This window comes from Acinetobacter sp. A47, assembly GCF_000805455.1.
Lineage (GTDB): Bacteria > Pseudomonadota > Gammaproteobacteria > Pseudomonadales > Moraxellaceae > Acinetobacter.
In genome coordinates this window covers 57,672-115,342 of the sequence record NZ_JSUS01000039.1, presented here as the reverse complement: position 1 = coordinate 115,342, position 57,671 = coordinate 57,672, and the positions used below count along the sequence as shown (strand labels likewise).

At 46.5% G+C, this 57,671-nt stretch carries 38 protein-coding genes and 1 pseudogene (2 of these 39 cut by a window edge); 25 read left to right on the top strand and 14 right to left on the bottom strand.

The annotated features are described in order from the left end of the window. Positions 1–1,526 carry the 3' portion of a putative bifunctional diguanylate cyclase/phosphodiesterase gene (locus OC23_RS10130; protein WP_038344582.1) on the top strand. The gene continues 541 nt to the left of window position 1, outside the view, so only the last 1,526 of its 2,067 coding nucleotides appear in the window; its start codon lies off the left edge, out of view; its stop codon occupies positions 1,524–1,526. A gap of 40 nt (positions 1,527–1,566) precedes the next feature. On the opposite strand, the gene OC23_RS10125 is transcribed toward OC23_RS10130, so the two are convergent. Both OC23_RS10125 and OC23_RS10120 read right to left on the bottom strand, forming a co-directional pair. After that, complete coding sequence (locus OC23_RS10125) at positions 1,567–2,709, bottom strand: alpha/beta fold hydrolase (protein ID WP_038344580.1); 1,143 nt, start codon at positions 2,707–2,709, stop codon at positions 1,567–1,569. A 396-nt stretch (positions 2,710–3,105) separates the two neighbouring features. After that, positions 3,106–4,188 carry a helix-turn-helix domain-containing protein gene (locus tag OC23_RS10120; protein ID WP_038344578.1) on the bottom strand — a complete coding sequence of 361 codons (1,083 nt, stop codon included), beginning with the start codon at positions 4,186–4,188 and terminating at the stop codon, positions 3,106–3,108. Between the two features lie 252 nt (positions 4,189–4,440). On the opposite strand from OC23_RS10120, the gene OC23_RS10115 reads away from it, so the two are divergent. From OC23_RS10115 to OC23_RS10090, 6 genes are all read left to right on the top strand, one after another. Continuing rightward, positions 4,441–12,504, top strand: a complete 8,064-nt coding sequence (locus OC23_RS10115) for an ESPR-type extended signal peptide-containing protein (protein WP_038344576.1) — start codon at positions 4,441–4,443, stop codon at positions 12,502–12,504. Between the two features lie 61 nt (positions 12,505–12,565). Next, positions 12,566–13,390 carry a trimeric autotransporter adhesin/peptidogylcan-associated protein TpgA gene (gene tpgA, locus OC23_RS10110; protein ID WP_038344574.1) on the top strand — a complete coding sequence of 275 codons (825 nt, stop codon included), beginning with the start codon at positions 12,566–12,568 and terminating at the stop codon, positions 13,388–13,390. A 412-nt stretch (positions 13,391–13,802) separates the two neighbouring features. Further along, entirely contained in the window at positions 13,803–23,135 is a 9,333-nt protein-coding gene (locus tag OC23_RS18815) for an ESPR-type extended signal peptide-containing protein (protein WP_038344571.1), read from the top strand. 69 nt (positions 23,136–23,204) lie between these two features. After that, the gene (gene tpgA, locus OC23_RS10100) at positions 23,205–24,002 is read left to right on the top strand and encodes a trimeric autotransporter adhesin/peptidogylcan-associated protein TpgA (protein ID WP_038344569.1); all 798 of its coding nucleotides are present in this window, start codon (positions 23,205–23,207) and stop codon (positions 24,000–24,002) included. 296 nt (positions 24,003–24,298) lie between these two features. Beyond that, positions 24,299–25,024 carry a helix-turn-helix domain-containing protein gene (locus tag OC23_RS10095; RefSeq protein WP_038344650.1) on the top strand — a complete coding sequence of 242 codons (726 nt, stop codon included), beginning with the start codon at positions 24,299–24,301 and terminating at the stop codon, positions 25,022–25,024. A 20-nt stretch (positions 25,025–25,044) separates the two neighbouring features. Continuing rightward, positions 25,045–25,929, top strand: a complete 885-nt coding sequence (locus tag OC23_RS10090; protein ID WP_038344567.1) for a LysR family transcriptional regulator — start codon at positions 25,045–25,047, stop codon at positions 25,927–25,929. 61 nt (positions 25,930–25,990) lie between these two features. Here the strand turns inward: OC23_RS10090 and OC23_RS10085 are convergent, their stop codons facing one another. From OC23_RS10085 to OC23_RS10075, 3 genes are all read right to left on the bottom strand, one after another. Next, complete coding sequence (locus OC23_RS10085) at positions 25,991–26,383, bottom strand: carboxymuconolactone decarboxylase family protein (protein ID WP_038344565.1); 393 nt, start codon at positions 26,381–26,383, stop codon at positions 25,991–25,993. 300 nt (positions 26,384–26,683) lie between these two features. Next, positions 26,684–27,712, bottom strand: coding sequence for a methionine synthase (locus OC23_RS10080; RefSeq protein WP_038344563.1), 1,029 nt, complete (start codon positions 27,710–27,712; stop codon positions 26,684–26,686). 28 nt (positions 27,713–27,740) lie between these two features. After that, positions 27,741–28,718 (bottom strand): DUF1852 domain-containing protein, encoded by a 978-nt coding sequence (locus tag OC23_RS10075; RefSeq protein ID WP_038344562.1) that lies wholly within the window; start codon positions 28,716–28,718, stop codon positions 27,741–27,743. A 36-nt stretch (positions 28,719–28,754) separates the two neighbouring features. Here OC23_RS10075 and OC23_RS19575 point away from each other — a divergent pair, with 36 nt between their 5' ends. The 12 genes from OC23_RS19575 to OC23_RS10020 all read left to right on the top strand — a co-directional run bounded on the left by OC23_RS19575 (position 28,755) and on the right by OC23_RS10020 (position 43,644). Beyond that, positions 28,755–28,883, top strand: coding sequence for a hypothetical protein (locus OC23_RS19575; protein WP_264673652.1), 129 nt, complete (start codon positions 28,755–28,757; stop codon positions 28,881–28,883). A gap of 246 nt (positions 28,884–29,129) precedes the next feature. Next, positions 29,130–30,536, top strand: coding sequence for a methylenetetrahydrofolate reductase C-terminal domain-containing protein (locus OC23_RS10070; protein WP_038344560.1), 1,407 nt, complete (start codon positions 29,130–29,132; stop codon positions 30,534–30,536). Positions 30,537–30,684: 148 nt separating this feature from the next. Next, positions 30,685–31,233 carry a TetR/AcrR family transcriptional regulator gene (locus OC23_RS10065; RefSeq protein ID WP_038344559.1) on the top strand — a complete coding sequence of 183 codons (549 nt, stop codon included), beginning with the start codon at positions 30,685–30,687 and terminating at the stop codon, positions 31,231–31,233. Positions 31,234–31,248: 15 nt separating this feature from the next. Next, positions 31,249–32,910: an MFS transporter gene (locus OC23_RS10060; RefSeq protein WP_038344558.1), complete on the top strand. Its 1,662-nt coding sequence runs from the start codon at positions 31,249–31,251 to the stop codon at positions 32,908–32,910. A 21-nt stretch (positions 32,911–32,931) separates the two neighbouring features. Then, on the top strand, positions 32,932–34,047 hold the full coding sequence (locus tag OC23_RS10055) for an HlyD family secretion protein (protein WP_038344556.1): 1,116 nt from the start codon (positions 32,932–32,934) through the stop codon (positions 34,045–34,047). Positions 34,048–34,311: 264 nt separating this feature from the next. Further along, positions 34,312–35,901 (top strand): peptide chain release factor 3, encoded by a 1,590-nt coding sequence (locus tag OC23_RS10050; RefSeq protein ID WP_038344555.1) that lies wholly within the window; start codon positions 34,312–34,314, stop codon positions 35,899–35,901. A gap of 69 nt (positions 35,902–35,970) precedes the next feature. Then, positions 35,971–36,795, top strand: a complete 825-nt coding sequence (locus tag OC23_RS10045; RefSeq protein ID WP_227505549.1) for a hypothetical protein — start codon at positions 35,971–35,973, stop codon at positions 36,793–36,795. 119 nt (positions 36,796–36,914) lie between these two features. Beyond that, positions 36,915–37,823: an RsiV family protein gene (locus OC23_RS10040; RefSeq protein WP_038344552.1), complete on the top strand. Its 909-nt coding sequence runs from the start codon at positions 36,915–36,917 to the stop codon at positions 37,821–37,823. Positions 37,824–37,829: 6 nt separating this feature from the next. Beyond that, positions 37,830–38,639, top strand: a complete 810-nt coding sequence (locus tag OC23_RS10035; RefSeq protein ID WP_038344551.1) for a TatD family hydrolase — start codon at positions 37,830–37,832, stop codon at positions 38,637–38,639. A gap of 122 nt (positions 38,640–38,761) precedes the next feature. Further along, entirely contained in the window at positions 38,762–41,518 is a 2,757-nt protein-coding gene (acnA, locus tag OC23_RS10030; RefSeq protein WP_038344550.1) for an aconitate hydratase AcnA, read from the top strand. A gap of 106 nt (positions 41,519–41,624) precedes the next feature. After that, positions 41,625–42,833 (top strand): MFS transporter, encoded by a 1,209-nt coding sequence (locus OC23_RS10025; protein WP_038344549.1) that lies wholly within the window; start codon positions 41,625–41,627, stop codon positions 42,831–42,833. A 46-nt stretch (positions 42,834–42,879) separates the two neighbouring features. Further along, positions 42,880–43,644 carry a ThiF family adenylyltransferase gene (locus OC23_RS10020; protein ID WP_038344547.1) on the top strand — a complete coding sequence of 255 codons (765 nt, stop codon included), beginning with the start codon at positions 42,880–42,882 and terminating at the stop codon, positions 43,642–43,644. A gap of 16 nt (positions 43,645–43,660) precedes the next feature. Here the strand turns inward: OC23_RS10020 and OC23_RS10015 are convergent, their stop codons facing one another. Together OC23_RS10015 and dusA are read right to left on the bottom strand one after the other, a co-directional pair. Further along, a complete protein-coding gene (locus tag OC23_RS10015) occupies positions 43,661–44,140 on the bottom strand; it encodes a CHAP domain-containing protein (protein ID WP_038344546.1) in 480 nt (159 codons plus the stop codon). A gap of 261 nt (positions 44,141–44,401) precedes the next feature. Then, a complete protein-coding gene (dusA, locus tag OC23_RS10010; protein WP_038344545.1) occupies positions 44,402–45,418 on the bottom strand; it encodes a tRNA dihydrouridine(20/20a) synthase DusA in 1,017 nt (338 codons plus the stop codon). A 107-nt stretch (positions 45,419–45,525) separates the two neighbouring features. Between dusA and OC23_RS10005 the strand changes: the two are divergent. Both OC23_RS10005 and OC23_RS10000 read left to right on the top strand, forming a co-directional pair. Continuing rightward, positions 45,526–45,894: pseudogene (locus tag OC23_RS10005) on the top strand (integrase); the annotation flags it as partial. Between the two features lie 597 nt (positions 45,895–46,491). After that, the gene (locus OC23_RS10000) at positions 46,492–47,898 is read left to right on the top strand and encodes a molybdenum cofactor biosysnthesis protein MoeA (protein WP_038344544.1); all 1,407 of its coding nucleotides are present in this window, start codon (positions 46,492–46,494) and stop codon (positions 47,896–47,898) included. Positions 47,899–48,151: 253 nt separating this feature from the next. Here the strand turns inward: OC23_RS10000 and OC23_RS09995 are convergent, their stop codons facing one another. Continuing rightward, positions 48,152–49,348 carry an MFS transporter gene (locus OC23_RS09995; protein ID WP_038344543.1) on the bottom strand — a complete coding sequence of 399 codons (1,197 nt, stop codon included), beginning with the start codon at positions 49,346–49,348 and terminating at the stop codon, positions 48,152–48,154. Between the two features lie 18 nt (positions 49,349–49,366). Continuing rightward, positions 49,367–49,786, bottom strand: coding sequence for a RidA family protein (locus tag OC23_RS09990; RefSeq protein WP_038344542.1), 420 nt, complete (start codon positions 49,784–49,786; stop codon positions 49,367–49,369). A 68-nt stretch (positions 49,787–49,854) separates the two neighbouring features. On the opposite strand from OC23_RS09990, the gene soxR reads away from it, so the two are divergent. The 4 genes from soxR to OC23_RS09970 all read left to right on the top strand — a co-directional run bounded on the left by soxR (position 49,855) and on the right by OC23_RS09970 (position 53,958). After that, positions 49,855–50,340, top strand: a complete 486-nt coding sequence (gene soxR / locus OC23_RS09985; protein ID WP_152607821.1) for a redox-sensitive transcriptional activator SoxR — start codon at positions 49,855–49,857, stop codon at positions 50,338–50,340. A gap of 697 nt (positions 50,341–51,037) precedes the next feature. After that, on the top strand, positions 51,038–52,165 hold the full coding sequence (locus tag OC23_RS09980; protein ID WP_038344540.1) for a Re/Si-specific NAD(P)(+) transhydrogenase subunit alpha: 1,128 nt from the start codon (positions 51,038–51,040) through the stop codon (positions 52,163–52,165). A gap of 11 nt (positions 52,166–52,176) precedes the next feature. Next, entirely contained in the window at positions 52,177–52,500 is a 324-nt protein-coding gene (locus OC23_RS09975) for a proton-translocating transhydrogenase family protein (protein WP_038344538.1), read from the top strand. Positions 52,501–52,503: 3 nt separating this feature from the next. After that, on the top strand, positions 52,504–53,958 hold the full coding sequence (locus tag OC23_RS09970; RefSeq protein ID WP_038344536.1) for an NAD(P)(+) transhydrogenase (Re/Si-specific) subunit beta: 1,455 nt from the start codon (positions 52,504–52,506) through the stop codon (positions 53,956–53,958). Between the two features lie 73 nt (positions 53,959–54,031). Here OC23_RS09970 and OC23_RS09965 read toward each other — a convergent pair whose 3' ends face one another. The 5 genes from OC23_RS09965 to OC23_RS09945 all read right to left on the bottom strand — a co-directional run. Beyond that, positions 54,032–54,652, bottom strand: a complete 621-nt coding sequence (locus tag OC23_RS09965; protein WP_038344533.1) for an NUDIX hydrolase — start codon at positions 54,650–54,652, stop codon at positions 54,032–54,034. A 188-nt stretch (positions 54,653–54,840) separates the two neighbouring features. Then, positions 54,841–55,239 carry a ribosome silencing factor gene (rsfS, locus tag OC23_RS09960; protein WP_038344531.1) on the bottom strand — a complete coding sequence of 133 codons (399 nt, stop codon included), beginning with the start codon at positions 55,237–55,239 and terminating at the stop codon, positions 54,841–54,843. An 81-nt stretch (positions 55,240–55,320) separates the two neighbouring features. Beyond that, entirely contained in the window at positions 55,321–56,115 is a 795-nt protein-coding gene (locus tag OC23_RS09955) for a hydroxypyruvate isomerase family protein (RefSeq protein ID WP_038344530.1), read from the bottom strand. Positions 56,116–56,148: 33 nt separating this feature from the next. Beyond that, entirely contained in the window at positions 56,149–57,015 is an 867-nt protein-coding gene (locus tag OC23_RS09950) for an NAD(P)-dependent oxidoreductase (protein WP_038344528.1), read from the bottom strand. 21 nt (positions 57,016–57,036) lie between these two features. After that, positions 57,037–57,671, bottom strand: partial view of a crotonase/enoyl-CoA hydratase family protein gene (locus OC23_RS09945; protein WP_038344525.1) — the 3' portion only. Its footprint extends 154 nt past the window's final position; the window shows 635 of its 789 coding nt (coding positions 155–789); the start codon falls outside the window, past its right edge; it ends in the stop codon at positions 57,037–57,039.

Sequence of the window (57,671 nt, the reverse complement as noted above, 5' to 3'; positions counted from 1 at the left end):
TCCTGATGGCATTCAGTATTGTGGGCATGCACTACACTGGTATGGCGGCCACCTATTTTGATGCGAGCCTGGCACAGGTACTGACTTCGGATCAGACCGCACAAAGCGTATTACTCTTTACCATTATTTTTATTACCAGTCTGGTTTTTGTGGCGGGCTTTGCAGTTGCTGTGTTGGAAGCACGTCTGGAAGAACGCAATGAGCAACTGACAAAAATAAATAAAGAGCTGGCCGCCCAGTCCCTGCATGATGCCCTGACAAAACTTCCCAACCGTTTATTTTTAACCGATTATGCCGAGGTTGTTTTTAGTCATCATCGTTTGAATGAGCAAAAGGCTGCTTTCCTGTATATTGATCTGGATCGTTTCAAATCGGTAAATGATGCTTTTGGACATCATATCGGCGACCAGCTTCTGATCCAGATGGCAAACCGCTTACATAATAAACTGGATAATAACCGGCATACCCTGTTCCGGATTGGTGGTGATGAGTTTGTATTAATTGCTGAAAATACCGATAACAATGAAGCGATGCAGCTTGCAGAAAATATTCTGCACTACATCCAGGAAACCTATCTGATTGCGACCAAGGATATCAATATTTCTGCCAGTGTCGGGATTGCCATCTATCCGGAACATGGTACCAATGTTCAGGACATTTTAATTAATGCCGATGTAGCGATGCTGATTTCAAAAGATCAGGGCCGTAATACCTACACCATGTTCCATTCTATGTCAGACCAGCAAGATGTCCGTAGCCAGTCCAAGCTGATTAACGATCTGTATAAAGCGGTGGATGAACAGCAATTTGTTTTATTTTATCAGCCAAAATTTACGGCCAATTATGAGGTATGTGGTGTTGAAGCGCTGATTCGCTGGAAACATCCGAGTCTGGGCCTGTTAACTCCGCAAATGTTTATTGAAGGGGCAGAAAAAACAGGTCTGATCATTCCCATGGGCTATTGGGCACTGGAACAGGCCTGCCAGCAGATCCAGAAGTGGGAACGAAATAATAGCGCCTTTTATCCGATTGCCGTAAACCTGTCAGCATTACAGTTTGAAAATAAAAAGTTATTTAGTGTGCTGGAACAACTGTTGGAGCAATACCAGATTCAGCCCCATCATCTGATTCTTGAAATTACCGAGTCGACGGCAATGCATCATATCGACTCGAGCATTCGCACCTTGGAGCGTTTGCGTAAATTAGGGATTCGTATCGCAATTGATGACTTTGGAACGGGGTATTCCAGTTTCTTGTATCTCAAAGATTTGCCGGTAGATGAACTCAAGATTGACCGGGGCTTTTTAATAGACTTACAACCAGATTCAAAAGAAGAAGCGATTCTTGAAAGTATTATCCATCTGGCCGCCAGACTTGGATTAACTGTGACTGCCGAAGGCGTGGAAACACAGCAGCAGGCAGATATTCTGACCAGTTTAGGTTGCAATCAGTTACAAGGCTATCTGCTCGGAACGCCTGTCAATGTAGAAAGTCTGGTTCTGCATCGCCAGCAACATTTTGCATGAGAGACTGCTAGCATCTGACGGTTAGTCATTTTATGTCAATTTAATCAGAGCGTTGTACCAGCCATGCCGTGATCACGGGCCAGACCGAATCCGGCGCCTGATTCCCTGAAACAAGTCCCATATGTCCCCCGGGCACAATATTAAACTGTTTATCGGTACTACTGATTAAGTCCATTAACGGACGGACTGCTTCAGCAGTGACAATAATGTCGGTGCTACCACCAATCGCCAGAACAGCACAATCAATGTCTTTTAAATCTGCGGTCTGCTCCCCGAATTTAACCCTCCCGGTCGACAGCTCATTATCAATCCAGAAGCGCAAAATAATATCACGCATGACACCACCCGGATAAGCCAGCATGTTGTCGACAAAGGAACTTGAGGTCGCATGGTGAATGACAAATTGACGGTCATTCAGATTTTTAAGCAGTTCCCAATAGTTCCTAAAATTTCCAATCGGGTCTGTCAGTTTGAAACCTAAAGTGTTTTGCCAGCCATGAATATGAAACACCCGGCTTGGGACATGATAAATACGGAATTTTGTATGACGGCGTATCCATTGCGCAGGGATGGCCAGCTTTTGATATAACTTTCCCATATAGCCTGATTTATGGGTATTAATCGGTGATGCCAGAATCACCATGTTCTGGATATGCTTGTCTTTAAATAAAGCGGTATAACATAGCGAAAGTGCACCGCCTAAACTCCAGCCATACAATGAAAGTTGTTGTTGCTTGCTATGTTCCCGGATTTTTTCAATAAAGTCGGGCATAAAGATTTTGACATAGGTACCCAAATTGTATTTTGCCTGCTGCAGGCTGGGGGTTCCCCAGTCAATCAGATAAACATCAAAGCCTTGCTCCAGTAAATAACCAACCAGACTCCGGTGGGGAAATAGATCGTAAACCAGCATATTGGCTGCAAGAGGGGGAACAATAACAAGGGGAATGCGATGTTTTACTGGATGGCGGTCAGTTGAGTAATGACGCAGACTGATGATCTCACGCTGATAGATGACTTCAAAAGGTGTTTTTCCAGACAGGGCAAGTTGTTGTCCACGCAGAATACGATCGGCGGCATTTGCAAGAATATGGCGTGCTTGGCGGCTATGATGACTATGCAGAATTCTTTGCGCCGCTGAGGTACTTAATAAAGTACGTTTCGCTTTGGGGAAGTGGGACATTGGAACCTAAAACATTCAGCTGTGACTATTCAGTAGCCGCATATTAGAAGAAAAAGAATGCCAGCTCAGTGACCTATTTGCTTAACTTTTCGTCCAAAATGATCAATTTGACCAGGTAAAAATAGGGGGTGCTTTGCGATAAGGAAAATTCATTTACAGTGATGTAAACCTATCCCTAGGCAACCTCCATGTTCGCTAGAAAATATTATAGTTTTAGATAAAATTCTTTAATATTCATCAATGAAAATAAATTTCCTGTATCTTGAAAAAAGCCTCAGTTGTTATGGGGATGACAACTGAGGAAACTGTTTAAACAGTATCATCGGGCTTTTTTAATTTTATTTGACCTCAATATTCAGGATTCGGCTCTGCGGTCAAATAAATCAAACAGCCTGCTTATATTTTAGTCTGTTTAAGATAATATTCTTTAATCGCAAGTCTTTGTTCACGTATATAGTCGCTTGGTTTTTTTCCTGTCCAGTTAATGAAAGCCCTTGAAAAAGCACTAATATGGCTATAACCGAGTAAGTCCGATATTTCCTGAATATTCCGGTTTGATTCGATGAGTTTTTGAGCGATTTCAAATTTCTTGGATTGAAGCAGCGCCGAATATGTTGTATTGGCACTCGCCAGTTCCCTTTTTAAGGTACGTTCCCATATTTTAAGTTTATTGGCAACATCCCTTAAACCGGGAAAACCCAAACCAGGTATAAACTTTAACTGCTGGTTTACCTTTAAAATTATTTTATTATCCTGATCCTGATAAAAAAGATATTCCTTATTGACCAGTTCCATTGCAATGGCATAGGCGGCAGTCGAGCTAAAGGTTAATGGCAAGTCCATGCATTTCAGATCAAAGCTAATCTGGTTGTATTCACGGTTAAAATTAAAAAGTGGCAGGCGCTTTTCATAAAAATGATGATATTCAGGCATTTCCCATGTGGTATTAATATTGATGCCGGTTAAGTTATAGTTGGTGATTAGCTGCAGATTGGTAATAATGTCAATAATGGCACTTTCGGTAAAAAACTTGTTAATCATGTTTTTCTGGTATTCATTAAAATGGCTGGGTAATTGATAAAGCGGATTCAGCCTGATAATAATTTTATTATTTTTATTAAAGATGGATAAATCCATTTTATGGACACGCATGCTGTAATAATTTTGCAGATCAACCAATACTTTACCAATGGTGCTGTTGGTGAGCAGGGCAAAACCCAGTGCGCCATGCGTGGTCAGCTTACAGTTCAACCCGAACTGGTAACCCAAACCTTTTTGCGGAAGGAACTCGAGTACATTGACTACAAATTCGGTCCATAGGTCAAACCTGATCCGTTCATGGACATTAAGATCGGTAAGTAAAGACAGTGGAATCTGACAGTGTCTGACGATCTGGCTTTGGGTAGAGCCAAATTTGGCAGCAGTCTCTACAAGTAGCTTCAAGTAGTCATTATGAATGTTAAGTAGCTGTTTTTTCATGGCAAATATAAAATATTGATCTATAGCATATATACATGAGCTTTTTGTACAGTTGTATTTTTTAGAATCAAAGTCCCTTAATGTTTATTAAAGTGTGCTCAATTGTTTTTTATTATTCTTTTGGGGAATAGTAAGTGTTTTTTTAGAAAAATAAGTATTAATTGTTAAAAAACGATCTTAATTGTTAAGTAGCTCTAATAAAGACAAGTTTAGATTTGGCGTGCTGAACTCTACTTAATAGGCACTTAACACATGAATAAAATATACCGTTTAGTCTGGAACAAAAGTCTGAATTTATGGACTGTGGTTTCAGAAAATGCGAGGGGCGTAACTAAAAAACGTAATGTAACATCAACTACTGATGTAAATACTACCGCCTCTTTCTCATCAAATTCTAAAAAAGATCAACAATACCAACCTATTCCAACGCTGATTGCCTTGACGATCAGTTCGGTACTTTTGAGCACCGGTACTTTTGCTGCAACCAATACCGGTGGTGGTACAGCCAATAATGGAACCAGTATGGCCATCTCTCCTACAGCATCGCAGTGTAATGGCGCTGGTGAAGCCAGTGTGAATGGCGGTAATGGTGTCGCAATCGGTTGTGGTAGTGCTATTTCTGGTACAGATACTGGCTTTCAGCAAGGGCTTGTAAATCGTCGTGGTACAGGAAGTATTAACGTTCCAGCAACTGGCACGGCAGGAGTTGCTGGTGCTTCGACTGCAGTGGGACGGAATAATAAAGTGAGTAATCCGGGTGGGGCAACAGTTGTTGGTAACTCGAATGTCTCAAATGGTAATGGTACTTTCCAGAATGTAGCAATTGGTCAGGGGAACCTAACTTCCGGTCAAGGCTATAACACGGCACTAGGGATTGGTAACGAGATTACTAGTGGTAACTCTAATGTTGCCATCGGGGTCAATAACCGTGCAGCAGGCAATACTTCAATTGCGATGGGGCGTAGTACGTGGGCAGATGCTGACTATTCTATTGCTCAAGGGAATAGTGCAACAGTTGCTTCAGGAGCCACCAGCGGGATTGCGATGGGGCACTCTGCAACTACTAAAGGCTTACGTGGTATTGCAATTGGAAGCAGTACATCTAATGGGGTAAATTATGATCCTGCAACGGCTGCCAATGCAGATGGGACAGATTCCATTGCATTGGGTACAGGCGCCAAGGCCACTGGCAATCAGACAACAGCTGTAGGTCGCCAAGCAGAAGCGGCTGGTAATAATGCTGCTGCTTATGGCAATGAAGCCAAGGCTCGTGGCGCTTCTTCCGTCGCCATGGGGGATAAAGCGGTTGCCACCAATGCCAATGATGTAGCGTTGGGCTCAGGTAGCCAGACTTCGACAGCTTCGGGGGCAGCGTACCGGACAGGAACGGCAGCTCCAAGTTCTGTGGTTTCAGTAGGAACAGCTGGCAATGAGCGCCGTATCCAGAATGTATCGGCCGGTGCAGCAGATACGGATGCCGTCAATGTCAGCCAGTTAAAAAGCGTACAGGATGGTGTAGACCAGCTTGGGCAAACCACAGCAGATGCTTTAGGTGGCGGTGCTGCTTATGATCCAGCTACAGGTGCAATTTCCAATCCGAATTACACGGTAAACGGCAACAATGTCAATAACGTTGGGGATGCCATTACTGCATTAGACAAAGGCTGGAACTTGCAATCGAATGGTGCCAATAGTGCTGCTGTGAAAGCGGGCGATACGGTAGACATCGGCACTGCAGATGGTGAAGAAAACCTGCAAGTAACGAAAGATGGTAACAATATCAAATACAGCCTGAACCGTGACCTGAAAGTAGATAGCGTCACTACAGGTGACACCGTCATCAACAATGATGGTATGACCATTGCTAATGGCCCAAGTGTGACTAAGTCAGGCATCGATGCAGCGGGTAATACCATCAGTAATGTCGGTCCGGGAGTTGCAGGCACAGATGCGGTCAATAAAGACCAGCTTGATCAGGCTGGGCAAGACTTAACCGATAAAGGCTTTGGCCTGACCGCACAAGATGGCACCACTGTTCAGAAAAAACTGGGTGAAGCGGTTGATGTGATTGGGGCAGATGACAATATCAGCACCAAAGTGCAAGACGGTAAAGTGGCAATTGAGCTGGCCAAAGACCTGAATGTCAACAGCATCACTGCGGGCGATACCATCATCAACAATGACGGTATGACCATTAGCGGTGGTCCAAGCGTAACTAAGTCAGGTATTGATGCGGGCGGTACGACCATTAGCAATGTTGCTCCGGGGGTTGCAGGTACAGATGCGGTCAATAAAGACCAGCTTGATCAGGCCGGACAGGACTTAACCGATAAAGGCTTTGGCCTGACTGCCCAAGATGGCACCACTGTTCAGAAAAAACTGGGTGAAGCGGTTGATGTGATTGGTGCAGATGACAATATCAGCACCAAAGTGCAAGACGGTAAAGTGGCGATTGAGCTGGCCAAAGACCTGAATGTCAACAGCATCACTGCGGGCGATACGGTGGTGAATAGTGACGGTGTCAGCATTGCCAACGGTCCAAGTATGACCAAATCTGGTATTGATGCCGCAGGCAATAAGATTACTAATGTTGCTGATGGTGATATCAATCCAGACTCGAAAGATGCCATCAACGGTAGTCAGCTTGCCAAAAATGCACAAAGTGTATCGGATGCCTTAGGTGGTGGTTCAACCGTTAATCCGGATGGCACAGTCACTGCACCGAACTATACCGTGAACGGTAACAACATTAATAATGTCGGCGATGCCATTACTGAACTGGACAAAGGCTGGAACCTGCAGTCGAATGGTGCCAATAGTGGCGCTGTGAAAGCGGGTGACACGGTAGACATCGGTACTGCAGATGGTGAAGAAAACCTGCAGGTGGCCAAAGAGGGCAACAACATCAAGTACAGCCTGAACCGTGACCTGAAAGTAGATAGCGTCACTGCAGGTGATACCGTCATCAACAATGATGGTATGACCATTGCTAATGGCCCAAGTGTGACTAAGTCAGGCATCGATGCAGCGGGTAATACCATCAGTAATGTCGGTCCGGGTGTTGCTGGCACAGATGCAGTCAATAAAGACCAGCTTGATCAGGCTGGCCAAGACTTAACCGATAAAGGCTTTGGCCTGACTGCCCAAGATGGCACCACCATTCAGAAAAAACTGGGTGAAGCAGTTGATGTGATTGGCGCAGATGACAATATCAGCACCAAAGTGCAAGATGGCAAAGTGGCAATTGAGCTGGCCAAAGACCTGAATGTCAACAGCATCACTGCGGGCGATACGGTGGTGAATAGTGACGGTGTCAGCATTGCCAACGGTCCAAGCATGACCAAATCTGGTATTGATGCCGCAGGCAATAAGATCACTAATGTTGCTGATGGTGATATCAATCCAGACTCGAAAGATGCCATCAACGGTAGTCAGCTTGCCAAAAATGCACAAAGTGTATCGGATGCCTTAGGTGGTGGTTCAACCGTTAATCCGGATGGCACAGTCACTGCACCGAACTATACCGTGAACGGTAACAACGTCAATAATGTCGGAGATGCCATTACTGAACTGGATAAAGGTTGGAACTTACAGTCGAATGGTGCCAATAGTGCTGCTGTGAAAGCGGGTGATACGGTGGATATCGGTACCGCAGATGGTGAAGAAAACCTGCAGGTGGCCAAAGAGGGCAACAACATCAAGTACAGCCTGAACCGTGACCTGAAAGTAGATAGCGTGACAGCAGGTGACACCGTCATTAACAATGATGGTATGACCATTAGCGGTGGTCCAAGCGTAACCAAGTCTGGCATCGATGCAGCGGGTAATACCATCAGTAATGTCGGCCCGGGTGTTGCAGGTACAGATGCGGTCAATAAAGACCAGCTTGATCAGGCCGGACAGGATTTAACCGATAAAGGCTTTGGCCTGACCGCACAAGATGGCACCACTGTTCAGAAAAAACTGGGTGAAGCGGTTGATGTGATTGGCGCAGATGACAATATCAGCACCAAAGTACAAGACGGCAAAGTGGCGATTGAGCTGGCCAAAGACCTGAATGTGAATAGCATCACTGCGGGCGATACGGTGATGAATAGCGATGGTGTCAGTATTGCCAACGGTCCAAGTATGACCAAGTCAGGCATTAATGCAGCTGGGCAAAAAATCACTGGTGTGGCACCGGGAACAGTCAATGCCGACTCAACAGATGCAGTTAATGGAAGCCAGCTACATGCCCAAGGCGAGGGTGTAAAAAATATTATTGGTGGCGATACGGCTTATGATCCTGACACGGGCCGTTATACCAATCCTGATATTGGCGGGACAGGTAAAGACAATATCAATGATGCGATTGGTTCTATTGGCCAAGCTGCCAAGGAAGCAAAAACTACCGTTACACAAGGCGACAATATTGTTGTGACGGAATCTAAGAATACAGATGGCAGTACCAACTATGAAGTTGCCACAGCCCGTGACGTGAACTTCGATTCGGTAAAAGTAGGCGATGTCAACATTGATGGCACAACCGGCAAGATTACCGGAGTTGCTGATGGCGACATTAACCCAGATTCGAAAGATGCCATCAACGGCAGCCAGCTGGCCAAAAATGCACAAAGTGTATCGGATGCCTTGGGTGGCGGTTCAACCGTTAATCCGGATGGTACAGTGACTGCACCGAACTACACCGTGAACGGTAACAACGTCAATAATGTCGGAGATGCCATTACTGAACTGGACAAAGGCTGGAACCTGCAGTCGAATGGTGCCAATAGTGGCGCTGTAAAAGCGGGTGATACGGTAGACATCGGTACTGCAGATGGTGAAGAAAACCTGCAGGTGGCTAAAGAGGGGAACAACATCAAGTACAGCCTGAACCGTGACCTGAAAGTGGATAGTGTGACAGCAGGCAATACGCGTCTGGACAACGCCGGGGTTGAGGTCAAAGATGCTGTAGGCAATAGCACTTCGATTGTAGCGGGTGGCACGATTGTTAAGGATGCGCAGGGCAATAGCACTGCCCAGACAGCAGCAGGTACAACGATCAAAAATGCACAAGGTGACAGCACGACGCTGAATGGTACCGGACTGGCATTTATCGATGCAAATGGCCAACCTGTTGGACCAAGCGTGGGCCGTACAGGTATTGATGCCGGTGGACTGAAAATTACCGGTGTGGCAGAAGGTGAGGTTGCTGCAGGCTCGAAAGATGCGGTTAATGGCGGTCAGTTGAATGATACGGCAGATTCAGTTGGTAATATTCTGGGTGGCGGTGTCAGTAATGAAGGTGGCAAGCTGAACGGCCCATTTACTGTTAATGACAAAGGTTACGATACGGTTGCTGATGCCATTAAAGGTGAAACTGCGGCGGCGAAAACGGAAGTTGAAGCCGGCAAGAACATGACTGTTGACAGTAAAACCGGTGCAGATGGACAAACCATTTATACCGTTGCGACTGCAGATGATGTTGAGTTTAACTCGGTGAAAGTCGGGGACGTCAACATTGATGGCGCAACAGGCAAGATCAGTGGTGTGACTGATGGTACCGTTGCCGCCGGCTCTAAAGATGCGATCAATGGTAGCCAGTTACACGGTGTTGCAGACAGCGTGAAGAACTCGATTGGAGGTGAAACAGTATTGAATCCGGATGGTTCAATCACCACCAGCAATGTGGGTAACACAGGCAAAGATAATATTCATGATGCGATTGATTCGGTACGCGGGGCAGCTATTGCTGCCAAATCGACAGTGACCCAGGGTGATAACATGCGGGTGACCGAAAGCAAGAATGTGGACGGTAGCACCAACTATGAAGTGGCCACAGCCCGTGATGTGAACTTCGATTCGGTAAAAGTAGGTGATGTCAACATTGATGGCGCAACCGGCAAGATTACCGGAGTTGCTGATGGTGATATCAATCCAGACTCGAAAGATGCCATCAACGGCAGCCAGCTTGCCAAAAATGCACAAAGTGTATCGGATGCCTTAGGTGGTGGTTCAACCGTTAATCCGGATGGCACAGTCACTGCACCGAACTATACCGTGAACGGTAACAACGTCAATAATGTCGGAGATGCCATTACTGAACTGGATAAAGGCTGGACTTTGCAATCAAATGGTACCAATGCCGGAGCTGTAAAAGCGGGTGATACGGTAGATATTGGTACCGTAGATGGTGAAGAAAACCTGCAGGTGGCCAAAGAGGGTAACAACATCAAGTACAGCCTGAACCGTGATCTGAAAGTGGATAGTGTGACGGCAGGTGATACGGTGATCAACAGTGACGGAATGACGGTTACAGGAGGTCCAAGTATTACCAAGGCGGGTATCAATGCCGGTAACAAGAAAATTACAGGTGTTGCCCCTGGTACAGTCAGCGCCGACTCAACCGATGCGATCAATGGTAGTCAGTTGCATGCCCAAGGCGAAGGTGTGAAGAACATTATTGGTGGGAATACCCAATATGATCCAGACACAGGCAAATACACTAACCCTGATATTGGGGGAACAGGTCAAGACAACATTAATGATGCGATTGGTGCAGTCGGTGCTGCTGCCAAAGCGGCAAAAACTACAGTCACTGAAGGTGACAACATGGTTGTGACCGAGACCAAGAATGCCGATGGCAGTACCAGCTATAAAGTTGCTACAGCAAAAGATGTGAAATTTGATAGTGTGACTGCAACTGATGATGAAGGTAACGAAACCGTTCTGACAGCGACCGGTACTCAAGTTAAAGATGGCGAAGGCAATGAAGCTGAATATGGTGCCAAAGGCATCAGCCTAAAAGATGCTGACGGTAACGGCACTGTTGTGAACTCAACAGGACTGGGCTTTGTTGATCCAGACGGCAATCACATTGGTCCGAGTATTACGGCCAAGGGAATTGATGCAGGCAATACCGTGATTACAGGTGTAGCACCGGGTCGGGTTGCTGCAGATTCGCAAGATGCAATCAACGGTAGCCAGTTAAAGGGTGTGTCTGACAGCGTTGCAAAATCGATTGGTGGTAACACCACGGTAAATCCGGACGGTACCATTAATACCAGCAACATTGGTGGAATCGGTAAGGACAATATCAATGATGCCATTGGGGCGGTAGGTGACGCGGCGAAAGCAGCGAAGTCGAGTGTAACCGAGGGTAAAAATATTGTTGTGAAAGAAAGCAAAAATGCTGATGGTAGCAGCAATTATGAAGTCTCCACCGCACCAGATCTGGATGTTGATAGCGTTACTGCCGGTGGTACCCGTGTTGACGGAGATGGCTTGAAGATCGAGGGTGGCCCAAGTGTAACCAAAGACGGCATTGATGCAGGTGACAAGAAAGTTACTGGTATTGCTGATGGCGACATTGCCGCAGGCTCGAAAGATGCAGTGAATGGTGGACAGCTTAAAGGCGTTTCTGACAGTGTGGCAGGCGCTATCGGTGGTAATACGACTGTAAATCCGGATGGCACGATCAGCACCAGCAATATCGGTGGAACAGGTCATGACAACATCAATGATGCCATTGCCTCTGTGAAAAATGATGCCAAAGCTGCGAAATCGTCTGTCAGCAATAAAGATGGCAACATCTCTGTAACAGAAAACAAGAAAGCCGATGGCAGTACCGATTATGAAGTTGGCCTGTCAAAAGACATTAAAGTGGATAGTGTTACCGCGAAAGATGTAAATGCCAATCAGGTCAATGTTACAGGTAACCAGGGTACGACCACCATTACTGGTGGCGGAGTCAGCATTACCGGACCAAAAGGCGAGCAAGGCCCTAGCATGACAACCGATGGTATTAATGCCGGTGGCAAGAAAGTGACAGGCGTTGCTGATGGAACCATTGCCAAAGGCTCACAAGATGGCATCAATGGTGGTCAGCTACATCAGTCTTATCAGGATGTCGGTGCGGCCTTGGGTGGTGGTGCCGGTTATGACCCGGATAAAGGCTGGAAAGGTCCTAGCTATAACGTTGCAGGCGGTAGCTATAACAATGTAGGCGATGCCTTGGGTGCTATTGATGACCGTGTTACCAATCTCGGTGATCAAATGCAACAGGCATTCTATGACACCAATAAGCGTATCGGTAAGCTGGAAGACAAGATGTCGGCAGGTATAGCGGCAACGGCAGCTTTGGAAAATGCACCATTTGTTGCTGGCAAGTTAACCATGGCGGCGGGTGCAGCTTATTACAATGATCAGAGTGCAATTGGTGTGACCTTTAGACGTACGGCCGATAATGGCCGCTGGTCTCTCACTACAGGTGCAGCGATGGGAAGTGAAGGCAATAGTCCACTTGTCCGTGTTGGCGTAAGTACTGTTATTGACTAAACCCATCAGCAGGAGAGCTGTCAGGCTCTCCTTATTCCAACAATAATGAAGTGAGATATATATGAATAAGATACAAGCTTTAATGGTCATGATACTGGCGGGAACTGCATTGCACATTCAGGCCGCAGACCAGACTGAAAGTCCTGCCGAGGCGCAGGGTGAAGTTGAGTTAACAGCAGCTCAGGAGGTAACTTTTCCTGAAATAAAGAAAAGTTACCTCAAGCTGGTAAAACGTTATGAATATAATGATGTCGCGCGTTTAGACGTAGGGATGAATAAGGATCAATTCCGTCATATTCTTGGCAATCCACACTTTAATGAAGGCGTATTTGGTGTAAAAGTATGGAATTATGTGCTGGATATTCGGGTTCCGAATACTCAGGATTACAAACGTTGTCAGCTACGGATTGATTATGACAAAAATTATATTGCCAGCCGTTTATCATGGAAAGGTGAGGAATGTCAGGGCTTGATGACGTGGGGTGTCAATAATGTTGTACCAGCAACATTACCTGCGCCATTAGCTCAGGCCACGCCACAATCTGCTGCGGTATTCTTTGCCTTTGACCGTTCTGATGCCAACTCGATTGAACCGGGTTCTGCCAATATTTCCCGTATGGCCGATGAAATTAAAAAATCTGATCGACCTGTCGTGGTCTCGGGTTATACCGACCGTTTGGGAAACTTCAACTATAATCAGGCACTCTCTGCCAAGCGTGCGCATACCGTTGCACAGCTTCTGGTTCAACAAGGTATTGACCCATCAAGAATTCAGGTACAGGCCAATAGCCAGACTGAAGATTATCAACAGTGTTCCGGGCAGGCAAGAAATAACCAGTTACTTGAATGTATGGCACCGAATCGTCGTGTCAATATTCAGTGGTAATTAATACAGTATAAGTAGAGAGCAGGTATATTTCGTACCTGCTTTTTCTTTATACCATTTCTTTCAATAATAAAAATAAAACTTCTTGAAATGAAATGGCCCTCTTCTGGTATGAGCTGAGATCAATATTATTTTAAGGTGATTAAACTGGCTAAATAATGGTTAATAGTTTGAATAAGAATAACTTTATTTTTATTTACATTTATTATGAGCGTGATTTTAATTTGCAGTCCTATTAAGTTTAAAAAAACGATATTTAATGTTGAGAAAACGGTTTATTTATCAAATAATTTTATTTTTTACAAAACAAGTGAAGTAATTGTTAATTTTTAGAGGTGATTGTTAAGCCTCGTTGAATATTTTTGTCTAGCTTTAAAAGTGCACTAATAATGAACAATAGTAGGCACTTCATATGAATAAAATTTATCGTTTGGTATGGAATAAAAGTTTACGGTTATGGACTGTAGTTTCAGAAATTGCTAGAGGTGTAACAAAGAACCGCAGTGTATCATCTGGTTCAGGTGTCACTTTACCGCTTTCTATTGAACAGTCTTCAGGCTCACGTCTAGCTTTTACCCCCACTGTATTATTGACTTTAATCTGTTCGGTTCTCTGGAGTGGAACGACTTTTGCCGGTTATGAAGCGGGTGGAGGTACTACTTATACCAACTGTACTGCAACCAGTACCGGTAGTGGGACCAAGTCAGGCAATAGTGTGGCGGTAGGTAACCAGGCCTGTGCCGCAGGTAACGGTGGAATATCTGTGGGTTCCAGAGCGGACTCAAACAGCGCGCCAGATAATATCGCCATAGGTTCAAATACGAAAACGGGCAACCGGATCTCCAATACTACCGATGCACAGCCTTTAAATGGTGGTGGACAGATTGCAATTGGAAAAAATGCACAAACTGACACGGCTGGTTCGATCGCCATTGGTAATGATGCAAAAACTGGAGTTAATCAGAACTTCGGGATTGCTGTTGGCGGATATGCTGAGGCATCCGGAAATAGTGCTATTGCTTTAGGACGCCGTGCAGGTGCAAGTGGCGGTGGTTCGGTCAGTGTCGGGTCTTATTCATCTGCAACTGCAACCAATGCATCGGCCCTTGGGGCAAATGCTGCTGCAACCGCAGCCAGTGCAACAGCTGTGGGCTACAGAGCAAATGCAAGTTCGGATGAAGCCGTTGCAATTGGCGCTGGAAGTGAAGCAACAGGAACAAATGTCACCCAACAGCAGGCATTGGCAAATCGTCGCGGAGCAGGCACAAATCCTTATCCTTCAGGCGCAGCTGCCTATACAAGTCGGGCCACAGCTGTCGGGCAAAACAACAAAGTGACCAATACCGGCGGCGGAACTGCAGTCGGGAACTCAAATACAATAGATGGGGGCGGTTTTCATAATATCGCGATTGGTCAGGGTAACCGTACCACCGGCGATGGCTATAACACGGCACTCGGGGTGGGTAATGAACTGACCAGCGGAAATTCAAGTACTGCGATTGGTGTCAATAACCGTGCAGCAGGCAACACCGCAATTGCCATGGGGCGCGGTACCAATGTACTCGCCGATTTTGGAATAGGGCTAGGTAGTACCGCTACCGTTGAGCAAGGTGCAACTGGAGGGATCTCGTTAGGTAACTCTGCAACTACCTCAGGCATCCGCGGTATTGCGATTGGTAGTAGTACCGGAGATGCACAATATGACCTTGCAACTGCTGCCAATGCGAGTGGTACAGATTCCATTGCATTGGGTACCAGTGCCAAGGGAGCCGGTAGTCAGGCGTCTGCGGTAGGCCGTCAAGCCAAAGCAACCGGAGCAAATGCAGCAGCCTATGGCAATGAAGCAGATGCCAATGGTACCTCTAGTGTAGCGGTGGGGGATAAGGCCAAAGCACAAGGTGATCATGATATTGCTATAGGCCTGGATGCGGCAACTGCAAGTGGGGGCAGCAATAATATTGCAATGGGCAATGGCGTGACTACCGGCGCTACAGGCCAGAATGTGGCGTTGGGTTCTGGTACCACCACGGCAAATGCGGCCTCCGCTTCAGGCGGTGCGGTAGCGATTGGCCGTGATCAGAAGGCCACAGGTGATGGTGCAGTTGCATTGGGTGACCCAAACACGGCAAATGGTAATGGTACAGTTGCCTTGGGACGTAATAATACTGCAGCTGGCGATGATGCAGGTGATACAGCAGCAAACGGTGCAGTGGCGATTGGTAATGAAAACAAGGCAATTGGGCAAGGTTCGGTTGCTCTAGGCAATACATCAACAGCGGCAGCGGCTGGTGCGATTGCCTTAGGCGATAGTGCCAATGCACAGGCAACTAACGGTGTCGCACTGGGTTCTAATGCAGTGGCAACCAATGCTGATGATGTGGCATTGGGATCGGGCAGCCAGACTTCAACAGCTTCGGGTGCGGCGTACCGGACAGGAACTGCAGCTCCAAGTTCTGTGGTTTCAGTGGGTACAGCTGGCAATGAGCGCCGTATCCAGAATGTATCGGCCGGTGCGGAAGATACGGATGCAGTCAATGTCAGCCAGTTAAGAAGTGTACAGGATGGTGTTGATCAGCTTGGTCAAAGTACCGCTGATGCCTTGGGTGGTGGTTCCACATATGATCCGACCACAGGTGCTGTTACTAACCCGACTTATAATATTAACGGGACAGAAACCGGCAATGTTGGTGATGCATTGGCCGAGCTGGACAAAGGCTGGACCTTGCAGTCCAATGGTGCCAATGCCGAAGCTGTAAAAGCAGGTGATACGGTGGATATCGGTACCGCCGATGGTGAGGAAAACTTGCAGGTTGCCAAAGAGGGCAACAACATCAAGTACAGCCTGAACCGTGACCTGAAAGTGGACAGCGTCACTGCAGGCGATACCGTCATCAACAATGATGGTATGAGCATTAGCGGTGGCCCAAGTATGACCAAGTCTGGCATCGATGCGGGCGGTACGACCATTAGCAATGTTGCTCCGGGAGTTGCGGGAACAGATGCAGTCAATAAAGACCAGCTTGATCAGGCTGGCCGAGACTTGACCGATAAAGGCTTTGGTCTGACTGCTCAAGATGGCACCACAGTTCAGAAAAAACTGGGTGAAGCCGTTGATGTGGTTGGTGCAGACCAGAACATTCGTACGAAAGTCCAGAATGGTCAGGTGGCAATTGAACTTTCCCGCAATCTCGATATAGATAGTGTTACTGCGGGTGACACGGTGATGAATAACGATGGTGTCAGCATTGCCAATGGTCCAAGCATGACCAAGTCTGGTATTGATGCCGCAGGCAATAAGATCACTAATGTTGCTGATGGTGATATCAGTCCGGACTCGAAAGACGCGATCAACGGTAGTCAGCTGGCCAATAATGCACAAAGTGTTGCGGATGCTCTGGGTGGCGGCTCAACCGTTAATCCGGATGGAACGGTTTCCAAGCCAACCTATAACATCAATGGAACAGAGACCGGCAATGTCGGCGATGCATTGGCCCAGCTGGATAAAGGCTGGACCTTGCAATCAAATGGTACCAATGCCGGAGCTGTAAAAGCGGGTGATACGGTGGATATTGGTACAGCCGATGGCGAAGAAAACCTGCAGGTTGCCAAAGAGGGCAACAACATCAAATACAGCCTGAACCGTGACCTGAAAGTAGATAGCGTGACAGCAGGCGATACCGTCATCAACAATGATGGTATGACCATTAGCGGCGGCCCAAGTATGACCAAGTCTGGCATTGATGCGGGCGGTACGACTATTAGCAATGTTGCTCCGGGAGTTGCGGGAACAGATGCAGTCAATAAAGACCAGCTTGATCAGGCTGGCCAGGACTTGACCGATAAAGGCTTTGGCCTGACTGCCCAAGATGGCACTACTGTTCAGAAAAAATTGGGTGAAGCTGTGGATGTAATTGGTGCAGATGACAATATCAGCACCAAAGTGCAAGACGGTAAAGTGGCGATTGAGCTGGCCAAAGACCTGAATGTGAATAGTGTGACCGCGGGTGATACCGTCATCAACAATGATGGCATGACCATTAGCGGTGGCCCGAGTGTGACCAAGTCCGGTATTGATGCAGCAGGTAATAAAATCAGTAATGTTGCTGCGGGTACTGAAGGGACTGATGCGGTGAATCTGGATCAGTTAAAAACCACTACAGCGGCTTCAAAAACCGAAGTCGAAGCCGGCAAGAACATGACAGTTGATAGTAAAACCGGAGCAGATGGACAGACCATTTATACTGTGGCGACTGCAGATGATGTCGAATTTAATTCGGTAAAAGTCGGAGATGTTACTGTTGATGGTAGCACGGGCAAAATTACCGGAGTAACCGATGGTGATATCAGCCCGGACTCGAAAGATGCAATCAATGGTAGCCAGCTAGCCAATAATGCACAAAGCGTTGCAGACGCCTTGGGTGGCGGCTCAACCGTTAATCCGGATGGAACAGTTTCCAAGCCAACTTATAACATCAATGGAACAGAGACTGGCAATGTCGGCGATGCACTGGCCGAGCTGGACAAAGGTTGGACTTTGCAATCAAATGGTACCAATGCCGGAGCTGTAAAAGCGGGGGATACGGTGGACATCGGTACAGCCGATGGCGAAGAAAACCTGCAGGTTGCCAAAGAGGGCAACAACATCAAATACAGCCTGAACCGTGACCTGAAAGTAGATAGCGTGACAGCAGGCGATACCGTCATCAACAATGATGGTATGACCATTAGCGGTGGCCCAAGTATGACCAAGTCTGGCATTGATGCGGGCGGTACGACTATTAGCAATGTTGCTCCGGGAGTTGCGGGAACAGATGCAGTCAATAAAGACCAGCTTGATCAGGCTGGCCAGGACTTGACCGATAAAGGCTTTGGCCTGACTGCCCAAGATGGCACTACTGTTCAGAAAAAACTGGGTGAAGCAGTTGATGTAATTGGTGCAGATGACAATATCAGCACCAAAGTGCAAGACGGTAAAGTGGCGATTGAGCTGGCCAAAGATCTGAATGTGAATAGCGTGACCGCGGGTGATACCGTCATCAACAATGATGGCATGACCATTAGCGGTGGCCCGAGTGTGACCAAGTCCGGTATTGATGCAGCAGGTAATAAAATCAGTAATGTTGCTGCGGGTACTGAAGGGACCGATGCGGTGAATCTGGATCAGTTAAAAACCACTACAGCGGCTTCAAAAACCGAAGTCGAAGCCGGCAAGAACATGACGGTTGATCGTAAAACCGGAGCAGATGGACAGACCATTTATACTGTAGCGACCGCAGATGATGTCGAGTTTGATTCGGTAAAAGTCGGGGATGTTACTGTTGATGGTAGCACGGGCAAAATTACCGGAGTAACTGATGGTGATATCAGCCCGGACTCGAAAGATGCAATCAATGGTAGCCAGCTAGCCAATAATGCACAAAGCGTTGCAGACGCCTTGGGTGGCGGCTCAACCGTTAATCCGGACGGAACGGTTTCCAAGCCAACCTATAACATCAATGGAACAGAGACCGGCAATGTCGGCGATGCATTGGCCGAGCTGGATAAAGGCTGGACTTTGCAATCAAATGGTACCAATGCCGGAGCTGTAAAAGCGGGTGACACAGTAGATATTGGCACGGCCGATGGTGAAGAAAACCTGCAGGTTGCCAAAGAGGGCAACAACATCAAGTACAGCCTGAACCGTGACCTGAAAGTAGATAGCGTGACAGCAGGTGATACCGTGATCAACAATGACGGTATGACCATTAGCGGTGGCCCGAGTGTAACCAAGTCCGGTATTGATGCAGCAGGTAATAAAATCAGTAATGTTGCTGCGGGTACTGAAGGGACTGATGCGGTGAATCTGGATCAGTTAAAAACCACCACAGCGGCTTCAAAAACCGAAGTCGAAGCTGGTAAGAACATGACGGTTGATCGTAAAACCGGAGCAGATGGACAGACCATTTATACTGTGGCAACCGCAGACGATGTCGAGTTTGATTCGGTAAAAGTCGGGGATGTCACTGTTGATGGTAGCACGGGCAAGATTACCGGGGTAACCGATGGTGATATCAGTCCGGACTCGAAAGACGCGATTAATGGTAGCCAGCTGGCCAATAATGCACAAAGCGTTGCGGATGCCTTGGGTGGCGGCTCAACCGTTAATCCGGACGGAACGGTTTCCAAGCCAACTTATAACATCAATGGAACAGAAACCGGCAATGTTGGTGATGCACTGGCCGAGCTGGATAAAGGCTGGACCTTGCAATCAAATGGTACCAATGCCGGCGCTGTGAAAGCGGGTGATACGGTGGATATTGGCACGGCCGATGGCGAAGAGAACCTGCAGGTTGCCAAAGAGGGCAACAACATCAAGTACAGCCTGAACCGTGACCTGAACGTAGATAGCGTCACTGCAGGCAATACACGCCTGGACAATACTGGTGTTGAAATCAAAGATCCGGTAGGCAACAGTACTTCGATTGTGGCTGGGGGGACTATTGTTAAAGATGCGCAAGGCAATAGTCATGCAAACAGTGCAGCGGGTACTACGATCAAGAATGCGCAGGGCGATAGTACACTTGTCAATGCTACAGGTTTGGCATTTACCGATGCGAATGGTCAACCTGTTGGCCCAAGTGTGAGTCGTACGGGTATGGATGCAGGAGACCTGAAAGTCACCCATGTTGCGCCTGGTACCGTGAGTGCCGATTCAACCGATGCGATTAATGGCAGTCAACTGAATGCCCAAGGTGAAGGTGTTAAAAATATCATCGGTGGTAATACAGTCTATGATCCGCAAACAGGAGGTTATAGCAACCCGGATATTGGCGGAACTGGACAGAATAATATCAATGATGCAATTGGTGCTGTAGGTGAGGCTGCAACCAAAGCGAAAACTACCGTCACTCAAGGTGACAATATCGTGGTAACCGAATCTCAAAATCCAGACGGTAGTCGTAATTATGAAGTTGCTACGGCTAAAGATGTCAGCTTCGATTCGGTAAAAGTCGGAGATGTCACGGTTGATGGCAGCACGGGCAAGATTACCGGGGTAACCGATGGTGATATCAGTTCGGACTCGAAAGACGCGATCAATGGTAGTCAGCTGGCCAATAATGCACAAAGTGTTGCGGATGCCCTAGGTGGCGGTTCAACCGTTAATCCGGATGGAACAGTTTCCAAGCCAACCTATAACATCAATGGAACAGAGGCCGGCAATGTCGGCGATGCATTGGCCGAACTGGACAAAGGCTGGACCTTGCAATCAAATGGTGCCAATGCCGGAGCCGTGAAAGCGGGTGATACGGTGGATATCGGTACCGCAGATGGTGAGGAGAACCTGCAGGTTGCCAAAGAGGGCAACAACATCAAGTACAGCCTGAATCGTGACCTGAGCGTAGATAGCGTCACTGCAGGCGATACCGTCATCAATAATGATGGCATGACCATTAGCGGTGGTCCAAGTGTAACCAAATCCGGCATTGATGCAGGTCAAAAGAAAGTGACAGGTGTTGCTGCAGGAACCATTAGCGCCGATTCAACTGATGCGATTAATGGTAGTCAAATCAATGCCCAAGGTGAAGGTGTCAAAAATATCATCGGTGGTAATACGGCTTATGATGCCAACACCGGAACCTATACCAACCCTGACTTGGGGGGGACAGGACAAGACAACATTAATGATGCGATTGCTGTGGTTGGTCAAGCCGCTACTGCTGCTAAAACCGAAGTCGAAGCCGGCAAGAACATGACGGTTGATAGTACAACCGATGCAGATGGGCATACGATCTATACCGTAGCGACCGCAGATGATGTCGAGTTCAATTCGGTAAAAGTGGGGGATGTAAATATTGATGGCACAACCGGCAAGATTACCGGAGTGACTGATGGCGACATTAACCCAGACTCGAAAGATGCCATCAACGGTAGCCAGCTGGCCAAAAATGCACAAAGTGTTGCGGATGCCCTGGGTGGCGGTTCAACTGTTAACCCGGACGGAACGGTTTCCAAGCCAACTTATAACATCAACGGGACAGAGACCGGCAATGTTGGTGATGCGCTGGCGGAACTGGACAAAGGCTGGACCTTGCAGTCCAATGGTGCCAATGCCGGAGCTGTAAAAGCGGGTGATACGGTTGATATCGGGACAGCCGATGATGAGGAAAACTTACAGGTTGCCAAAGAGGGCAATACCATTAAGTACAGCCTGAACCGTGACCTGAACGTAGATAGCATCACAACAGGTGATACCTTGATCAATACGGATGGTATGAGCATTGCTGGTGGCCCAAGTGTGACCAAGGCGGGTATCAATGCCGGCAACAGGAAAATCACCGGTGTTGCACCAGGCGCTATACGTCCGGATTCAACCGATGCGATCAATGGTAGCCAGTTACATGCCCAAGGTGAAGGTGTGAAGAATATTATTGGAGGTAATACCCAATATGATCCGGACACAGGCAAGTATACCAATCCAGATATTGGCGGTACCGGTAAAGATAACATCAACGATGCGATTGGCGCGGTTGGTGAGGCTGCCAAAGCGGCGAAGTCTACAGTCTCGGAGGGTAAAAACATTGTTGTCAAAGAAAGCAAAAATGCTGATGGCAGCAGTAATTATGAAGTCTCTACTTCACCAGACCTTGAGGTCGATAGTGTTACTGCCGGTGGGACTCGTGTGGATGGTAATGGCTTAACCATTGACGGAGGGCCAAGTGTCACCAAAGATGGTATTGATGCAGGTGACAAGAAAGTCAGCGGAGTCGCTGACGGTGAAATTGCCGCAGGCTCGAAAGATGCTGTGAATGGTGGACAGTTGAAAGGTGTCTCAGATAGTGTTGCCAATGTCATTGGTGGCAACACCACGGTGAATCCGGATGGCAGTCTGAGTACAAGCAACATTGGTGGAACTGGCAAAAATAATGTCAATGATGCCATTGAGGCTGTGAAGAATGATGCCAAGGCGGCAAAAACCACGGTGAGCAACAAAGATAACAACCTGACCGTAAATCAAAGCCAGAATGACGATGGCAGTACCAATTACGAGGTCGGACTGGCTGACAAGATCAAGGTTAAACAGGTCGATGCAGATCAGGTCAATGCTGGTCAGGTTAATGTTGCCGGCGATCAGGGGACAACCAGTATTACAGGTGGGGCTATTGCGATTACCGGACCGAAAGGTGAGCCGGGCCCAAGCATGAGCATTGGTGGAATCCATGCAGGGGGCAAAAAAGTGACAAGTGTCGCCGATGGAGCCATTGCTCAAGGCTCACAAGATGCCATTAACGGTGGACAGTTACATCAGTCCTATCAGGATATTGGTGCAGCTCTGGGTGGCGGTGCAGGCTATGATCCGGCGAAAGGCTGGACTGGGCCAAGCTATGAAGTAGCAGGTGGCAAGCATGATAATGTTGGAGATGCTTTAGGGGCGCTAGACAATGCCGATAAAGCATTGGGCGACCGGATTACTAACCTTGGCGACCAGATGCAACAGGCATTCTATGACACCAACCAGCGTATTGATGATGTTAAAAAGCATGCCAATGCTGGTGTCGCGGCAGCCATGGCCCTTGAGACAGCCCCTTATATCTCTGGCAAGTATACCTATGCGGTCGGAGCGGCTTATCATGGCGGCGAAAATGCTGTAGGGGTAACACTGCGTAAAACGGCAGATAACGGACGCTGGTCACTCACCACTGGTGTCGCAGCGGCTTCTCAGGGCGATCCAAGCTTCCGTGTCGGCCTAAGTGGCGTATTTGATTAATCATCCTTCCTAGAGCAAGGAGAACCGGAAAGGTTCTCCTGACTACAACAATAATGAAGAGAGGCATTTATGAAAAAACTACAAGCTTTAGCATTGATGATGTGTGCAAGTATGGCATTCAGCAGTCAGGCAGAAACCCAGGGTGAAGTCCCGTTAACACAAGCTCAGGATGTTACCTTTCCAGAGATCAGCAAAAGTTATCTTAAACTGGTGAAACGTTATGAATATAACGACGTTGCGCGTTTAGATACGGGGATGAATAAAGACCAGTTCCGGCATATCCTTGGCAATCCACATTTTAACGAGGGTGTCTTTGCGGTAAAAACCTGGAACTATGTGCTGGATATCCGTGTGCCGAACACCCAGACCTATAAACGTTGCCAGTTACGGATAGACTTTGACAAAAAGTACATTGCCGAACGACTGTCGTGGAAAGGTGAAGAATGTCAGGGGCTTATGACGTGGGGTGTCAATAATGTGGTTCCGGCCCCTTTACCGGCACCGGTTCAGGCGCGCCCACAGACTGCAACCATCTTCTTTGCGTTTGACCGCTCGGATGTCGGTTCGATTGAAGCAGGTTCAACCAATCTGGACCATGTAATTGACGCCATTCAGCAATCACAGAATCCGGTAAAGGTATCGGGCTATACCGATCGTCTGGGAACCTTTGACTATAATCAGGTTCTTTCTGCCAAGCGTGCCAATACGGTTGCGCAACTGCTGATTCAAAAAGGCATTGAACCTTCACGGATTCAGGTACAGGCCAACAATGAGACTGAAGACTATCGACACTGTTCAGGACAGGCAAGAAATACACAATTGCTGGAATGTCTGGCTCCGAACCGGCGAGTTAACATTCAGTGGTAACGGATAGTTAATAAAGGAGGACAGGTTGGTTGTTTATACCTGTCTTCTTTTTATACCTGTATGTCTTTTGAGAATAACGGACTGGAAAAGAATTGCTTTTGGGTCCGGGTTTAAATATTTTAATCAATGGTCAAAAATAATAAATAAATGATATTTAAAAATAATTTATACATAAAATAACAAAGACATTTTAAGGGTGTTTTTTCCTAAATTGATGAGTTTAATGTTCCAAAGTGTTGAAAATCCGGTGTTGAGTTTTGTTAGGGTATAGGGGACTGACCGCTGAGAGAGATCATGTGTTTCATACTTTTTTACATTGTGGGAAAAATATAAAGCTACATATTATTGAAATTGGCAATAAGGATTTACCCCAAGCAGTTGTATTTTTTTTACTGGATATCGAAAAGTTTTTTTCTATTATAGATAGTTTGTCGTTAAAATTTTTTAGAATTATTTTGGTTTATAAAATCAGCATATTAAATCAGGAAAGTATTGAAAAAGATTTTTTAAAGGGAGTTGAATATTTAGTCCATAGTCTTGCAGTAAAAGATATTCATTGTATTTTTGAATATAATCTGGAGGAAATTTATAAAGTTTCGTTATACTCCAGTCTTTTTTTTAGCTCAGTAACAGTATGTAGAAACTTTAATAAAATCTGTATGGAGGCATTTTTTCCGGCCTGTGCTGCCGAAAAGAAAAATATTGTCGATTTTATTGAGAAGGTTGAAATACAAATTACCAATACTTTATCGGAAGGAGAACCTTATTTATTGAAAGTGGCAAAGAAGATGAAATTAACCCCCCGGGTTTTATCAAAAAAAATAAAAAATGAAGGGGAAGAGTTTAAATTGTTGGTGAAACAAAAAAGGCATGAAAAAGCGTTGCTTTTATTGCAGGATAAAAATGTGAGCTTATCAGATATTGCTTACACATTGGGGTATACGGAGCACAGTGCATTTACACGTGCATTTAAAGCTTGGACAGGCTGTTCACCCTGTCAGTTCAGGAAGTATTTTAAATAACTCAATGTGAGGCATGAAACTTGGATATTCGGGATTTAAAAACCTTTATATATGTGGTCGATAACCAGTCCATTACGGTTGCATCCGAAAAGCTGGGGGTTAATCAGTCGACTGTGACCAAACGTATCTATAACATGGAAGAAATACTAAAAGGTGTACTGTTTAATCGAAAAACCAGACCCTTACAATTGACCAGTTTGGGGGAGAAAGTATATTTCAAGAGTTGTTTTATTTTAAAGCAGCTGGAGGCGTTGCAAAACTTTCACCAACAACCCGATGAAGTGGAAAAAAAGAAAATCAGAGTGGGCATTCCCCAGACATTGATCGATGATTTATTGGACTATGTTCTTGCTGAAAGCAAAAAAACAGATTTGCTGTCTGATATTGATATCTCGAGTGGCTGGGGGCGTAGTCTCATCCAGCAAATTCAGCAGGAGGAAATTGATCTTGCGACATTTATGATTCCTTCTAATCTGGCTATACCATCTGATTTATTATTTACCGAGATCGGCACGCTTGCATTTGTGATCGTGTGCAAGAAAGGCGAGGCATACAAATACAGGGATCTGGAAAAGTGCAGCAAGAAAGGCTGGATCTTACATCCGGAAGGTTGCTGTTTCCGGGAAAGTCTGGCCGATCTGTTATATGAGCGCAATCTGGGGTTTTATATCAATAAGGAAATCTTTGGTCTTGATCTGCAGCTCAAAAGCATTTTAAGAGGAGAGGGGCTGGGGATTTTTCCTAAACCGTTTTTTGATAAGTTCGCTTCAACAATGACTGGGCTGGAAATGGTTGAAATCAATGACTTTCCTTTATATCTGAAAGTCGGGGTAGTCAAATCCCAAAGCATGGGAAACGAAGAAGCTCATTCTTTTCTGGACATTATCCAGCAACACTATTTTTAATATGACTTTTAAGTGATGATAAAAGCCCTTGATCAATAAGGGCTTTTAATTTTTTGCTTGTTTAACCAGCCGGTTTGTCTTGATATTCATTGATCACTTCCAGCGCGGCCCGGAAAGCTTCCTGAGTGGCGGGCGCGCCACAATATGGCAGGCTATGTAGTAACACCTCCTGAATTTCTTCGACACTCGCACCATTGTTTAATGCCCCGCGAATATGGCCTTTAAGCTCTGTCGGGCTTTTGAGAGCGGTTAAAAATGCAATGGTAACCAGCGAGCGGTATTTACGCGGCAATACGCCGTCACGTTGCCAGGTTGATCCCCATGCATGTTCATTAATCCAGTCTTGTAAGGGTTGGGTAAACGGAACGGTATTCTCTTGGGCACGTTTCACAAACGACTCACCCATCACTTCTGTACGGACTTTTAAGCCATTTTCATAATCTTGTTGTGACATGTTTTTACTCTTATACGGTTAGTAAAGCAGGAGACGCCTGATCAACATCCTAACCGAATCATCCTGTCAGCTAAAGCCATTGCTCCTGACTCGACATTCTCCGGTGATAGGGGGCGATAGTGAATTCAGCCTGATCACCCCAGCTATCGGTTCAGGTGATATGATCCGGCACAAGCATTGTGGATAAATAAAGACATATCCACATCGGCATGGAGAGTGGGCTTTGCTGCAGACGGGTCTGAAGTGAGAAAAGGGCCGCCTGCAGAAGGCGACCCTTTAAAAATGTGTTGGCAGGAACGGTCAGGCAGCAAGCTCTTTGCGAACGATATCGGCGCCAGCACTCAAGGCATTAAGTTTGCCGTTGGCAACACGACGGGATAGCGGTGCCATACCACAGTTGGTTGACGGATAGAGTTTGTCCGCGTCGACAAACTGCAGGGCCTTACGCAAGGTGTCGGCTACCTGTTCTGGTGTTTCGATGACATTGCTTGCCACATCAATGGCACCCACCATCACCTTTTTGCCCCGGATCAGCTCGATCAGATCCATTGGCACCCGGGAGTTTTGACATTCAAGTGAAATGATATCGATCTTGGACTGCTGTAGCTTCGGGAATGCTTCTTCATATTGGCGCCATTCTGACCCTAGGGTCTTTTTCCAGTCTGTATTGGCCTTGATACCGTAACCATAACAAATGTGGACTGCTGTTTCGCATTTAAGCCCTTCCAGTGCCCGTTCTAAAGTCGCTACACCCCAGTCATTGACTTCATCAAAAAATACATTAAATGCCGGTTCGTCAAACTGGATGATATCGACTCCGGCAGCTTCGAGTTCCCGTGCTTCCTGGTTAAGAATCTTGGCAAACTCCCAGGCAAGCTTTTCACGGCTTTTATAATGTCCGTCATAAAGCGTATCGATCATCGTCATTGGCCCAGGCAAGGCCCATTTAATTGGCTGGCTGGTTTGCTGGCGTAAAAATCTGGCATCTTCAACAAAAACCGGTTTCTGGCGAGAAACGGCACCGACCACAGAGGGAACACTGGCATCATAGCGGTTCCGGATTCTTACCGTTTCACGTTTTTCAAAATCAACGCCTTCAAGGTGCTCGATAAATGTAGTCACGAAATGTTGCCGGGTCTGCTCACCGTCACTGACAATATCGATACCGGCATGCAGTTGTTCCTGCAATGACAGGCGCAAGGCATCCTGCTTGCCTTCGATCAGCTGTTCATCCTGTAATTTCCAGGGTGACCAGAGTTTTTCAGGCTCTGCCAGCCATGATGGTTTTGGTAAGCTGCCGGCAGTTGAAGTTGGTAATAATCTTTTCATAATCAATAATCTTGTCGGTTTTGGTAAATTAAACTGCGTAATTCTCGGCCCATTGCTCGAGGATTGGCTGGTAACGTTTGATGAATTGTTGTTCGGTAAATTTCCCTTGCTTGATCGCCAGCTGGCTGCGTTCTTCCCGGTCATAGATGATACGGGTCAAGGAGTAGTCCTGATGTTTTAGGCTCGGTTGATACCACTGCCCTGCGGCAGAATTGGCATTGTAAATTTCAGGGCGGTAGATCTTCTGGAAAGTTTCCATGGTGCTGATCGTACCGATTAGCTCAAGGGCTGAATAATCATTGAGCAAGTCGCCACGATGATAAAAAGCCAAAGGGGCAACGCTATTGGGTGGCATGAAATAGCGAACTTTTAATCCCATTTTCCCGAAATATTCATCCGTTAATGAATATTCATCTTGCAGATATTCAACGCCCAGTATCGGGTGCTGGTTTGCAGTACGCTGGTAGGTCTTGCTGCTGGAAACACTCAGGCAGATCACGGGTGCTTTATAAAAGTTATCGGTATATGTGTTTGATTCCAGAAACGCTTTAAAAATTTTGCCGTGCAGGTCGCCATAGTTTTCTGGCAGGCTGAATTGGGCCCGGTTTTTATTATGCTCCAGCAGTAATACACTAAAATCGTAATCCCGCACATAAGAAGAAAAGTTGTTGCCGACAATGCCCTCAATACGTTGGTTGGTGTGGTGGTCAAGCAGGCCGGTTTTCAGGATTTCAATGGTCGGGAAAGTCTCTCCCTTACCTTCAACATCAATATCGACCGAAATGATGTCAAGCTCGACAGAATAACGGTCTGCTTTCGGGTTATCCCAGTGCGCCAGCTGATTGAAACGATTATTTATCATGTTCAAGGTATTGCGCAGGTTCTCCTGACGGCTCGCACCTCGTGCCAGATTGGCAAAGTTGGTGGTAATACGCGTATTTTCCGAGGGCTGATAGTGCTCATCGAAACGTATGCGTTTGAGGGTAAATGTAAACTCTTTACTCATGATGACCTGCTCCCCTAATTTCTGAGATAAACCTGAATGTCTGTGGGCTCTTTGTGGCTGGACGCGCCAGTGTTCTGGTACTTTGCCGTCAATCCTGGGTTCAGTTTTGATGGAGGCTTGCCTGAACATGCTGGCCAGAATCAACTTTCACATCGTCTGCGTTAAGAGCATGAGGTCATTTATACTTGAATCATGACATGAATAAAAATGATTTAGTTTCACCAAAAACTGAGTGAAATTCATGTTGTGAGTTGGCATGAAGTTGAGAAGCCATTGTGTAGCGGGCCACAACTACAAAGCAGGACACGCCATAGCGGGCAGCGGGGCGCAAGTTTTACTTTTTAGTGCTGTCATTTATAATTCCTTCCACCCGGCCATCCCTGATTTTTACCCGCTTCATTTTCTTTTATTATGTCTTTATTTTCTCAGTGTTTAGAGCGGCAGCAGTTCTGTTTTCTGGTGGAATATTTATGTTCTGCTCCAGACACTCACGCCATTCGTCAAAGCTTGGCTGGTTTTCCTGCCATCATGACTTTGGCCGATCGGGTGCACAGTGATGATGATCCTGCACCGCTTGCGCTGGCAAAAAACTATCCTGCTGAAATTGAAAAACTTTTACATTTTTCTGGAAAGGGACGGGATATCAGGGAGCTAGAGTGCTTTCTGGATCAGGCCGCCCGCCAAGGTTACCGGAACCTGCTTTTACTCAGTGGCGACAAGCTTAAAAACCATCATTTTGGCATTGGCCAACCGGCGCAACGGACCCGTTATCTAGAGTCTGTCAGTGCCGTGATGGCGGCCAGACAGCGGGGTGGCTTCAAGATCGGTGTGGCGTTTAATCCATTTAAATATACGGAGGCAGAACGGGATGCCCAGTACCTGAAATTACACAAGAAGATCAGGGCCGGGGCCGATTTTCTCATTACCCAGCTTGGTTTTGATCTGGATTGTATTTTGCAATGCCAGTCCTTTATTTCACAACATTATGCAAACTTTCCTGCATTTGCCTGCGTAATGCCGCTTACGCTCAAGCGTGCGCAATTTATGCTGAAAAACCAGGTTGCCGGGCTAGTGATTGCACCGCATATTGTGGATGTGCTGGAACGCGAGTATCAGGCCGATCCACTCCAGGCTGAGGCAAATGTCTATGCGCGTTGTGCCTTGCAGATCCTGATTTGTAAGCAGCTTGGTTATGTAGGGGTGCACCTGTCTGCCTGCCACCAGCCAAAACAGCAGCAGAAACTTGAACGTTCTCTGGAGCAGTATCAGAACTTGTCTCTAGAGGAGTGCATCAAGGCATGGCAACAACTCTGGCATACAGATTCTGCCACGGCGCTTCAGCCAGAGCGACCTGCCCTTGTAAAACCTGTGTCAGCGATGCAGGTGGCCAAATATAAAAACATGCATCTCATGCATTACATGTTTTTTGGATCTCGTACTGCAATCGGGATAGGCCGTTTTATTTTCAAGGCCAGTTTCTGGAACAGGCGCCGTCCGCATCGGCTTTTGCTCAACCTTGAGCACTGGAGCAAAAACCGGCTGGTCGGTTGTGAAAGCTGCGGTACATGCCGGCTAGATGAGACGCTATATATCTGTCCTGAAACCTGTCCCAAAGGTTTAGCCAATGGGCCCTGTGGGGGAACCCGTCTGGACCGGTGTGAGTTTGGCGATCGTGAGTGTATCCACTCGGTTAAGGCAAGATTGGCGAAACGTATAGACCGGACTGAAGTATTAAAAAGCAAGTTAATCCCGGCAGTTCCAATTGAAACGCGTGCAACAAGTTCATGGAAAAACTGGTTTCGTCCTGCAGACAAATAGCCGTTCCAGATCCACGGTGTCTTTTTACGATTTGATGGCTTGAACATAGACTTTTACCAAAATTCAACAAAATCGGCATATTTGACATGTTTACTTCGGACACTGGTGTCCGTTCTAATGTGACATATTTATCCATAGGCTTAAAATTATGCCAAGCCGTCAACAGTTAGCCGCACAAAATCGTGATGAGCTTCTAAATGCCGCCGAAGAAATTCTCCGCACTCATGGGGTCTATGTGCCGCTACAAGTCATTATTGACCATGCCGGGGTAGGGCGGGCTACGTTCTACCGGAATTTTGATGACCGTAAGGCTCTGATTGTGGCCCTGCTGGAAAAAGGTACCCGGCTACTGGAACGACGGGCCACAGCGTTCCTGCAGTTTGATGATGGCCTGATCCGGCTGATAGAAGATCTGCTGAATGAACTGCCGCTACTGGTTGTGCTAACCGACTACTGGCGGATTCTTGACCGGCATGATCCGGTCATGCTGGATATCTATGAAAGACGCGAAAGAATCTTGCAACCCCTTATTGATCAGGCAATCCGGCATAAGCTGTGCCGTCCGGACCTGACAGCTCAGGATTTTGGAATCATCACTTCAATTCTTGGTTCTTCCTTTCAGGGATATGCCACAGATGAGCAAGCCCGCTTGGCCAGACGTGCCGTAACCTTGTTGTTAAACGGCATCAAAAATTAATCGAGAGGTGAAGCGATGGCTCAACAACCCCGTATTATTGGTAGCGTGCCAGACTGGACAGCAGAAGAACGGCCATTATTGTCCGGGACTCCTGCTTCGGTCCAGCATGGAAAAGCCAAGCGTTTGGCCTATTTGCTGATTGGTATTTTTATCTCGGTCACGGCCATGCTCAATAACGGGCTGGTGACGGCAAACCTGCCGCTGTTTCAGGGCGAATATGGACTGACGCCTTCACAGGCTGCATGGCTACCTGCCATGTATGTCATTGCCAACGTCAGTTCAAATTTACTGATTTTTAAAGCCCGTCAACAGTTTGGGGTGCGCTTGTTTACCGAGCTGGGCCTGCTGGCATTTATTGGGGTATTAATCCTTCATCTGTTTGTCAAAACCTATGAAATGGCTCTGGTGGTACGTTTTATTGCCGGTTTTGCAACGGCACCATTATTTTCCCTGGGCATGTATTACACCATGCAGGCTTTTTCCAAAGACGATGTGGTCAAGGCGATCTATCTCTCGTTTGGCTTGCAGCAACTGGGAATACCGCTGGCCTGGATCATTTCGCCTGCTTTAACGGTAGGCAATAGCTGGGATACGCTCTATACCTTTGAGTTGGGCATTGCCATTTGTACCCTGGCTCTGGTGGTCGCGTTAAAGCTTCCCCGGGGCTTTAGACAGGAACTGTTTGAAAAGCAGGATTTCATAACGGCGATCCTGTTGATTTCCGGTTTTGCCTGCCTGTCCATTACCTTGACGCAAGGGCCGATTGTATGGTGGCTGGATGCTCCCTGGCTGGCTTATCTGATTATTGCCGGTTTCGGTTTTGTGATGCTGGGCTTGTTGCTGGAGCATTACCGGGTTAATCCGCTGATTATTACCCGCTGGCTGGGAACCCGGCAAATCTTGCTGTTTATGATCGGTGCCTTTATTTTACGGCTGATCCTTTCTGAACAGACTGTGGCCATGGTGAATTTTTTAAAAACCATGGGAATGGGGCCAGACCAGTTCGTACCGCTATATCAGGTCATTTTTGTGGGGACGGCAATCGGTGCAGTTTTTAGTGCGCTTACATTTACCCTGAAACGGGTAGTGCCGTATTTACTGCTTGCCGTACTGATGATCGTGTTCGCCTGTATGTGGGACTATAGCCTGACCCACGATATCCGGCCTTCTAACTTTTATCTCAGCCAGTTCCTGATCGGTTTTGCAACCGGTTCCTTTATCCCGATTTTATTGCTGCTGGCGCTGGGACAAGGCCTGTTAAAGGGGCCGCAATACATCATCACCATTGTCGTGCTGTTTTCGGTGACCCAGAACTTTGGCGGTCTGGTCGGTTCTTCCCTGTTTAATACCTATCAGAAACAGCGCACCCAATACTATGTCAGTGACCTGAACCATAACCTGCCGGTGACTGATCCGACGGTGGCACAAAGATTGAAAACCTACCAGTACGGCAGTGCCAGTACCGATCCTGACGCACAGCGCCAGCAAGACAAGGCACTGCGCAATTTAAATGGCGTGGTTGCCCGCGAAGCACAGGTTCGTGCCTATAGTGATGTCATTATCTTAAATGCAATGTTTGCACTCTTTATCTTTATATGGGGTGTTTTTGGTGTGGTGATCCTGATGTTAAAAGCGAAGAAAAAAGCCAAACAGCAGCAAGCGACCGCTATTGAATGATTATTTTATTGAGAAAAGCAGATGTCTGAAAATCAAAATACACCGACCCCGACAGCAACGACACCGGCCCAGGCCACGCCTGCGCCACCACCGCCGAGTAAAACCATTTCGACGAGCCGGACGACCTTGATCTGGATGTTCATGGTTTTTGTGGTGGGGGCTTTAATTGTGCTGTGGGCATGGGGGATTGGCCCATTCCGTTCGGCAATTGAACAGACCGATAATAGCTATGTGAAGGGCAAAACCACGATTTTGTCATCGCAGATTAACGGCTATATCAAGGACGTGCTGGTAAAAGACTTTGATCATGTGAAGCAGGGACAGGTGCTGATGCATATTGATGCAACCACCTATGACCAGAAAGTGGCACAGGCGGCTTCGGGTGTCGAACAGGCTAAAAACAGCCTGGCCAACCAGACACAGGCAATTGCCCAGCGTCAGGCTGATGTGGTTTCTGCCCAAGCCAAACTGGATCAGGTAAAAGCCCAGTATGATTTATCTGTGGCACAGTTAAAGCGTTATCAACAGCTTGGAAATAGCGGGGCCGCTTCAAAGTCTGAGCAAGACAAGGCTGCTGCGGATGCACAAAATAACCTTGCCCAGCTGAAACAGGCAGAGGCGAATATCCTGGTGGCCAGGGAAGCATTAAAAACTGCCCAGGTTGCCGAGACGGGATTGAAAGCACAGGTCAACAGTGCTCAGGCCCAACTGGATCAGGCCAATACCACCAAGGATTATAGTGCCATCGTTGCGCCACTTGATGGGCAACTTGGCGAGGTCAATCCCCGTGTTGGACAATACGTTGCTGCAGGCACACAGTTGCTTTATCTGATTCCGCAGCAGACCTGGGTCATTGCCAACTTTAAGGAAACCCAGATTGCCAACATGAAAATCGGGCAAAAAGCCTACTTTACTGTCGATGCGATGAAGCATCAGAAGTTTAGCGGTCATGTCGAGCAGATTTCACCGGCCTCCGGTTCTGAATTTAGCGTATTGAAACCGGACAATGCGACAGGCAACTTTACCAAGGTGGTGCAACGTATTGCAGTACGTATTTCGATTGATCCGGACCAGAAGGGGATTGAGAATCTGCGTCCCGGCATGTCGGTGATTACCTCGGTCGATACCAGCTCCTGATGGTTCATATCTGGCTTGTGGCAGGCATTTGGATGGCTTTTGTTCAGATGCTCGCTGGAGCCGGGTGCCTGTTTCCGTTGGACGGAGCTTGACCGTACTGGCATAAGTGCATAAAGCATGGATGTATATTCAGGTAGAGAAAGGCTAGATAAATCAAACCAGAAATCTGCTACAATTGCGCCAATTTTTAATTCTTTCGCACACCGGCTGTTCTGGTCACCGTTTGCAGGTACAAATGGGTGCATCAAATTGTAGATTTTTCTCATGTTTAAAGATGAATTAGCGGCACAGGTTGCCCAGCGTCGCACCTTTGCGATCATTTCCCACCCCGATGCGGGTAAGACTACCATGACAGAAAAGCTGTTGTTATGGGGGAAGGCCATTCAGGTTGCCGGGATGGTCAAAAGCCGTAAGTCTGACCGTTCTGCGACATCCGACTGGATGGAAATGGAAAAGGAACGTGGTATCTCGATCACCACATCGGTGATGCAATTTCCTTATAAGAAGCACACCATCAACCTGCTTGACACCCCGGGACATGAAGATTTCTCGGAAGATACCTATCGGACCTTAACCGCAGTTGACTCGGCGCTGATGGTGATTGATGGTGCAAAAGGTGTAGAGGAACGAACCATCAAGTTGATGGAAGTGTGTCGTATGCGTGACACGCCAATCATTTCCTTCGTCAACAAAATGGACCGTGAAATCCGTGAACCGTTAGAGTTGCTCGACGAAATTGAAAATGTCCTGAATATCCGCTGTGTCCCGATTACCTGGCCATTGGGCATGGGACGTGACTTTGCAGGGGTGTATAACCTGCTTGAAGACAAGCTCTATGTCTATAAGGCCGGTTTTGGTTCAACCATTACCGATATTGAAGTACGTGATGGCTATGACCATGCCGATATCCGTGAAAAGGTGGGTGAGCTGGCCTGGTCGTCTTTTGAAGAATCGCTTGAGCTGGTTCAAATGGCCAATGAACCACTGGATCGTGAACTGTTCTTGCAAGGCAAGCAAACACCGGTGCTGTTCGGTACGGCTTTAGGTAACTTTGCCGTTGACCATGTTTTAGATGCATTTATCAACTGGGCGCCAGAACCTAAGGCACATCCGACCCAGGAACGTATGGTCGAAGCCAAAGAAGAGGGTTTCACCGGTTTCGTGTTTAAGATTCAGGCCAACATGGACCCGAAACACCGTGACCGTATTGCCTTTATGCGTATTTGTTCAGGTAAATATGAAAAAGGCCTGAAAATGAATCATGTCCGTATCGGTAAAGATGTCCGTATCAGTGATGCATTAACCTTCCTTGCCGGTGAGCGTGAGCATCTGGAAGAAGCCTGGCCGGGGGACATTATTGGTTTGCATAACCATGGCACCATCCAGATTGGCGATACCTTTACCAGTGGTGAAGACCTGCACTTTACCGGTATTCCACACTTCGCACCTGAAATGTTCCGCCGTGTACGTCTGAAAGATCCTCTAAAATCGAAGCAGTTGCAAAAAGGTTTGAAAGAGTTATCGGAAGAAGGGGCAACCCAGGTGTTCATGCCACAAATCAGTAATGACCTGATTGTTGGTGCTGTGGGTGTGTTACAGTTTGATGTGGTGGCCTATCGCTTAAAAGAAGAATATAAGGTGGACTGTATTTACGAGCCGGTGAGTGTTCATACGGTACGCTGGATTCACTGTGATGATGAAAAAATCCTGAATGAGTTTAAGAAAAAGGCGCATGATCAGCTTTCAGTTGATGGTGGTGGTCACTTAACTTATCTGGCACCAAGCCGTGTCAACTTGCAGTTGATGCAAGAACGCTGGCCGGATATCCAGTTCCGTAACACACGAGAACACTAAACTGTATAAAAACAGCTTCTAATTAGAGGCTGTTTTTAATTGAACGATCTAAAAATAAAGGATGATGAAATGAATGCTTTAAAACCACTTTTTGCTGTCAGTGTCTTGATTGGAATGATGGCTTTAACCGCATGTGATCATCCAGATAAAAATAAAGCCGATACCGCCGAAAGCAAACCGGCTGAGGCACCAGTCGAAAAAGCTGAAGTGCTGCCGTACTTAAATATGAAAGAGGCCAAGGCGGACTATGCCTTGCCATTTTGTGAAAAGAAAAACTGTATTGATGTTGATATCCAGACGGTAAAAACCCAGGATGTATGGCTCAATGCCTGGATTGCAAAAAATCAGTCCAGGGTGATCCAGCAGCAAATTGAACTGGATAAAAACCTGACGCTGCAACAGGCCATTAATGCCTATGTGAAAAAGTCAGATGAGTGGCAGGACAAATATTCTAAAAATAAGGCTTACGAGCTGCATCTGAATACCCGGATTGCTTCGCAGCGTAATCAGTACGTACTGCTCCAAATAGGGGTAAATGCCCAGCAAGAAGATATTGCGGTAAAAGACCGCTTCTATTTCTTTGCGGCAGACCGCAAGTTACAAAAGAGCCTGAGCGTGCTGGATGTGATCCGCAAAGATCAGCAAAATGCCTTGAATGGCATTATTCAGGCGCATTATCAGCAGTGGGTTGCAAAACAGTCACCTGAGGTCAAAAAACAGGTGCCGAAAAAACTGTATTGGGGACAGGCGGACTGGTTCTTTGATGGAGAGGGCATTGGTTTACATTATCGTGCCAATGAAATCAGCAAGGATGCACCCCAGCTGGATATCTATCTCACCACAGAACAAAGCCGGAACATCTTGCAGCCCGATATTTACCAACAAATGTTTTAATATCGTTGCGGCTGGCTGTTTTGAGTTTCGTATAGAAATTGCATGCGCTTCTGGCAGTTTTGCATTAACTTCGATAGCATTTAAAAATCTTGTGTAATAACAATGCTGATAGGTCTCAGATGAAAACAATGTATAAATATAGTGTTCTTGCATGTGCTGTTTTGCTTGCTGCATGCCAGCCTAAATCGGAGCCAAAACAATCACAGGATAAGCCGCAGGACCCGCCAGCCGTACAACAGCCAGCTGAGCCGGTGTTACAAGGAGAAACCGTCAAGGTACAAGTGAAACTGCCTGAATGTAAGGGCAATACCTGTCCTGATTTTACCGTTGAGCGCCTGCAAAGCAATTTTCCCTTTATTGATCAGTTACTGGATCAGCAAATTCTGGATCAGCTTGGTAAAATGCTGGAAGTGGTGGATACAGAAGCACCAGCCGCTTCGGCCCCGAAATCTAGCGCGCAGACCTCTGATCTGGACACACAGGCACAGTTATATGCTGATTCTTTCGTGAAAATTGATGAAGAATTAAAGGCTCTAAGCAGTAGTCACCAGATCAGCCTGATGATCAAGCCAAAAATCTTGCAGCCGAAAGGCAAACTGGTAACCGTCGTACTGAATAGCAGCAGCTATCTGGGCGGGGCGCATGGCGCAACGTCACAACGTTATTACAACTTTGACCTGAGCCAGCAGAAACAGGTGCAATTACATGATCTGTTGTTGCCAAAACAGAAGGCAACATTAGACCAGCTGGCACATGATGCCTTTAAAACCTGGATTGTCGATTCAAAACTGGCCAATGACCCGAAAGAATATGAGCAGGCATGGCCATTTCAGGTAACTGATAACTTCCTGTTAGGTGAACAGGGCCTGATCTTGCAATATGGAGAATACGAGATCGGTCCGTACGTGGTCGGCTTGCCACGTCTGGTGATTCCATTTAGTGAATTGCAAGGGGTGTTAAAACCTGAATATTTACCAAAAGTTGACACCCCGGCAGCCTCTGCGCCTGTAGCAGGCGAGAACAAGTAACGGCCTATGCAGCTGTTTGATACCCATACCCATTTTGATGTTGCCGATTTTGACCATGATCGGCAACAGCTGGCTGTACAGGCCAAGCGGGTAGGAGTCGAGGCATTGGTGTTAATCGGTTTTTTACAATCACGATTTGATGACCTGATCCAGACCCAGCAGCAATTGCAAAGCTGGGAGCATGTACCGCAGTCTTATCTGGCGCCCGGATTGCATCCTTTTTATATCGAACAGCATCAGCCCGAACATTTACAATGTCTGGAACAGGTGTTGCAGCAGCATGCATGTGTGGCGATTGGTGAAATTGGTCTGGATACCTTTTTAAAACAGCATAAACAGCCAGAACTGTTTGCCAGACAGCAGCATTATTTTAATGAGCAGCTAGAACTTGCCAGGCAATATCAAAAACCCGTGCTGTTGCATATCCGTAAAGCGCATGCGGAAACCCTTGCCATCTTAAAAGCTCAGAAATTCAAGCTGGGCGGCATTGCCCACGCCTTTAGTGGAGGTGTGGAAGAAGCTAAGGCCCTGATCAAGCTGGGCTTTAAAATCGGCATCACCGGGCAAATTACCAATCCCAATGCCAAAAAACTGCATCAGGTGGTGCATGCCATTGGGGCGGAACATCTGGTGATTGAAACTGATTGTCCGGATATGACGCCGTTATGTTGCCAGACTTCAACCGAACATCGAACCCGCAATACTCCTGTCAATCTACCTTATGTTTTAGACAGTCTGGCCCAATTGCTTGAGCTGCCTGAAACACAACTTGCCCGGCAACTGTGGCACAACTCATGTGCAGCCTTGCAGCTCTGATCATTATCATAATCCCGTTAAAAATAAGGTAACTAAAAGGGAACACATGCTTTCCCAAACAGGGGTACATTAAAGAAAGAATTCCATAATAAACAACCAGCCAATACTGGGAGGGCAACCTGATGGCCAGATATAGCAAAATCAATAGTTTCAATGCATTACAAACACTAACAGTCGGTTCCAGATCCTATCAGATTTTTAATCTTCCCCAAGCGGCACAGACACTGGGCAATATTGACCGCTTACCCAAATCACTCAAGGTTTTGCTAGAAAATTTATTGCGCTTTGAAGATGGAAAAAGTGTAAAAGTCGAGCATATTCAGGCACTGGTAGACTGGCAGAAAAGCCGGCGCTCCGATCAGGAAATTCAATATCGTCCAGCTCGTGTATTGATGCAGGACTTTACCGGTGTGCCTGCGGTCGTCGATCTGGCTGCCATGCGTGCAGCCATGGCGCAGGCCGGCGGTGATCCGAACCGGATTAACCCGCTTTCCCCGGTTGATCTGGTCATCGACCATTCGGTGATGGTGGATTATTTTGCCAATGATCAGGCCTTTGCCGAGAATGTCGAAATCGAAATGCAACGTAATGGTGAGCGCTACCAGTTCCTGCGTTGGGGTCAGTCTGCATTTAATAACTTTAGCGTGGTTCCGCCGGGCACCGGAATTTGCCATCAGGTCAATCTGGAATATCTGGCACAGGCAGTGTGGCTGGGAGAAGATGACGGGCAGGAATTTGCCTTCCCGGATACTTTGGTTGGCACAGATTCACATACCACCATGATTAACGGGCTGGGCGTACTCGGTTGGGGCGTTGGCGGGATTGAGGCTGAAGCGGCCATGCTGGGACAGCCGGTATCGATGCTGATACCGGAAGTGGTCGGTTTTAAACTGACCGGCAAGCTGAATGAAGGCATCACTGCAACCGATCTGGTGTTGACCATTACCCAGATGCTGCGTCAAAAAGGCGTGGTGGGTAAATTTGTGGAATTCTATGGCGATGGTCTGGCTGACCTGCCTCTGGCGGACCGTGCCACCATTGCCAATATGGCACCAGAGTATGGCGCGACCTGCGGTTTCTTCCCGATTGATGAAGTGACACTGGGGTATCTGGCACTGACAGGCCGTCAGCAACAGCGGATAGAGCTGGTTGAGGCTTATAGCAAGGCACAGGGGCTATGGCGTAATGCCGGAGATGAGCCGGTTTTTACTGATACCCTGAGTCTGGATATGGGCACGGTGCAAGCCAGTCTGGCCGGGCCTAAACGTCCGCAAGATAGAGTACTGCTGTCTGATGTACCGAAAACCTTCGATGCCCTGATGGCGCTGAACCTGAAACCCGCCAAAGAAGCCAAGGAGCGTCTGGAGAATGAAGGGGGTGGCGGTACAGCGGTAGAGGCACAAAAAGCCAATCTGACGCATGAACAACCGTCTTGTACCCTTGACGGCAAATCTTATCCTTTAAATGATGGTGATGTGGTGATTTCTGCGATTACCTCATGTACCAATACCTCTAACCCAAGTGTCATGCTGGCTGCGGGGCTACTGGCCAAAAAAGCGATCGAGAAAGGCTTGCAACGTAAACCCTGGGTCAAAAGCTCACTGGCTCCCGGCTCTAAAGTAGTGACCGATTATCTGGCAGCAGCAGGCCTGACCCCTTATCTGGATCAATTGGGCTATAACCTGGTGGGCTATGGCTGTACCACCTGTATTGGTAACTCGGGGCCGTTGCCCGAGCCGATTGAAGCGGCCATTCAGTGCCATGACCTGAATGTGGCATCGGTACTGTCAGGGAACCGTAACTTTGAAGGGCGTGTACATCCACTGGTGAAAACCAACTGGCTGGCATCACCGCCATTGGTAGTGGCATACGGCTTGGCAGGCAACATCCGTACTGACTTAACCACGCAACCGATTGGACAGGGGAAAGACGGACAGGACGTTTACCTGAAAGATATCTGGCCAGGCCAGTCCGAAATTGATGCAGTATTACAGAAAGTGAATACCGACATGTTCCATAAGGAATATGCTGCGGTGTTTGATGGAGATGCAACCTGGCAAGCGATCCAGATTCCACAGAGCCAGACTTATGCCTGGCAAAGTAATTCGACCTATATCCGTCATCCGCCATTTTTTGAAGAGATTAATCATCCGCCGAAGGCAATTACCAATATTGAACAGGCCCGGATTCTGGCAGTACTGGGCGATTCGGTCACCACTGACCATATTTCACCTGCCGGTAATATCAAGAAAGACAGTCCGGCCGGACGTTATTTACAAGATCAGGGGGTTGAACCAAAAGACTTTAACTCCTATGGCTCACGACGTGGTAACCATGAAGTGATGATGCGTGGTACCTTTGCCAATATCCGCATTAAAAACGAGATGCTGGGGGGCGAAGAGGGCGGTAATACCCTGTTTATTCCGACTGGTGAGAAGCTATCAATTTATGATGCTGCCATGCGTTATCAGCAACAGCACACACCATTGGTGATTATTGCCGGTAAGGAATATGGAACTGGTTCATCACGGGACTGGGCAGCCAAGGGCACCAACTTGCTCGGCATCAAAGCCGTGATTGCAGAAAGCTTTGAACGGATTCACCGCTCGAATCTGGTGGGAATGGGCGTTTTGCCATTGCAGTTTGTAGATGGACAAACCCGTCAATCCCTGAACTTAACCGGGCATGAAACGATTTCGATTCATGGCTTGTCCGATGACATTCAACCACACCAGACTCTTGATGTGGAGGTGGTTCGGGATGATGGTAGTCAGGCCAAATTTAAGGTGCTGTGCCGCATCGATACCTTGAATGAGGTAGAATACTTTAAGGCTGGTGGCATCCTGCATTATGTTTTACGTAACCTAATTGCTGCCTAAGCCTTAAATGGTGGTGATGAAAAAGATGAAAGCGGGCCTTTCATCTTTTTTTGTTTAAATTTGGGTGGTTCAGGGTTAAGGTGTTAGCACTCAATTCGTCAGGACGATGGCTTTGAAGCAGCTACCGCGCTATGTTTATTATTTATTGGTTGCACAGGCATTTAATTTAATTGCGGCGGTATTGTCCGTTACCGTTTCAGCCATTGTCGGCCTAAAACTTGCACCTACACAGGCCTGGGCTACAGTACCTTATGGCCTGCAATTTCTGGCCATGTTGCTGACCACCTTTATCTTTTCAGCTTTGATGAAGCAGTGGGGAAGGTATCTGGTGTTCCAGTTGGGCTGTATCTGTCTGTTTTTGGCCGGTGTCTCTGGCTATCTCGCATTACAGACAGAACAGTTTTATCTATTGTGTCTCAGTCATTTTTCGCTGGGTTTATTCATTTCCACAGCTAACTTTTATCGTTTCGCAGCTTCGGATCGCCTGGCTGCGGATTTAATTCCGAAAGCCACAGCGATGGTGATTTCGGGTGGTGTAGTTGCCGCTGTGATTGCACCGATGTTGGCGATACAGTTTCAACAGGTACAAGGTTTACCTGATTTTAGTGCGATCTATTTGATTTTCAGCATACTGGCGGTGTTACTGTCACCTATTTTGTATCAGTGGCACCAGCAATTTAAATTGCAGCAGGAGCAACAGGCCGAAACAAAATCCGTACCGCAGGCACCATTATCGACCCGTCTGGTTGCCGCGGCGGTGATCAGCGGGGCATTTGCCTATTATGTGATGAATGTCATGATGATTATGTCTTCCTTACATTTAAAGGAGCATCATTCATTTCATTATGCCTCTATCTCGATTCAGTTGCATGTTCTGGCCATGTTCCTGCCTTCATTCTTTGTGTCCAGACTGATGCAGCGTTGGGGTACGCAGCGCACGGTTTATGCCGGTTTTGCTTTATTGATGTTGGCTGCTTTGATTCCGCTACTGGGGCAACAAGGATTTTATATAAATGCTGCCCTGATCGTGCTTGGAGTGGGCTGGAACTTTGCTTATTCAGGCGCATCGACTTTACTGGCCGGACTGAACGAGCAGCAAAAGCACCGTGTACAGGGCATCAATGAAACCATGATTGCCTTGTTTGCAACACTGGGCGCTTTTTTGCCGGCTCCCATCCTGACCCAGCTGGGCTGGACCAATGCCAACCTGCTGGCTTTATTGATGAGTGCGGTTGTTGTGGCTGTACTGGTCATTTTAATCCGCTCTGCACGATTTGCAGCTAAAGCGCCATCTTCCTCACCAAAAACCCGTTAAACACGTTAAAATAGCGCTTTGCCAGAAAGAATAGATTGCCGCTGTGATGACCGAAGTACCTGTAAATGATGAATATGACCGCCGTTTTGCTGGTGTTGCCAAAATTTATGGAGAACATGCTTTTGCCCATTATGCGCAAAGCCATGTCATGGTCATCGGGATTGGCGGTGTGGGGAGCTGGGCCGTCGAAGCGCTGGCGCGTACCGGGATTGGCGAGCTGACGCTGGTCGATATGGATGTGGTCGCAGCATCGAATATTAACCGGCAATTGCCAGCAATGAGTTCGACACTGGGACAAGAGAAAATCGAGGTGATGGCAGAACGTTGCCGTCAAATCAATCCACGTATGAAAGTCAATGTAATTGATGACTATCTCAGCCCTGACAATGTCAAGGAAATCCTCAATCCGGTGCCAACCCTTATTTTAGATTGCATTGATGACGTCAAGGCCAAGCTTGCCTTGATGCTGCATTGTCGCTTTAACAAGATTCCGCTGATTGTTTCAGGCGGGGCCGGTGGCAAGCTCGATCCACTAAAAATACGTGTTGCAGATTTGTCCCGAACCGAACAGGACCCGATGCTGGCAAAATTACGTACACAACTACGCTCTATGGGGATTTGCAAAAAGCCAAAAGATAAATTTGGCATTACCTGTGTTTATTCGGTTGATAATCCGTTTTCAAGTGCAGAGGTCTGTCCAAGTGCCGGCTTGCGTTGTGGCGGTTATGGCTCAGCGGTGGTGGTGACCTCAAGCTTTGCGATGGTCGCCGTAGCGGAAGTCCTGAAAAAACTGGATAAGCTCAGGACTTGAATTCTGATGGGACTGATTATGCTTGTGGATATTGCGGTGCCAGGCGGTAATAGCTGTAAGTGACATTCGGGTCTTTATAAACGTCATAGCTGGTCTGTTTGAAATCAGAGACCCATTGTGATCCGGTAAAGCCGGCGATGTGACCGTAACGATGCTTTTTGGTGCGGTGAATAATATAAATATCACCTGGCTGGGGATTGTTAAACTCAGGGCTAATCTGCTGATAGCCGATCTGCTGTAGGGTGCGGCCCCAGTCTGAAGCAGCGACAGGATGTTGCACGATGTTGGCACCCGCCGATTGTAAAGCGATTCTGACAAATTTGGCACATTGAGATGAGCTACGGTAAGACGCCCGTTTTGCCAGTTTTTGCGAGAATTTATCTACATCAATTGCAGGGACTGACGGAGCCTTCGGCATTTCTCGATAAGGAATAACCACCTGTTGTGCAGGTGGGTGAATCATACTGTGATCAACTGAAGGTACATCATAAATCATTGTGAATCTCTACCGCATTTTCAAAACAACTGAACGTGTGCCAGAATCTATTACGCGGCACATGGTAAGCGATAAATCTCAAAAAAACCAAAATGTAATGTAATAATATAACAAATTTTCGGATTTATAATGAATTCTTAATCAATATTCATTGAAGATTTACTTAATTATAAGGAAGTTATGTGACACACAAGAAAAAATTTCAGATTTGTAAAATGATATTTCACAGTGTGAAGTGTGTCACGTTTTTATTAGGCTTCCTTAGCCTTGATGCTCTTTCAGATAATCTTCGGTACGCTGCATGGCGGCCTGAATATTCTGGATGGCCGTTTCAATATCGGTGATGGTTTTTGCATTGCCGCCACTGAGTGCCTGACGCCATTTTCGTGCACCGGGCAAATTCTGGAACAGACCCAGAATATGACGGGTGATAATTGATAATGGAGCGCCTTCTGCTACACGTTGATGAATATAAGGCATCATTTGCTGCATGATCTCGAAACGATCTGGCGCCTGCAGGTTCCAGAGCTGGCCCATCTCCGCCAGTAAATACGGGTTATGGTAGGCTTCACGGCCAATCATGACGCCATCAACATGCTGCAAATGCTGCTGGGTTTCTGCAAAGGTTTTAATCCCGCCGTTGATTTCAATGGTCAGGTGAGGACGTTCCTGTTTCAGGCGATAGACATCTTCATAACGTAAAGGCGGCACTTCACGGTTTTCTTTCGGTGAGAGGCCCTGCAAGATGGCAATACGGGCGTGTACGATAAAATGCGTACAGCCTGTTGCTGCAACGGTATCGACAAAATGCAGCATTTCTTCATAAGACTGCATGTCATCAATCCCGATCCGGTGTTTTACAGTTACAGGAATCGATACTGCTTTTTGCATGCTGTGAATACATTCTGCCACCAGATTCGGCTCTGCCATCAGGCAGGCACCAATTTTATTGTTTTGTACACGGTCGCTAGGGCAGCCGACATTGAGGTTGACTTCATCATAGCCCCAGTCTTCAGCCATTTTGGTACAGGTTGCCAGCTCTTGCGGATTGGAACCGCCCAGCTGTAACACGATCGGGTGTTCTTCTTTGTTGAAATCAAGATGACGATTGGCACCGCCGTAAATAATTGCACCGGTTGTTACCATTTCGGTATAGAGCACTACATTGGGGTTAAATAGCCGTGCAAAGAAACGATAGTCTTTTGTGGTCCAGTCCATCATTGGTGCTACACTGATTCTTGGCTTACTAACGGGTTCAAGGCTTTGGTCAATAGTCATTTAAAATCATACCTTTAATCTAGTATTTGAATCTGCGTAAACGCATGGTAACACCTGTGAATGTGAGGTTTGCATGTACCCCCTGAACACAAAAAATGGTGTAAATGATGGGTTCAGTGAAGGCAAGAAAAGGCGCAGAGGGTAGTGCGAGTTACCGAGCAGCGATCCGGATCAAGCCAAAGGGATATCCAGCCGATTCTGAAAGCAACACCTTCCATTCAAAGAAAGTAACGGAAAACTGGCTTAAGCAAAGAGAACTCGAGATTCAGGAAAATCCAGACATTTTGTCAGGCAAAGTACAATGGATCGACCGAACTTCGGCAGATGCCATAGATAAATATTTGCAACAAGTTGGGAGCGAGTACGGAAGGACGAAACGCGATACTCTTAGCTTAATGAAGCAATTTCCGGTAGCGCGCCATATTACCACAAAAATAAAATCAGTACATTTGGCCGGTTTTGTTACATTCAGAAAACGGCTCATTATCTTTCAGCGTGCTACTTCGCTGATGAGCAGATGATAAATACTTTTTGGTGCGACTGGCTGATTGTCCGTTTATATTCTTTCAATAAGTAATTTTTTTAAGAAAAGCGCGATAAACCATGCTTGTTGTTTAAAAATGAAGAAGCTATGGGGGATAAATATCTGGTTGTACCCCATGTGATATAAAATATTTGAATCGGTTTTATTATTTATTATTCATCCCTCGCAACTCGGATAAAGGCTGCTTTTTAATTTTAACAAATAGGTTTACTTTATTGATTTTTAATTTATTATTGCTTTAAATTTTTTGCATGGCCTTATTAAGCTGCCTAGAGTTTTTAACTAAAAAAAATGTAAATTTCATGTTAAATAGAACAGATATGAGCACTCGGCGCTCTATGTATGGTCACGGCCGGTTATTGTTAAAAACTATCTGGCAAGAGATAGCCTATTGATATGGGTTTAAAATGTTTATTACAGGCGGTTCTGCCAACGTTGTAGCGGATTGTGATCAATTTCCTTTTAAACATGATTAAATAATTAATTGAAAGAGGTCTCTCGAACCGGGCGGCTTCATGGACTGCTACTTATGCGTAAACTTCCCGTACCTGAAGATCTCCCATATGATCTGACTACAATTTATTATCGCCTCTTTATGCAGCTTCCTCTGGGCGAATTAAAAGAAACTGTCGACCTGGAAATGGCGCTTAATCAGGTAAATGCGACTGATGTTCATGCCTTGCAGGACTATCCAGCGCATAACCTGTCAGCTTATACCGGTTGGGCGATCAATGCAGAATCAACCCGAACCGCAAGCAAACAGCAGCCGGTATTCATTGATCGGCTATATTGCTGGGGTTCGCAGCTTTATCGTTCGGTCAATCCATATAAACTGGAACTGGGAGGTAAAAATCTGCTCAGAATTCCACAATATAGCAAATTACCAGAATCGGTTGATGCTGTTATTGCAGAAGATGACGAGCGTTTAGATGTTTCTGATTATGATAATAAGAAAATTATAGCGCCGGTCTCTACAATGCAAGGTGTTATCCAGCAAGGCAGTGTAATCAGACAAGGTGATCTAATCTTACCTAAAAATCAAAAAATCACACCAGAAAAACTGATTGCGCTCAGACGTGCTGGTATTAAACAGCTCACAATTTATAGAAATCCACGCATTCTGGTGGTGAGCATGCATAGCTTTGACGAAGCGCATTGCTTCTGTGAAGAAAGCCTGTACGTTAAAGACGTATTGAAAACGTGGGGTTACGATCAGGTCGAGATCATGCAACTTAAGCCACAGCGTTATGATTCAGCCTTCAATAGCCTTAAGAAACAGAAAGACCCAACTTTAGATGAGACCTTAACAACAGATTGGGAAAGTTATAATCGTTTTTTTGAAGAACATATTCCAAATTTTGACATTATGGTGATCTGTTCTCACAAGAACATTGGTGGTTCACTATTTTCAATCGGTAGACTTACGACTTTTGATCCGGGGAGTATGCCCTCAAATTTCCAGACACGCGCTATCCCTGCTGCTGAAATGGGCATTATCAGAAGTATGCCGAGAACGCCTCAAGTTCGTGAAGTCGTACAGCTTTATGATGATCAAGGTCGGCATAAAGGTGCCAAAACGGTCATTACTGAAGATAAAACAATAATTATTAATCTTCCCGGCAATATGCAGGACATTGCCTTACTCATGCATTTCATGGTGAAGTATATTCTAAATAAACATGATCCAGATTTTCTCAGCAAAATATTTGTAAAAGGTCGCGCCAAACAGAAAATTGAAACTGATCCTCACCAAAAGCAACTGTTATGGGGCAAATATCAACTTGATAATGATGGTCAGTATCGTCTAGAAATAGTTGAAAAGCAGCATGCTTATCAAATAGAAGCTTTTCTGGTGGCAAATTGTATTGTGGTGGTGCCTTTTGCTGAGCAGCCGGTTCAGGCGGAGGAAACCGTGTATTTTATAAAAATTGATTAACTGGATATTTGATTGGAGATAACCTGCATATCGTCACTTTCTTGGCTTCTAAGCATAACGGCTACTGAAATGGCTGGGCAGAGTTAAAGACAATAATAGTTTTTTATCTGGTTCCCTGATTGAAACCATCTTCAACATGCTTCTGATGCGGTTATAAACGGCTTCTGAAAATGTGCAAGAAAAAAAGGGACATCTGGCCATTTGAGCAAGCTCCTCCCCGGTGCCCGATTTGTGAGCAGCGAGGAGGGGGAGATTAGCTGGCTGTAACCTGATTTTTCTTTACTGTAACCGAGTCCAGAAAACTAAACAGCATGCAGGCCAATACCAGACTGATGCCTGCCAGACAAGTTGCACTCCAGCCACCATGATTCCAGGCAAAAATTCCCAAAGCCGAACCACCAGCGCCACCAGTGAAGTAGGCGGTCATATAAATGGCATTAATCCGTGATTTGGCATCGGGGCGTAAACGGAAAATAATACTCTGGTTACTGGTATGGACTAATGCCAAAGCCAACTGGATCAATGCAAAACCAAGAATATAGCTCACTAAAACCGTTTGGCCGAAATAGAAAAATATCCAGCTGAGAATGAATAAGGTACAACCGATCCAGGTCAGTCGGCTGGTATAGCCCTGATCTGCATATTTACCAATATATTGGGTAGAAAGCGCCCCGAAAATACCGACCAGCGGCACCATACCAATCAGCAGGTCTTGTAGATGATGGGCTGAAGTCAGCAACAGGGCGATGGTTGAATATAAAATACTGACCGCGGCAAAGGCAAAACCCCCAGCAAGTGCGCGCAACACCAAGCGCTTTTCTTGCTTCAGCAGTTGCGCCATGGAGATAAAAACCTGACCATAATTCAGCTTCATACGCATGACATAAGGCAGGCGGCTTTTTAAGGCATAGGCCAGAATCAACATCAGAATGCCACTGACCACATAAATGACTTTCCAGTGAAACAGGTTGGAAAACAAGCCTGCGAGGCTAGTTGAAAGCAAGATACCGACCAGTAAACCACTCATCAAAAAGCCAATCACTTCGCCTGTTTTTTCAGGTTTTACTGTCATGGTGGCAAGCGGAATCAGTACTTGTGCGGCCACTGAAAACAGTCCCGCCATTACTGTGCCCAACCATAACATCGGTAAATTCACAGAAAAGGCACTGATGAACAAGCCAATGGCACATAAACCCATGAGTAAGGGAATAAACCGGGTTTTGTTGACCACATCGCCCATTGGCACAATGAACAACAGACCGAGTGCATAGGACACTTGGGCAAAGGTGACCGTCAGGGCTGCCTGACCTTCGCTCACTGAAAAATATTGCTGAATCGAATGAATCAAGGGCTGGCTATAATAGTTGGCGCCCGCACATAAACCGCATGCCGCTGCCATAAACCAAAGTAAAGTTTTATTTTGACTGATATCTTCTTGAGGGATAGACATAGGATTCTCTATTCTGATTTATGCGGTATAAGCGATGGCTTCGATTTCAACTTGCATGTTTTCTAGGGCTAGCGCAGGTACAGGAATCAGGGTGCAGGCTGGAAAGGCCTGATTGTTCCATAAAGCTTGCATGATCGCGACCAGCGCCTGAAGTTTGCCAGCATCATGATCGACGACCAGAATACGGAGCACGGCAATATCTGACAGTTGGGCCTGGGCTGAAGCTAATGCCTGCTGAATATTATAGAAGACTTGTTGTACCTGTTGGTCAAAATATTCAGAAAGCTCGCCATTTTTATTTTCGCCACCCTGACCTGCGATATGAATCATGCGCATATTGGGCTTTACAATCGCGACGTGACTATAACCATTGCGATGCGGGTCATAGAGTGCATCGGGATTGATCAATTGAAATGCATCGGTATGGGGCTGATTCATGGCTAAAACTCATTCTGGTTGCTGTGGTATGTTAGTATCAAAGCTCAAGTTAACTAGAGGTCAAGCAGATTTTGAAACAACAATTACAGACTTGGCTGAGTATTGGCGAACTGGCGAAAAGAAGTGGTGTTTCAGTGCCAACCATCCGTTTTTATGAAGAAAAAGAATTGATCTGGGGCACGCGAACGGCAGGTAACCAACGCCGTTATCAACGGGCGATGTTGAGAAGGATTGCCATTATTAAAGCAGCCCAGCAAGTCGGGATCAGCTTGCAACAGATGAAAGAGAGTTTTGCGACCCTGCCGAAGCAGCAAGTGGCCACGAAAAAAGATTGGCAGGTCATGTCACAACAATGGCAGGGACAACTCGATCAGCAAATCATGATGTTGCTTCAGCTACGTCAACAACTGGATCAATGTATTGGTTGTGGCTGCCTGTCTTTGCAACAATGTCCATTAAGAAACCCGGAAGATTGTCTCGCAGAAGAGGCGATGGGGGCGCATTTTCAGGAGATTTTATTATTACTGAACCAGAAGGATGAACCGGATCATTGAGTTGCTTAAAATTTGCACCATTGTTGTGCAAAAATACAGCTTTTGCCAGACAAAACGATACAAATATCACTTGAAAAAATGCCTGCTTAATTTTTTACACTTCTTTTTGGTTTTTCTTAAGGTTGATGCCCTTACACTTCAGATTTATTGATAAGGAAAATCTTTATCAAATGCGGGCAGCTATTCTCAGCCAGCCTAACGATTCGATAACAACTCGCCGAAAAGACCAGCAGAAAATCAAGCTAAGCCAATTTCACTGATCTGGTGCGTGCATATGATGCTGACAAGACCTGCTATTCATGCAGCAGCAGGATGCAGGTCAAAGTATTGAACAAGGATGAGCTTGAGGTCTATTGAAATTCAGGATGTCTGATTATTTTGTTGGATAAATATTGCAGGTATAGCACCGACCACCCGGGATGCCGTGCCTAGTACGAAACGGATAGGGACGTGAAATTCATATTGTAATAAATATGAAGAGAGATGCTCATCTTTAAAAAAAGTCAAACGTTCTGATCATACCGTGTTTCAAAATAAATGTGAATCATCAGTTCAAAATATGGGTATTTATTAAATAAATATTGGGTGGTAATTTAAAAAACTTCCATTAGAATCCAAATTTCTACAAAGAATACTCCTGGGGGAAACATTGCTATTGGCGATGTTTACTTAAGAAAAACTAGCTTGAGGAACGCTCATGCAGATCGGAATCCCAACCGAAACTGTTGCAGGTGAAAGTCGTGTGGCGGCTACACCGGAAACAGTCAAGAAGTTGATTAACGCAGGTCATCGCGTTGTCATTGAACGTGGTGCTGGTGTTAAAGCTGCGTACATTGACAGTGCTTATGAACAAGTTGGCGCAACCATTACGGACGATGCATATACAGGTAGCCAAATTATTTTGAAAGTACGTGCCCCTAAAGGTGACGAAATTCAAAAGCTTGCGGCGAATACGACTGTGATTGCAATGTTTGACCCTTACCGCAATCCGGAACTAGACCAGTTTGCTGCTCAGCAGGTATCTGCTTTTGCACTTGAGCTGCTTCCGCGTACATTGTCCCGTGCACAAAACATGGATGTACTGTCATCGCAGGCCAACCTTGCAGGCTATAAGTCTGTATTGCTGGCAGCGGCTGAATATCAACGTATGTTCCCAATGTTAATGACCGCTGCAGGTACGGTGAAACCTGCACGTGTAGTGATTATGGGGGTCGGTGTTGCTGGTCTTCAGGCGATTGCGACTGCGAAACGTTTAGGCGCTGTAGTGGAAGCAACCGATTTGCGTCCGACTGCAAAAGAGCAGGTGGAATCTTTGGGCGGCAAATGGCTGGATGTGCCAATGTCTGACGAAGAAAAACAAAAAGCTGCCGATGCTGCCAAGAATGGTTATGGCTGGATGCCAGGTGAACAATACATCAAAGACCAGGCTGCCATTGTTGATAAGGCGGTATCCAATGCCGATATCGTGATTACGACAGCCTTATTGCCAGGTCGTGATGCACCGCGTCTGATTCGTACTGAAACCGTTGCCAAGATGAAACCGGGTTCTGTCATTTTAGATATGGCAGTTGAGACCGGCGGTAACGTGGAAGGTTCCAAAGAAGGTGAAACCGTTGTAACTGAAAATGGCGTGAAAATTTTGGGTATCCCGAATATTCCGGGCACGGTTGCAACAGAAGCATCGGCATTGTATGCACGTAACGTATTTAACTTCCTGGAAACACTGTTCGATAAAGATAAAAACTTTGCGATTAATCAGGAAGATGAAATCCAGAAAGCGTTACTTGTGACGCATGGCGGTCAAGTACTGCTCAAGCGCGGTTAAGGAGAGTTCTCATGGTTGAAACGATTACAATTTTCGTCCTTGCCATCTTCGTAGGTTATTACGTGGTTTGGGGGGTAACGCCTGCATTGCATACGCCATTAATGGCTGTAACCAATGCCTTGTCTTCAATCATTATTGTGGGTGCAATGATCCAGACCGTAGGTCTGCCTGCAATTGGTGTTGATGCCAATGTTGCATTCCAGAGTGTCAATGTGGTGAGCGTGCTGGGAGCAATTGCTGTGTTCCTGGCAAGTATCAACATCTTTGGTGGCTTCGCTGTAACTGCTCGTATGCTTGAAATGTTCAAGCCAAAGCAAAAGAAAAAAGAGGGCTAAGCGATGGAATTCATTCGAGACTATGCGGATTGGTTCTACCTGATTGGTGCGGTCCTGTTTATCTTGACCTTACGTGGTTTGTCTGGTCCCAAGACTGCGATTGCCGGTAACCGCTACGGTATGATTGCAATGGCGATTGCAGTTGTGACCACCTTCTTTGTTGCCGAGCATCCTGTGATCTGGATGATTGGCGGTGCCATGGTGCTGGGTGCAGTTGTCGGGATCGCCCGTGCGAAAACCGTTCCAATGACACAAATGCCTGAAACTGTAGCATTGATGCACTCTCTGGTTGGTCTGGCGGCAGTATTGATTGCGATTGCTGCGATCTTGCACAACAACCAGCTCACTGCATTATTTGCACAAAATGAAACTGCTTTAACCGCAGCGGGTGTTCAGCATGCACATATGAGTGGCGTGCATTTATTTGAGTTGTTTGTGGGCTGCTTTGTTGGTGCGATCACCTTTACTGCTTCTGTATTTGCTTACGGTAAACTGGCTGCCAAGAAATGGGCAAAAACCATCTCTGGTGCCTGGGTAAAACCGGTTCAGGCCATTATCTTTATTGCCATGCTGGCATGTGGTTTTTACTTCTTTACCACAGGTAACATGACAGCATTCTGGGCAATGACTGCACTTGCGCTGGCATTTGGCTGGGTGTGGATTGCACCAGTGGGTGGTGGTGACATGCCGGTGGTGGTTTCACTGTTGAACTCATTCTCTGGCTGGGCTGCGGCAGGTATCGGTTTTACACTTGAAAACAATATGCTGATCGTTGCCGGTTCGCTGGTAGGTTCTTCTGGTGCGATTCTCTCTTACATTATGTGTAAGGCGATGAACCGTTCAATCATCAACGTCCTGTTTGGTGGTGCCATGGGAGGTGCGGCGGCAGCTTCAGCAGACAAAGGTGAACAGGTTCAGCGTAACCACCGTTCTGGTTCAGCAGATGATGCAGGCTTCCTGATGTCAAATGCAGACAGCGTTGTGATTGTACCGGGTTATGGTATGGCGCAAGGTCGTGCCCAGAATGCGGTGAAAGAGTTATGTGAAATCCTGAAAGAGCAGGGCGTAAAAGTTCGCTTCGCGATTCACCCGGTGGCAGGTCGTATGCCTGGTCACATGAACGTATTGTTGGCAGAAGCGGATGTGGCCTATGAAGACATCCTGGAAATGGATGAGATCAACTCCGACTTCCCTGCAACAGATGTAGTACTGGTGATTGGTGCGAACGACGTGGTTAACCCGGCAGCGAAAGATGATCCAAGCTCACCAATTTATGGTATGCCGATCCTTGAAGCGCATAAAGCACGTACTATCATGGTGATCAAGCGTTCGATGGCGACAGGTTATGCTGGTCTGGACAATGACTTGTTCTACAACGAAAAAACCATGATGATCTTTGGTGATGCCAAGAAAGTTGTGGAAGATATGACCAAGGCAATCAATGGTGGCGGTCACTAATCCGGCTGTACCCCAGATTGTAAAAGCCACCTTCGGGTGGCTTTTTTATTGAAATGCATGTATTGAGTCTGGATTAATCAAAATAGGTATGTTCGGGGAGTCCTTGCAGTAATTCGAAAAATTGATGAATTTGTGCTTCTGTGACACGTGCTGTGGAAATCGGAGGTAACTCATCTTGGGCAAAGAAACCGACTTCAGAGGTTTCGATGCTCGGTTTTAACTCACCGCCAGTGATTTCACACCAAAAGAAAGCCTTATACACATGTAAAAACATGGCTGGGTGAGGGTGTTTTCTCCGATCTGTCAGTGCGAGCAGTCTGGTTGCTTTCACTTCCAATCCTGTTTCTTCCAGAACTTCTTTTTCGGCATTTTCTGCTGTTGAGTAGCCAATATCAGCCCAACCTCCGGGAACCGACCATAAGCCATCTTGTGTTTCTTTGGCCAATAAGAGTTTATGGTCTTTAAATACAACGGCACGTACATCTAGTTTAGGCGTTGCATATCCGACATCTTGCAGGACATTGGAGATAAAGTCCTGAGTGTCGATTTCTTTTAAATCAATCAAGGTACGGACATAACTGATAATTTGGTCATAACGTTCTTTGTCATAGACATCTTTTGAATAGTACAAACCTGTTTGCGCGAGTCCAGTAATTTTGTTGAGTGTTTCAATCCATTCAGTTGAATCTTTCATCTTGTTTTAGATTTAATTGCTGATTAGTGAATCCATACTAGCATTGTTGTGCTGATTGGCAAAAAGAAGACGGGGCGATCAAGCAGGAGCAGGGCATTATAAAACTAGCTTACAACAAGTTTTACGAGTGCTTTAATATTATGGAAAGTATAAAAAAGCGACCGGTTCGGTCGCTTTTCTGGAGAGCTTTACGCTACAGATTCGGGTGCGCGCCATAAGCTTTCTAGGTCATAGAACTTACGTGCGGTTGGTAACATTACATGTACCACAACAAAACCGAGATCGATTAAGATCCACTCGGCATCGCGTTCACCTTCGACACCGATTGGGCGGAAACCTGCTTTACGTGCTTCATCAGCAACATTATCTGCAAGGGCTTTAACATGACGTGTCGATGTACCGCTTGCAATCACAATTGCATCGGCAACATTGCTGATCGAACTTACGTCAAGTTCAAGAATATCTTTGGCTTTTACATCAGTGAGAGCTTCATGTACAACTTTAAGGCAAGCCTGTACATCTTTGTTCGCTGTTTTGATTTTTAGGTCGTGAGAATTAGAAGCGCTGGGCGATGGTTCTAAATTCATAGAGGGTATATTTTCCTGACAATTGCTCATTGTCAAATATACCGTTTTTCTCTAAAAAGTTCAAATTTTAGCAGTAACAGTTTATGTATTCACATCATTGGAAAAATACTTTTTCTTCCATGTAAAAGACTGATCTGACTGATTTTTTGGTCGATATTCAGCGGCAATCAGTCCCCGATATTCACTTTGTAGCAGCCAGTCAAATACCTGTTTATAGGGGATGTTTCCGGTATCGGGCTCATGGCGACCCGGACAGTCGGCAAATTGGATATGTCCAATCTGGTGCAGGTTTTCTTGTAAACCGGCCAGCACATCCTCACCCATCATGGCCATATGGTAACAGTCATATTGCATTTTTAAGGCTGGGTGGTTGACGGCCTCCAGCATTTCCTGTGCTTGCGCAATATTCTGGAGTAAAAAACGTGGCATATCTGTGCCATTGATCATTTCAAAGACGGGCTCAATACCGTGTTCGGTCAGCATGTGGCAAGCAAGCTTTAGATTGCTGGCCAGTGTATTCAGGCAAGGAAGCAGGTCTGCATCGAGAGGCTGTTTGCCTGCCAGAATATTGACGCGCGGGACATCGAGCGCAGTGGCATAGCGTATTGCCAGTTCAAGTGCCTGATGAAATTCAATTTCTTTTCCCGGAACCCCTGCCAGTCCATTGCCGCCCTGCATCAGGTCACCGGCAGGTACATTGATCAGGCATAGTGAAAGGTTGTGCTGTTCCAGCTGGGTACGAATATCAATAATCTCAAGTTCATAAGGAAACTGGATTTCAACCTGTTGAAATCCGTGTGCCTGTGCTAAGGCAAAACGCTCAATTAAAGGCACTTCCGTAAATATCATTGATAAATTGACTGCAAGATGGCTCATATTCGGACTCCCTGAATCAAAAGACCCTGCTATTTATTGTTCTGTAATTTTGATGATAGTAGCTAAATCCTTCTCGGCAAAGCCATTTTCTTGGTGGGCTTGTAACTGTAGTAGAGCTTTTTGTGCCACAGGTATCTTTAAGTTAAAACTTTGTGCCAGATGTAATGCATTGTTGAGATCTTTTGACAATGTTTGCACTTTCCATTGCACCGGTTCAAAGTGTTGGGTTGCCATACGTGGAGCCAGTATCTGGAACGGCTTTGAATCGGCAAAGCCGCCTGTAAGGGCGGGTGCCAGTAGGGTGGTGTCGACGCCTGCCCGGTCTGCCAGTGCCACTGCTTCAGCAATCAGGGTGCTATTTGCAGCCACAATCAACTGATTGCAAATTTTGGTGGCCTGGCCTGTACCCGATTCACCCATACGGGTTACACGCTGGGACAGGACCTGATAAACAGGATTAAGTTGCTGGATGGTTGCTGCATCACCACCTGCAAAAATGACTAAGGTTCCGTGTTCAGCGCCCGCGGTTCCACCGGATACAGGTGAGTCAATCCATGTCACACCCTGTTGCCGGGCTGCCTGAGCGAGGCTCTGGGTGGCAGCAACGGACAGGCTGGAAAAATCTACAATGATTTGCTCAGGTTGTAAGTAAGTCTGGATCTGGGAAAACACACTTTGCACAGCCTGATCGTCGGCCAGACAGGTTAAAACAACAGGATAATTTCCAATCTCTGCCAATACCAGAGACTGGGCACCTTGTTGCAGCAGTGCTTCACATGCATGTGGGCTACGGTTCCAGACCGCTACCGTATAACCGGCTTGTAGCAACCGGCTGGCCATACGTGTGCCCATTAAACCCATCCCTAAAAATGCGATGGGGGTGTGCTGATCAATATGCATGTGAATATTCCCTCAGGGTGTTTATTTATATTGGCGCGGTAAAAATTCCACTTCCGGGTTTTTATCTTTCTTACGCGCAAGACGACTATTTTTACCTAACAATAATTTAAGCTGCCACAGCTTTTCCAGTCGCAATGCTTTTTCCGGTTGATGTTCCATTGCGTCCAGCACACGTTTTGCGGCCATAATTGCATCAGGCGAACGCTGTAACATTTCTTCGGCAATCAGCCAGGCCTTTGCCAATGGATCGTTGTCTAAATGCGTCACCAGACCAATTTGCTTGGCATATTCGGCATTGAAGATACGTGCGGTCAGGGTGAGCTCTTTGGCCAGATCAACGCCAATCAGTCCTTTTAAAGAGCGGGTCAGTCCCATATCCGGTACCAGCCCCCAGCGACTTTCCATAATCGACATTTTGGTATTTGGTGTTGCAATACGGATGTCGGCAGCCAGTGCCAGTTGCATGCCTGCACCAAAGCAATAACCTTCAATCGCTGCAATCACAGGAATGGGCAGGTTCTGCCAGATTAAAAATGCTTTTTGAAACAGGCTTTGCCCGGGTTTGATCAGCTCCCATGCCGCAAATGCCGTATTCTTCGGGTTATTCAGGTCAGACAGGTCGATGCCAGCACTAAAGACATGGGCTTCACCTGTCA

Excerpts from the sequence above, each read along its gene's own strand:
- OC23_RS10085 (WP_038344565.1), bottom strand. The coding sequence starts at position 26,383 with ATGTCACAACAAGATTATGAAAATGGCTTAAAAGTCCGTACAGAAGTG.
- OC23_RS09990 (WP_038344542.1), bottom strand. The coding sequence starts at position 49,786 with ATGAATCAGCCCCATACCGATGCATTTCAATTGATCAATCCCGATGCA.
- OC23_RS09955 (WP_038344530.1), bottom strand. The coding sequence starts at position 56,115 with ATGAGCCATCTTGCAGTCAATTTATCAATGATATTTACGGAAGTGCCT.
- OC23_RS09975 (WP_038344538.1), top strand. The coding sequence starts at position 52,177 with ATGGTTGAAACGATTACAATTTTCGTCCTTGCCATCTTCGTAGGTTAT.
- OC23_RS10080 (WP_038344563.1), bottom strand. The coding sequence starts at position 27,712 with ATGAAAAGATTATTACCAACTTCAACTGCCGGCAGCTTACCAAAACCA.
- tpgA (WP_038344569.1), top strand. The coding sequence starts at position 23,205 with ATGAAAAAACTACAAGCTTTAGCATTGATGATGTGTGCAAGTATGGCA.
- OC23_RS10040 (WP_038344552.1), top strand. The coding sequence starts at position 36,915 with ATGAAAACAATGTATAAATATAGTGTTCTTGCATGTGCTGTTTTGCTT.
- OC23_RS10075 (WP_038344562.1), bottom strand. The coding sequence starts at position 28,718 with ATGAGTAAAGAGTTTACATTTACCCTCAAACGCATACGTTTCGATGAG.
- rsfS (WP_038344531.1), bottom strand. The coding sequence starts at position 55,239 with ATGAATTTAGAACCATCGCCCAGCGCTTCTAATTCTCACGACCTAAAA.
- OC23_RS10000 (WP_038344544.1), top strand. The coding sequence starts at position 46,492 with ATGCGTAAACTTCCCGTACCTGAAGATCTCCCATATGATCTGACTACA.
- OC23_RS18815 (WP_038344571.1), top strand. The coding sequence starts at position 13,803 with ATGAATAAAATTTATCGTTTGGTATGGAATAAAAGTTTACGGTTATGG.
- dusA (WP_038344545.1), bottom strand. The coding sequence starts at position 45,418 with ATGACTATTGACCAAAGCCTTGAACCCGTTAGTAAGCCAAGAATCAGT.
- OC23_RS09980 (WP_038344540.1), top strand. The coding sequence starts at position 51,038 with ATGCAGATCGGAATCCCAACCGAAACTGTTGCAGGTGAAAGTCGTGTG.
- OC23_RS10035 (WP_038344551.1), top strand. The coding sequence starts at position 37,830 with ATGCAGCTGTTTGATACCCATACCCATTTTGATGTTGCCGATTTTGAC.
- tpgA (WP_038344574.1), top strand. The coding sequence starts at position 12,566 with ATGAATAAGATACAAGCTTTAATGGTCATGATACTGGCGGGAACTGCA.
- OC23_RS10050 (WP_038344555.1), top strand. The coding sequence starts at position 34,312 with ATGTTTAAAGATGAATTAGCGGCACAGGTTGCCCAGCGTCGCACCTTT.
- OC23_RS10125 (WP_038344580.1), bottom strand. The coding sequence starts at position 2,709 with ATGTCCCACTTCCCCAAAGCGAAACGTACTTTATTAAGTACCTCAGCG.
- OC23_RS10065 (WP_038344559.1), top strand. The coding sequence starts at position 30,685 with ATGCCAAGCCGTCAACAGTTAGCCGCACAAAATCGTGATGAGCTTCTA.
- OC23_RS10120 (WP_038344578.1), bottom strand. The coding sequence starts at position 4,188 with ATGAAAAAACAGCTACTTAACATTCATAATGACTACTTGAAGCTACTT.
- acnA (WP_038344550.1), top strand. The coding sequence starts at position 38,762 with ATGGCCAGATATAGCAAAATCAATAGTTTCAATGCATTACAAACACTA.
- OC23_RS10060 (WP_038344558.1), top strand. The coding sequence starts at position 31,249 with ATGGCTCAACAACCCCGTATTATTGGTAGCGTGCCAGACTGGACAGCA.
- OC23_RS19575 (WP_264673652.1), top strand. The coding sequence starts at position 28,755 with ATGTCTGTGGGCTCTTTGTGGCTGGACGCGCCAGTGTTCTGGTACTTT.
- OC23_RS09950 (WP_038344528.1), bottom strand. The coding sequence starts at position 57,015 with ATGCATATTGATCAGCACACCCCCATCGCATTTTTAGGGATGGGTTTA.
- OC23_RS09965 (WP_038344533.1), bottom strand. The coding sequence starts at position 54,652 with ATGAAAGATTCAACTGAATGGATTGAAACACTCAACAAAATTACTGGA.
- OC23_RS10115 (WP_038344576.1), top strand. The coding sequence starts at position 4,441 with ATGAATAAAATATACCGTTTAGTCTGGAACAAAAGTCTGAATTTATGG.
- OC23_RS10045 (WP_227505549.1), top strand. The coding sequence starts at position 35,971 with ATGAATGCTTTAAAACCACTTTTTGCTGTCAGTGTCTTGATTGGAATG.
- OC23_RS10055 (WP_038344556.1), top strand. The coding sequence starts at position 32,932 with ATGTCTGAAAATCAAAATACACCGACCCCGACAGCAACGACACCGGCC.
- OC23_RS09995 (WP_038344543.1), bottom strand. The coding sequence starts at position 49,348 with ATGTCTATCCCTCAAGAAGATATCAGTCAAAATAAAACTTTACTTTGG.
- OC23_RS09970 (WP_038344536.1), top strand. The coding sequence starts at position 52,504 with ATGGAATTCATTCGAGACTATGCGGATTGGTTCTACCTGATTGGTGCG.
- OC23_RS10070 (WP_038344560.1), top strand. The coding sequence starts at position 29,130 with ATGTCTTTATTTTCTCAGTGTTTAGAGCGGCAGCAGTTCTGTTTTCTG.
- OC23_RS10015 (WP_038344546.1), bottom strand. The coding sequence starts at position 44,140 with ATGATTTATGATGTACCTTCAGTTGATCACAGTATGATTCACCCACCT.
- OC23_RS10025 (WP_038344549.1), top strand. The coding sequence starts at position 41,625 with ATGGCTTTGAAGCAGCTACCGCGCTATGTTTATTATTTATTGGTTGCA.
- OC23_RS10020 (WP_038344547.1), top strand. The coding sequence starts at position 42,880 with ATGACCGAAGTACCTGTAAATGATGAATATGACCGCCGTTTTGCTGGT.